The following is a 57671-nucleotide window of genomic DNA, read 5'->3' as shown; positions in this document are numbered from 1 at the left end:
AATATCGAAAGTAAATTAACAATCATTAAGGAGTCGATGATGTTACATGCTCACGAAAATACCCTACATATTACCCACCTCAGTAACCACGCGGTTGAGGAGTTGTCACCATCATTCTCTAAGCTACCAAGCACAGAGCATGCGGATGGCCAGTTTCGATTGAGAAGATACTCGGTGGTTCAATTCAGTAATGGACAAGTCGTTGAGCAAGACAAACATAACTTTGTTCAGTCTGAAAACATTAATCACTTTCAAGGTGACGTTGTTCGTCAGTTCGAGCCGATTGAAGCGAAGATTCTAAGCAGTGAAGGCATGCAAGAAATGTGTGAACTGTTTATTGAAACCAACGGACTTGAAGACGGGCAAGAAATCGAAATCCATCAGATTCGTATTGCCGCTATTTTTGAAGAGACACAAGTTGCTCCAGAAGGTGTTCACCAAGATGGTTTTGACCACATCGCTTTAATCGGTGTGAACCGACATAACATTGTGGGTGGTGAAATCATGCTGTATCAAGACTCACATGAAGCGCCATTCTTTAGAAAGGTGTTAGGCGATGGCGAGGTTGCGATGCTGGCAGACAGTAAGCTTTGGCACAATGCACAACCGATTCGCACCATAGACCACGATGAGATGGGCTATATGGATGTGTTTGTTCTAACAGCTAAGGATGCGCGCAATGTCCTTCACTCTTAATGATGTACGCCAACAGTTTAGTGCTTTAGGCCAATATCATAACGGCAAGCCAGTCACTTTCTTTGATGGGCCGGGTGGATCTCAGGTGCCTGAGAATGTTTTAGCTTCAATGACCGAATACCTAGGGCATTTCAATTCAAACCTAGGTGGCCACTATTTTTCTAGCCAAAAGACCACGAGCTTAATGCAGCAAGCAAGAGAAGCGGCGCAAGCACTGCTCAATGCGGAGTCTTCTGGCAACGTTGTGTTCGGTGCGAACATGACATCGTTGACCTTCCAACTTAGCCGAGCGATCAGCCGCGATTGGAAAGAGGGCGATGAAGTTATCGTCACGGCGTTAGACCATTACTCAAATGTATCGAGCTGGCAGCAAGCGGCAGACGACAAAGGCGCGATTGTTCGTCAAGTTCGCGTCGATGAGTCGGATTGCAGTTTGGACTTGGCGCATTTTGAGTCGCTGCTTAACGAGAAAACCAAGCTTGTCGCGGTGACGTTTGCGTCGAACACGACAGGCTCTATTGTTGATATGGCGAAAGTTATCGAGCTTGCCCATCAGCATGGTGCGCAGGTTTATGTCGATGCTGTTCATTACGCACCGCATCATTTGATTGATGTTCAGCAACTGAATTGTGATTTCTTAGCGTGTTCCGCTTATAAGTTTTTCGGCCCGCATGTGGGCATTGCTTATGTTGCGCCTCAATGGCTGCATACTTTAAAGCCTTACAAGGTTGAACCTGCAACCAATATCGGCCCAGGTCGATTTGAAACAGGCACACAAAGTTTTGAAGGCCTTGCTGGTGTGATTGCGGCGGTGGATTATTTGGCGCAGTTAGGGAAACCTGCTGATTCACTGCGTTCTCGTTTAGAGCAAAGCTACGCGCTTTATAATAAGCATGAAAGCCAACTCAGTGAGTACTTTCTTAAACGTTTGGCCGATCTTGAAGGTGCAAAACTTTATGGGAAAACCGAGTTTGATTCGAATCTAAGAACTCCCACGTTTGCGATTACCTTTGATGATCACTCTCCAGAGTTCATTGCCAAGAAGTTGGGTGAGCATAATATCTGTGTGTGGAACGGACACTTCTACGCATTAGGGCTGGTGAAGCAGTTGGGTATAGAAGAGCAGGGCGTGGTGCGTATTGGTTGTATGCATTACAACTCGATTGAAGAGATCGACTTGTTGTTCAATGTGCTTGAAGGGATCTTGCGAAGCCACTAGCAGAAGTAATTAGCAAGAAGTCACTAGCACTTAATAGCTACAGAATTAGAAAAGAGCATACTTCTCTCAATAATATTGAGTAGGAAGTATGCTCTTTTTGTTTCATGAACTTAAATCTGTTTAGCGAAGTCTATTTAGACTAAAATCGCTAATCGCTTAAATCCTTGATTTAACTAAGACAATTGCTTAACGAGAGCTGCACCTACTGCGTGCGCACTGGTTGGGTTCTGGCCTGTTATCACTCGTTCATCAATAATCACAAGTTCATGCCAAGGTTGAACCTTGTTGAAACGCGCTGCACTACGAGCAAGAGATTCTTCCAATAGGAATGGAATGTCATTGATGGTGCCAAAGTCGATTTCTTCTTCACGTGTAAAGCCTGTAACTGACTTCGAACTTAGCAACTTCTCGCCGTTACTTAGGACAATCGGAAGCAGTGCTGCTGGGCCGTGACATACTGATGCAATCACGCCGCCATCTTCATAGTGCTTTGCCGCGATAGCAGCAAACTGCTCGTCGGTTGCTAGGTCTGAAAGCAAACCGAACCCACCTGGGTAGAAGATAGCATCGTAGCTTTCTACGTTAATTTGGCTTACAGGAATCGTATTGTTGATGCGGTTCTGGAAGTCGTCATCAGCCAAGATCTCGGCGTTTACTGAATCACTTTCAATATCGGTTCCATACAATGGACCTTTACCACCCTTGATAGAAGCGATGTCGTACTCAAAGCCAGCAGCAATGATCTCTTTCAATGCATGAGTCAGTTCAGGAGCGTAAGTACCGTTCGCTTGATCTGTATCGCCTAATGTTGCGTGGTTAGTTACAGGGATTAGTATTTTTTTCATGATTCGTTCCTTCAGGGCTGATGTTTGTCTAAGCATAGTTGAATTGCTGATACGGTTATATTAATTGCAAATCGTATGAGTGATAATATAGGTAATACGCAAAACATTATTGCTATATAGCAATAGTTGAATGTAAAGATATGGATGAGTCGGGTTTGAACTAGTGGGATGCGAACTTGTGGGACGCAAACTAGTTAGACGAGAATTAGCTAGATGTAAACAGGTGAAGTATGGATAGCTTTGAAGGTATTAATGAGTTTGTGGCGGTCGCGGAGTGTCACGGGTTTTCTGCGGCAGCGAAACAACTGGGTTGCAGTACCAGTCATGTGAGTCGACAAGTTTCAAGGTTAGAGGAAAGGGTGGGTGTGGCGTTGCTTGCGCGATCTACTCGTATGGTGAGTTTGACTGAGTCTGGGCACACCTATTATCAGCAGTGTAAAGATCTGGTCATTGGGCTTCAGCAAGCAAATGAGCAAGTGACTTCTCAACAAACTCAGTTAAGTGGCACATTACGAGTGAGTGCCGCAGGGGCGTTTGCAGAGAATCATGTCGCGGCGGCGCTGATGGAATTTGCTAAAGAGCATCCTGAGCTCACCATAGAAATGAATTTCAATACCAAGATGGTTAACTTCATCGAAGATGGCATCGATTTCGCGATTCGTTATGGCCGATTGGACGATTCAGGGTTGGTGGCAAGAAAGCTCGTCGATCGCCCGATGGCGGCAGCAGCCAGTAAAGATTATATAAATCAATTTGGTACGCCCACTCGCCCAGAGCAGTTAAAGTTACACAGCTGTATTATCGCCAACAGTGATCAGTGGCTATTTGAGAAAGAGGGTAAACCGTTGAATGCGGTGCGAGTGCATGGGCGCTGGCGCAGTAATAATTCGAGTGCAGTACTGAAAGCATGTGAAGAGGGGCTTGGCATTGTTTACCTTCCCAAAAGCAGTTTCAACGGCGGATTAACTAATGGAAAACTCCTTCCTGTATTAGAAGAGTATTGGGGAGCAGGAACCAGCAGTTGGATCGTTTATCAAAACCGTCGTTTTCTGCCACAGAGAGCACGGCTTGCGATCGACTTTCTCGTTTCTTACTTCTCTGACTGGAAAGAATAACGAGCAAGAGTTTAAAGAAGAAGCGCGTAGTGTTTGTATGCACTGCAGATCGGCTAAAAGATAGGTGTGCACTCTATGAACCGTTGTTATCACTCTCGGTTAGCGTGTTTCCGTTTAAACGAAACCAAGTTTGAGAAAACGTTTACATTGATAAACGTTATCTTTGTTTTTGTTTGTTGACGCGAGTAATAGGATTGAGATGCTTGTCTACTTTTCATTACTTGTACTAGCGATTGAATTGTAGAGAAGCTTACTGCAGTACGATATACTAGATGGTATGTTGATGTCCCTAGCGTGTGATAGATTGTGTTGAAGCGCTGGCTGGATGTGTCGTTATACTCCAATTTACGAAGTATAGCTTTAGTGCGGAGTTGGCAATGTCGTCAATAAATTTCGAATCCACGTACGGTGTAATAACTATTCAAGATATGAATGTAGTTAGCGTTGACGCCAATTATGCTCGTATCTATGGATATCAATCACCCGAAGAACTGCTGTCTAATATCGATAGCTTTCTTGACCTTATACCTGAAGGTTTTCATGTTTTAGCGTACCAAAATTACCTTGAAACCGTCAGTGGCCAACGAGACCCTCAAGGACATACCTATGTCAATGTCGACCGCAATGGTCGGGAGTTCACGGTGTTTTCTATTGACCATGTAACAGAGTGGCAAGGAAGGCCTGCATTGCAAGTTACCGTCATCGATCTTTCCCCTGCTATTCAACTGCAAAATGTTGTGCGCGAACAAGATCAGATGTTTCACGATATGATCATGCAATCCGGGCAAGGCATTTTAGTTCACCGAGATTTTAAGCCTTTGATGGTTAATCAATCATGGGTGGATTTACAAGGTGGTGAGTCTATTGAGCAAGCCCTCGCGTTGGAATCCATTCTCGATTTAGTACCGCAGCAAAATACAGCAGGTATCTCGAAACACTATCAAGCAATCATGTCTGGCGCTTTATCCGGTACGAGTACTGTCGTTGAAAACATCGGTTTTGACGGTGTTCATCGTTTCTTTAATATTTACGATAATGCGATCACTTGGGAAGGTGAGCCTGCCATTCAGGTTGTGCTTGAAGATGTAACTCAAAAAGTTATGTTAGAAAATCAGTTAGTTCATCAAGCCAATTACGATGAAATGACGAATTTGCTTAATCGAAGAGCGATTTACGATTGGTTGAAAGCGTTTCTTGCTTCAGAGAATCATGTTGTATGTATGCTGCTTGATATCGATGATTTTAAGGCGATTAATGATACATACGGTCATATGACGGGCGATGATGTTATTTGTACTTTGGCTGATATTACCAAGCGTAATGTTGAGCAAGCGGGTGGTGTGACGGGGCGTTGGGGCGGCGAAGAGTTCATCGTTTTTATTCCAAATGCATCTCCTCAAATTTCACGTGTCGTCTCTGATCAAATTCGTCAGCAATTTAATCAAACCCAGTTCAAGGTTAGTGAACAGATTCGTTTTAATGTGAGTGTTAGTATTGGAGTAAGTGATAGCCGATCTTGCGAACGCAAAGTTTCCATCGATGCACTTGTGAACTTAACGGATCAATCGCTATACAGAGCTAAAGCGAGCGGAAAGAACTGTGTATGCGGAGAAGTGAGCGCGTCTTAGCGTTCTAAGCATGGTGTGCTCGCATACTCATAACTCATACACAGACGGCTAACATAGAATCGTATTGGTAATAAAATGCCCTCAAGCAATCGTTTGAGGGCATTTTAGTTTTTGATTATCAAAGCTGTCTAGCTCTCGTTGATCAAATAAGTTCAGCTTTCACCGACTAAAGCCGTTTAGCTTTGGCTTATCAAAACAGTCAGCTTATCAAAACAATGAGCTTATCAAACCGTTGGCTTATTAAGCAGAAACTTCTACTTCGTAAGAGCCAAATTTACGGATGTTAATCACACCAGTATCCAAGATAAGGTATTGGCCTTTAATGCCTTGCAGCACGCCAGATACTTCAGGGTTCTTATCAAAGTTGTGCGAGACAATTTTCACCGGGTGCTGTTCAACTGGGTAGCTCAATGACGTGATGTTTTCGCTTAGAACTTCGATAGCATCATCACCAAATTTCGCTTTGATCTCTTGGATTTTATCCTCAACCAATGGTAACAGTTCTTTGGCTTTTTCTGCCAACTCCATATCGTCACCGTCGCCTTTCAGCAACGTGCGCCAGTTAGTTTTGTCGGCAATGTGCTTTGCTAACTCAACTTCAATCAGGCCAGAAATCTGACGGGTTTTTACCTTCAAGATAGGCAAGCCTTGAGTGGCACCTTGGTCGATCCAACGCGTTGGGATTTGAGTATGACGAGTGATACCCACTTTTAGGCTTGATGTGTTCGACAGGTAAACGAAGTGATCAACCATGCAGTTCGCTTCGCCCCATTGAGGCTCACGACACGTACCTTCATCGTAGTGACAAGTCTCTGGCTTCATGATGCACATATCGCAACTTGCCAGTTTTCTCATGCACACAAAGCAGTGGCCTTGAGAGTAGCTCTTCTTGGTTTTCTTTCCACATGAACAGCAAAAAATATTGCCGGTGTGAGTGAGGTTGATCGTTTTACCAATCAGAGGGTTTAGCTCTACAAACTCTTCACCTACAGGTAAACGGTAAGTAACCGCACCATCAAGGGAAGCACTCATTTTCTTGAGTGTTCCTTTTGCTAATAAAGACATGACATTACTCGTTATATTTTGATTATTATTTCGTCGACTCTAACGCTCTGTCAGCAGGCGCAACGGTTAACGATGATTATGCGATGAGTATAACAAATAGAGACTGATTTTATACGCAATATTACTTGATTCTCGTCGTGAATAATTGTCCCTAAATAAGCACTTGAAAATATAGTATGACATTTTGTTCGGGCGTGATATAACGATTTTTAATGAGATGTTGGTTCAAAAGTGACTGGTGTCCTTAACTTATTTTATATCGTGAAATCCCAACTATAGGGACCTTAAGCTGGAAGTTTTGAAGTGAAGTGGATCCATAAGATTGTTATCTTTTTAGTTATCGCAACGCTTGCCATTGTGCAGTACTACCGTGTGAGCGGAAATCGAGTGATAACGGCAATTACGCCTGATCAATATGAATTTATCGCGACCAGCGATCAAGTGGATAGAGGAGTCAGTACTTCCCAAATATCCTTTAAAAATGGGCAGTATATTCTCGATTGTGAGTTGAAAGAGTCCGACTATCCGTGGCCTTATTGCGGCCTGTCGATTCGTATCAACCCAGACATTACCACTGGCCTTGACCTTTCTCAGTATCACACCTTTAGAGTCAATATTGATTACCATGCGGAGGCCGATTCTAGCGGTCGTTTGCGAACTTACCTGCGTAATTATAATCCTGCTTATTCGGTTCCTGATGACGAGTACACACATAAGTACAATGGTATGGAGTTTGCGCCTGGCGTGGATGGCGGTGTGATTGAGATACCGATTACCAACTTACAGGTGATGACTTGGTGGCTTGCAGATAATGATATTGCGCTAGAACATTCTGCTCCTGAGTATTCGAACGTTAACATGGTTGAATTTGCGACCGCCTCTGGGGCAAAGCTGGGCCACCATCGAATTGTTATCCGTAGTATTGAATTTGAAGGTACGTATATCACGGGTGAAAGCCTATTTATGATCCTGCTGTTTGTCTGGGTAGGTACGGGCACCGTGTTCTTGTTTTCAGAGTTGCACCGTTCACGTAAGCGTATGGTGATCGCAGAGAAAAGGCATCATCACTTAAAGAGTGTCAATCGTGCTCTGAGAGAACAGAATTTTGAGTTCTCTGAAATGGCGCACCGCGATGAATTGACAGGAATTCTTAATAGACATGCGATTCGTGATTGGCTGAAGATGCAATCTCAGCAGGTTAAGCAAGGGCACGTGAAGCTGAGTATGTTGTACCTTGATATTGACTACTTCAAGAGCGTGAACGATAAGTACGGACACCAAATGGGTGACCATATTTTACGTGAGTTCAGCATGGTGGTTGGCAGTTCGATTAGTGCGACTGACAAACTGGTACGTTGGGGCGGGGAAGAGTTTATTGTTTTTTGCCCAGAAACCGATGCTGGCGAAGCACAAAGAAAGGCAGAGAAAATAAGGCTTTTGGTTAGCCAACACCTTTGGGTTCATGGTGACCCGCTCACTTGTAGTATTGGCATTGCCGAGATGAAGCAAGAGAGAGTGACAGAGACCATTGCTCGTGCTGATGAAGCTCTGTATCAAGCGAAGCATTCAGGGCGAAATCAGGTGATCTTGAGTCACTAATCTAAAAAATTGTTTTGGTTAGTTTATAAGCCACACGTGCATATGTGACGTGTGGCATTTTTATGGGCGCTATATGAGTTTACCCTCTAGAGCGTTTGTTGATTTGCTTGGATAACGTATAAAAATGATTTCACTGTTCTTTAAATGTTTGCTCGGTGCCGCGGCGGTTTTGTTTATTGCGCTGCTGTCGAAAAGTAAGAGCTTTTACATCGCAGGTTTAGTGCCGTTGTTTCCAACCTTTGCTCTGATTGCTCACTACATTGTTGGCACGGAACAAACCATGGTGGAGTTACGTACCACGGCACTCTTTGGTTTGTTCTCGCTTGTACCATACGCGGCTTATCTTGGCGCGGTTTATGTGTTCAGTTATCGCTACAATTTGGTATCGACGCTCTCTTTAGCCACTGTCGTTTGGGTTATGTGTGCTTCTATGCTGCTGTTAGGTTGGACGCGTTTAGTACCCAGTGCGATTTAATCATGGTTGAGCTGGTGGATTTGTAGATTAAGTTGGCTGCGTTGTTCTGCTAAGAGACAGAAACAAAAAAGGTGGCGCGGGGCCACCAAAAGGGAAAAGTGTTTTATTGTTTTTTGAATGCCCGCTCAGTGGTTGTTTCAAATTGAGTGATAGCTTCAAACTGAGTGATAGCTTCACGCTGAGCGGGCATTTTTGTACTGGTTGAGCCGGGGGAACTGCAGCCAGTTTAGTTGGAGCCTTATCTGTAACGTTTGTCTATAAGCACCTGCCTATAAGCCTTCGCCTATGAGCACTTGTCTATAAACATCAGTCTATAAGGCGTTCGTGCTTACCAGAAGATCCAAGCGAACAGTGTTAGTACTAGGATACAAACTAGGTTCAACACCATACCGACTCGCATCATTTCTTTTTGTTTGATATGACCAGAGCCGAATACAATCGCATTAGGTGGTGTCGCGACTGGTAGCATGAAGGCACAAGATGCGGCAATCGCAATCAGTGCAGACAAGATAACTGGTGACATACCCAGCGCTTCAGCAATGGTTGCAAATACAGGGACAAGCAAGGCTGCACTCGCTGTGTTACTCGCAAACTCCGTTAGGAATACCACGAACGCTACCACGGCTAGAATCGTAAGAAGTACGCCTGCTGTTTCTAAAAAGCCACTTAGTGAGTGTGCTAGAAATACGCTGGTGCCAGTCGCTTTAAGAATGTTACTTAAACAGATACCGCCACCGAACAGGATAAGCACACCCCAATCCGTTGTCTTCTCAACGTCTTTCCATTCAACCGCTCTTGAAGCGCCAAGCAGTACAATGGCACCAATCGCCACCAAGCTATCAAATTTAGAGAAACCGCCAATCATTGCGTTGATTGGTTTTCCGAATATCCAAAGCGTTACGGTTAAAAGGAAGATAGACAGTGTGATTTTTTTGCTGTTTGTCCACTCTACAGGAGCGTGGTCTAGCTCGAATTTATGGTCGAGCTTGGGCTTAGTCATCACGTACAAAACAATCATCGTGATTGGCAATAAGATCATTGAGATAGGTAGACCTAGCGCCATCCATTCTGTGAAACTTAAACCAACTTCAGCGGCAGCGATTGCGTTTGGAGGGCTACCAACCAAGGTTGCGATACCACCAATCGATGCACAGTAAGCGATGCCAAGTAGCACAAATACGTAGGTGTTACGGTCTTCACTTTGGTCAACTTTGTTCATGATACCTAGAACAAGAGGGAGCATCATTGCTGTTGTCGCGGTGTTCGAAATCCACATCGATAACCCGGCGCTCACGCCGAATAACATGAACACGGCCACTGACATTCTGCCTTTTGCTATCAGCAGCACTTTGTCAGCAATCGCCTTATCTAGTTCTTGTTTGTTCAGAGCGGCTGCCAGTGCAAAGCCACCCATGAAGAGGAAAATAATTGGGTTCGAAAAGTTAGCCAGCGCAGCGGGCGTGTTAAACACACCAAACAAGACAGCCAAAAGTGGAACGAGCAGAGCCGTAATACTGACGTGGATCGCTTCGGTTAACCATAAAATAGCAACAAATACGAGAATGCTTAAGCCCGTATTGACTTGGGTTTCGAAAGGGAGAGTATTGAGCAAGAGTGCAAATAGCGAGAAATTACCAATTAAGATCATGCTGTTGCGGGTAAACAACCAATGTTTCAGTGTAGTAACAAGTGCCGTCATAAGACGCTCCTTTTGTTTATCCTCGTTTTATTGGTGCACTAACTTCAAAAGCGGTGCTTATTGTTTTCGAGGTATCTTGTTTTCAAGTTATACCGCTCTCAAAGTAAAAAGCTTCGAGGTATATAGACTTGATGTAGGGTCAGACTTTGTTGGAGGAATGTTACTTAAGTTAATAAAGGAGTGTTGGTGTGTTTTTGTGTAACAGTGGGGAAGTGTGAGGCAACAAATTCAAAATGTGTAGTTTTCTACACATCAGTCTCTGCTGGTTCTAAAATAGGGCTTGTTGTAGGGTCTACAACAGGGTTTACAGTCGGGTCAGTAATAGGGTTTGGAATCGGAAATGATTCCGGTTTTGGACTCGGTTGAATCGGCTCTTTAGGTCCAAGGAACTTTGGTGTTGTCCCCATAATATAAAGATCAAGGAATGCTTTGGTGCGCGCAAACACTTCACGTAAACGTATTGAGGTTCCCGAATGGTGAGTTGGTCCTGAAACCGCCAAACACTGCGCATGAATATCGTAAGAATTGGCGATGAAGAGCGCTCTTTCACAGTGGAATTTCTGAGTGATGATCAGAAAATTATCAGTATCGAATATCTTTTTAGCGCGAACAATCGAGTCCAAGGTTCTAAAACCTGCGTAATCTAGATTGATGCGTTCATCGGGGACACCCGCTTTCAACAAGTCGCGTTTCATCGTCCACGGTTCATTGTAAGAGCGATGAGCGTTATCGCCACTCAGTAGAAATTGGTCAACTTTTTCACGATCGAACAGCTCAATCGCGGCTTCGATTCGGTGCTTATAATAGTCGTTGAGTGTTCTACCCAGATATTTGCTTGTGCCAAGCACAACCGCGACCTCAAGCTCGGGCACGTCATCAATATCGTAGATGATGCGATCTTCCGCTTGCCATGAAACCCAATAATCGATCGCAATAACCGCAGCGCTGCCAACTAAGAACACGAGGAAAGCGCCAAACAGAAAACCTTGCAGTTTTTTGTAAGCTTTTTTTATGTAGCTACGGATAATGTGAGAATCAAATTTCACTCTCGGTATGGTCCTTTGACTGAGCATTAATTTTTGAGTGCTCGATAATACCAAATAAAAATGAGAAAAATCAGTTAAAAAGACAAGACAGTGTAAAGAAAAAAGCCCCTGCAGTTGCAGAGGCTCTTGTAAGAGTAGTTAACGCTCTTTATTCCAAGCGCAGTACGCTTTTATTCAGAGCACAGCACGCTTTATTAGAATGCAGTACGCTTGTAGCGACGGTAAACCGGCTGCCAGAAGTGCTGGTCAATCGCTTGTTGAAGAGCTTCTTCAGTGATCTCTAGTGCAACACCTTGCTCAATCGCTTTCTTACCAACGGCAAGAGCAATCTTCTTAGATACGGTGTGAATCTCTTCCAATGGTGGAAGTAGCGCACCTGAACCATTGATAGCAAGTGGAGAACACGTAGCAAGCGCACGGCTTGATTCCATCAACATTTCATCAGTGATACGTGACGCATTCACAGCCAATACACCAAGGCCAATGCCTGGGAAGATGTAGCTGTTGTTACACTGAGCGATTGGGTAAGTGGTGCCGTTATGAGTTACTGGCTCAAATGGGCTACCTGTCGCAACCAGTGCTTGGCCATCAGTCCAACGAATAATGTCGTTTGGAGTTGCTTCAACACGGCTTGTTGGGTTAGACAGTGGGAACACGATAGGGCGTTCACAGTGTAGGTTCATCTCTTTGATGACTTCTTTGCTGAACAGACCTGGAGCACCAGATACACCAACTAATACGGTTGGTTTCGCGTGGCGAACAACGTCTAGTAGAGAGAAACCAGTGCCGTCGCTTTCCCAGTCTTTGGTGTTTTCGTTGGTTTGAACGAGACGCTGTTGGAAATCAAGCAGGTTTTGCATGCCTTCCTGTAACAGACCCCAACGGTCAACCATGTAAACTTGAGAACGTGCTTGTGCATCGCTGATACCTTCAGACACCATTTGAGCAATGATAGCTTCAGCAATACCACAACCTGCAGAACCGGCACCTAAGAAGGTGATGCGTTGATCTGAAAGTTTGCTGTTTGCTGCTTTACATGCTGCAAGTAGAGAACCAACCGTTACGGCTGCTGTGCCTTGGATGTCATCGTTGAAACAACAGAGGCGATCTTTGTAACGCTCAAGCAGTGGCATTGCGTTCTTTTGTGCGAAATCTTCGAACTGAACTAATGCATCAGGCCAACGGCGTTGAACCGCTTGGATGAACTCTTCAACGAATGCATCGTAGTCAGCACCTGTGATACGAGGGTGACGCCAGCCCATGTACATTGGGTCTGCAAGACGTTGAGGGTTGTTTGTACCCACATCGAGCACGATAGGTAGCATGTAAGCTGGGCTGATACCGCCACAAGCTGTGTACAGTGCTAGCTTACCAATTGGAATACCCATGCCACCGATACCTTGGTCTCCCAAACCAAGAATACGCTCACCATCCGTAACCACGATAACTTTAACGTTGTGGTTTGTCGCATTGTTCAGTAGGTCATCGATACGATCGCGGTTCGGATATGAGATAAACAGACCACGGCCACGACGGTAAATATTTGAGAAGTTCTCACATGCTGCGCCAACCGTTGGCGTGTAAATGATAGGCATCATTTCAGAAATGTGGTTTTGAACTAAACGATAAAAAAGCGTTTCATTAGTGTCTTGGATGTTACGAAGGTAGATATGCTTATCCATATCACTTTCGAAGTTACAATATTGCTTGTATGCACGTCCTACTTGCTCTTGGATTGTTTCGGTCGTTTCCGGTAACAAGCCTTCAAGGTTGAAAGAACTGCGCTCTTCAGCAGAGAATGCGCTGCCTTTGTTTAGAAGAGGGGTACTTAGTAGAGCAGGACCAGCATAAGGGATATATAGAGGGCGTTTATCGTTGTTCATTGGATGCCTAATATGGGAGAAAGGGTAACCGAAAAATGATAACGGTTTAGTTATTCAATTGTAAATAGTTTCCCTCCGATCTTTGCAAACAAAATGATATTCTTACCCATGTCCCACACTTATCGAATTCTAGCGCCATAATTCGTTATACTTCGCTCACACTTTTTCGCGACTCCTCCTTTTTATGTCATTACTTCCTATCGATTCTTATCAAAACGTATTCCACGAGCAAATCGCCAATTCTCACCTTGTAGTCGAAGCTGAAACCGGATCGGGCAAATCAACACGCCTACCTATTTGGGCCTCTCAGCATGGGCGAGTGCTCGTGGTGGAGCCAAGGCGAATCGCTTGTACGTCACTCGCTAAATATTTAGCACAGCAGTCGGGTGAGAAGCTTGGTGGTAAGGTTGGTTATGCGATTAAGCTTGAGTCGAAGTACAACGAGCAAACCAATATTGTTTTTGCGACTCCCGGTATTGCGCTGCGTTGGTTGTCAGAAGATGGACTAGCCGGTTTCGATGTGATCGTGGTGGATGAGTTTCACGAGAGGCGCTGGGACATTGATCTGCTGGTGGCGATTCTCAAACAAAAAGAGAGCCATCGCTTGGTGATCACTTCTGCCACCATTGAAGGGGAGCGTCTTGCTGATTATTTGAATGCGAGTCGGATAAGTTGTGAAGGTCGAACTTATCAAGTTGCTATTGAACACAGAGCGAATGAATCAAGAGCATTACCTGATATTCGATATCTAGAGCAACGCATCGCTGAAGAAGTCAATCATCAACTGATTGCTTCCCATGGCGATATCTTGGTTTTCTTGCCGGGTAAAAAAGAGATCGTGCAATGTGAACAAGCCTTGGCAAAAAATCCAGATATCCAAGTGGTGAAGTTGCATGCGTCAGTCTGTGAAAAAGAACGAGATTTAGCGTTATCGGGTCGTAATATCAATACTGAAGGTAATGGCCTGAGAAAGGTCATTCTGGCGACCAACGTTGCTGAAACCTCACTAACCATACCCGACATAGGTGTGGTGATAGATTCAGGATTAGAAAGACGCACCGTTCAACGAAACGGCAGAACCACACTGATGCTTAAATCCATATCACGAGCGAGTGCCAAACAACGAGCTGGCCGCGCGGGTAGGGTCATGGATGGCATTTGTGTTCGTCTATATGGCGAACATGCAGCGTTAGAGTTAGTCACACCACCTGAATTGCAGCGTGAAGAGCTGACCGAACCTATGCTTGCGGCGGCATGTTGTGGTGCTCCGCTTGAGAGCTTGCCTTTCCTTGACCCTATCCCTGAGAAGTCATTAAACAGCGCGACTCAAACCTTGATCACGATGGAGGCTATTAATACTGACCATCAAATTACCGAGCATGGCAAAAAGCTGTATCCGCTGCCGATTGATGCTTTGTATGCCGATATTGTTACTCGAATCAAAACCAAAGCATTAAAAGAGGCGATGGTCGATCTCACTGCCGCGCTGTCCGTTCCGGCTCGCTTATATCAGTTGCCGATCAATGCAGAACATCTTGAAGCGCTAGCTCAGCAAGAGAAAGAAGGGTGTGATCTAAGCCTGTTAATTCAGATTGTTCGTGGTCGCGATTATCCGCATTTAGAAATCGACCAGCAGGCATTGAATGAAGCACAAGGATTGGCTAAGCAAATGCGTGAGGTGTTTGAACTTCCTCAGTTAGAAGTCGCGTCACGTTTCCAACGTACTGCTTTACTTGAAACCATCATTCAGCTACATCCAGAATTGGTGTTTGTGCGCCGACTGAAGAGGAAAGAAGCCTTTGCTAATGGAGTGTTAGAGGTAGTACTCGGCCGTCAGAATCGTTTCCCTGATAATGCACAAGCGATGTTGGTACTTGATACTCACAGCTTGCCGGGAAGAGGCGTTAAGCAGACATTGACGTTGGCCACAACTACCGCGCCTATTTCTCTTGAGCTTGTCGTTGAAGAAGAGCTAGGTGAGTGGCAGCAAGGTGAAACGGTTGTGAACGATGATGGCGTCTTTACTGAGATGGTTTTGGTGTATGCAGGTCGAACGATTGCCACTAGATTGGTCGCCGCTGAAGGTCAGTTATCATTGAAGCCAATCGTCGATCTTGTGTTGAATGGTGCGCAATTGCCCGGTTTTGCAAAGGTTCGTACTCAAGAAATCAGACACTGGCAGTTGTATGTAAAACTTGGGCTCGATGAACAAACAAAATATACTCCTGAGATCGAGCAACTTAGCTTTGAACTATGGTTTATACAACAGCTTGAGGTGTTAGGGGTTACCGATGTCAGCGAGCTAGAAATGTTTGACCATGCAGACATTCCATTTGATGGTATCCCAGAATGGCTTTATTCAGAATTTTCGGAAAAATACCCGTTTGCATTGAGCCTTGCCGACTTGCAACTCGATGTAGAATACTTGCCCGCGCGAAAGCTGATTTACGTTCACTATCAATCGGGTAGCCGAAAGTTATCACCAAAACGTTGGGAGTTGCCAACATGGTCTGGTTGGCGTATTCAGTACAAAAAAGCGAGCCGGATTATTGATATAAAATAGATAGATAACTTTTATCTCTAAAATATTAATCAAATAGGTGCATATATGATTTTTCAGTGCTTATTTTGTTACAAAATTGATTTTTATATGCCTTTTTAACCAATCAAAAGGTCATAAAAGACTATTCTTCTATATCCTATTGCTATAAAGAAAGAGTTGGTGGATATTGAGTATATTGTGTTGTCAAAGTGTCGGGGGACATCATGGATAAACAGGAAGAGACGCGTGTAGAGTTTGATTACACAACATTTCTTGGCGCATCATGCAGTAAAAAATGGACTTTTCTGGAAGCACTAACCACGATTGCGCCAGTATTCAGCACTGTCTGGAGAGATAGCATCAAAGAGCTAGCAACCCCAGAAGACCGTTTATGGCAGATGGCTTTGAAATCAATGTCTACGCGTAAAAGTGATGAGTCAAACATTGTCACCTTACTTAAGCTTGCCAAGCTAGAAGGGATAAATGAGCTCAAAGTTGTTATGCCGTATTCTCTTGAAGAAGAGCAGATTGATTACATAGAATCACGTAGCCATTTAGTGATTGCAGATAACTCTGGTGAAGAGTTTACTATCAAGCTGTGATCATAACGTTTTTAGTTCTATGACTTCAAAGTTAGTTCATTGAATTCATGGCTAATTCTATGAATTTAGCGAAGTGTATATCATAAAAAAGGGCCTCAATGATGAGGCCCTTTTGCGTATTTTAAGACGAGGTGTTGATTGAACAATGCTAAGTCTAAGTCTAAGTCTAAGTCTAAGTCTAAGTCTAAGTCTAAAGCCAAACCGTATTAGTCGATTAGACCGTAGTCGGCACGCAATACATCGACTATCTCTTGCTTAGGATTGTCGCTTAATACAATCTCGCCGCCTGTAATTTTTGCCGCGATATCAAGGTAAGTACGAGAAAGAGACATTAACGCATCCAATGGAAGTTCATTGTCACGAGCTAATGCTTCACGCTCTGGCATACGTTCTTTGTTCAATAGAATGTCAGCATCAGGGAAGTAGTTAAGCAAGAACTGACGGAAACCTTCTTTAGAGTTCTCGACGATGTTGCCTTTGTTGTATTCCTGAGTATCCCAGATACGAGATGAGTCTGGTGTGCCAACTTCATCCATGTAGATTAGCTTTTCTTTACCTTGAGCATCGTTGACGTAACCGAACTCAAACTTCGTATCAACAAAGGTCTGGTCGACTTTAGCAAGTGCTTGGCTAATTACGTTGAAACCTTCTTTTAGCAGTTTTTCGTAATGCGCAATGTCACTTGCTTGAGTAAAGTTAAACGCTGCAAAGTTGTCTTCGATATTGTTACGTGTGATGTTTACATCATCAGCTTCTGGTACGCCAGGGATGTCTTTCAAAATCCCTTTTGTTGAAGGCGTGATCAGAAGCTCAGGTAGCTTTTTGTCTTTCTCAAGGCCTTCAGGCATCTCGATACCGCAGAATTCACGCTCGCCGTTCGCGTATGCACGCCACATTGAACCTGTGATGTATTGACGACAAATCGCTTCAATCATGACTGGACGAGCTTTTTGAACAATCCATACGAATGGGTGAGGGATATCAAGAATATGACTGTCAGCGAGGCCGTTGTCTTTAAACAATTTGAACCAGTGGTTAGAGATAGCATTCAAAGCTGCTCCTTTTCCTGGAACACCTTTAAGATTACCTTCACCACGCCAGATACAATCAAACGCAGAGATACGGTCACTGATCACCATGATAGCTAAAGGCGCATCTGGCGCGACATTGTAGCCTTTCTCTTTAATTAGTCGTTGGCTATCTTCTTCAGTTAACCAGTAGACTGAGCGAACCTTGCCACTGTGGACAGGTTTGTCAGTACGGATTGGTAGGTCATCATTTACGGCAAGAACTTGATCAGCAAGGCTCATTTAGACATTCCTATCTTTTATCAAACGTCATACAGAGAAGTGCGGTGTGCACATGATTAGACGGGCATTATACCCAATCTACTATTTGCTTCCAGAGAAAAAGCAATCGATTGCTAAATCTATTGATCAAATAAAAAACCCCGCCTAACGATCCGCTTAAAAATTGGCGAATTGTAGAGCAGGGGAAGGCAGTCTGTTGGGCTATGTTTTGAGCTATGTTTTTGGACCATGTTATTAAGCTATGTGTGTGAGCCAAAATGTTAAGCAAGGTGGTTTAGTGAATACGCTCTGAATTGGCATCCATAAAGAAGACTTCACACTGAAAGCGTAACCCTAAAGTTCTTAGGTACTGTTGGCTGAATTGATCAATCGATGAACTTGCGACAATCGCACTCGCATTCTTAGAACGGATTGCTTTCTCGACTGTTTCTACTTCAGTCATTTGATGAGAGGCTTTCATATGGATAACGCGGTCGCAGCAAACGTTATGTTGCTTAAGCTGCTTTGCTGATGGTCGTGGTGTTTGAGCGGTAAACAGTAGCCACTGATGTTGGTTGGACAGCAACGCCATTCTTGCAAATAACGCTTCCTCGTTTGAATTTTTGCTTTTACGAGAAACGGATGTAAATGCGCAGTGAACTAGCGGGCTAGAGTGTTGGGCTTTAACGTGTGCTTGAATCATTTTGCTGTCCTTATATACATGCTGTATGTGTATACAGTAGTTTTAGTTGCTTATAAGATCAAGCGTTTTTTGCGGGATTATTGGACGATTCTGTCTGGGCTTATGGATGGAATGAGTTTAAGTCATTGAAATAATTTGATAAATTAAATTTGAATGAATTTACTGTTTTGTCTCATAAGTTGAAAGAATGTGAGCTTTACACAGGTGTATACAGTGGTTTTGATAGAAAAATACTGTATACACCTGGATAGAAGATAGAAGATAGAAGATAGAAGATAGAAGATAGAAGATCTAAAACTACAGGCACAAAAAAAGCGCCTTAGGCGCTTTCTTATATTTCAACGGTGTTGCTTATCTCAATGTCGCTTGGGAGAGTTTTGTTCTCATTTCCATTTCACCAATATTGAACTGGCGAACATCAATGGTTGCAATATCATTGCACTCTTTACATGCATGATGACACTTACCATCTAGGTAGTCGTGCTTTTTAACTAGGCTTGGCTTTTTGCACCAATCACAAACGCCTTCTACTGTGAACATATTATCTCCTCACCTGTATACGTCAGGTGTATTTTCGGCGCAAATTATGACATAAGTAAGACCCATTAGTTAATAGTTTGTTACCTGTTTTTGAGAGGGGGATCGATTGCAACACTAATAAAATCGATATCTTTGCGAATTGGAAAACCAAAGGTGTGTGGTTGTTTACTGTTTTGTAACATTTTGTAAGATGTTTTTTAGCGCATTGTTCAAACGTTTCATTTCTTCGTCACATCCATGACCATCAGGGTGATAGATTTTAGAGAGTTGTTTGTATCTAATTTTAATGCTTTTTTGGTTAGGAATGGAGGTGGGTGTGTAACCAAACAGAGAACAAGCTATCTGTAATTTTTGTGTTTCCTGCGAGTTTCTCTGTTTCTTTAATTCGGTAAACATTGCATGAAGTTGTCGTTTTTGCTGTTTTATCGTGGTGCCTTGAGCTTTTAACTGAGCTTCAAGAGGGTGCTGTTGGTGGCTTAATGGTACAGAGTTTTGATTTTGCTTCTTTCGAGTAATGAAAAGAGTCATGAGCACGCTTAGAAGTGCAATGCATGCGGCAATCAATAACTCATTCATCGTTACTTTTATTAGAGAAGAAGGTTGTTGCAGATCTGAATTTTGATTCACCGAAAGAGAACTAACATTTTGTTCATGGTCATTTGAAGTATCAACACTGCTATTGAGCTGTTTGATTGAAGAGATCTGCTTTGCACGTTGTTGATTAAATTGTGCTTCCAGAATACGGTTGTAACCCTCTTCTGCGTCAGAGTTGTCTTTTAAAGCCGCTTCATACCATAGCTGGGCTGCATCTAATGGCTGAAGTAGTGGTAAGCCTTTTTCTTCAAGTGAGGATTCATAGATTCTTGCTACCTCAACGGGGGCTCGTTTGTGACCTTGCAGTGCGGCTTTGATAAACCATTCTAATGCGCGCTTACTGTCTTGCTCGACGCCCACACCTGTTAAGTACAACCCGGCAAGCTTAAATTGCGCATCTGGATTGCCATTACCCGCTGATTGTGAATACCAATAGAATGCATCATCAATGCTGTGAGGAACATCTACGCCTAATTCATACGATTGAGCTAATTGATATTGAGCGGCTGGATCTTGGTTTTGAGCATCATGCGTCAGGTCTGAATTGCTTGCAGCATAAACGAGCTGTGTTGTAGATAACATGAAGGTTAGAAGTAGAGTTCTAAGACGTGACGATTGCAGATTTTTCAATGTGATAAACGTTTTCAATGTGATAAACAATAGATAAGTCTCGTAAAAAGCCCAGTTGCAATATCTCAGTATTAACACGCTATGTGGTTGTAAGCCATACCGCTTCAGATAAACGATACGCTGACAACCAACTATATAGTGGTTATTTCAAGATAGAAAGATAACTGGGCTTTAGTCGTGCTACTTAAGCGGCAAGATTTGAATTTCTACGCGGCGGTTACAAGCACGACCTTGAGACGTGTTGTTATCACATAGAGGGTAACGTTCACCGTTACCACGAGCAATAGCACGACCTGCAGCTACATCTTGGGAAATCAAGAATGCGCGAACAGATTCAGCACGACGCTCAGAAAGGATTTGGTTAGTTGATTCACTGCCAGTGCTGTCGGTATGGCCGTCGATCACTAGGCTAGTGTCAGGGTATTCTACTAAGATACGAGCAACACCACGTAGTGTGTTGTGAATGCTTGATTCCAAAGCGTAAGAGCCAGAATCAAAACCGATGCCGTTTTCTAGGCGAAGTAAAAGCTGGTTCTCACCAACACGCTCTACTTGGACACCAGAGTTCATGAGTTCTTCACGAAGTGCAGCTTCTTGTTGGTCGAAGTAGTAACCGATACCACCACCGACAGCCGCGCCGCCTGCAGCACCAATCAAGGCACGTTTACGACGATCTTTAGAATCGTCACCAGTAGCGACACCAGCAACGGCACCAGCGATGGCACCAATTAGAGCGCCTTGAGTTGCAGAGTTAGTCTCTGATTCGCCAGTTGTCGCGTTTTGGCGTTGAGTTGCCTGACAACCTGTTAAAGCGACAGTAAGCGCTAGGGCTAGTGTGATTTTTTTCAACGTATTTCTCCATCATGTACTTCTGTCAAACGCATGGATTGCGAATGGCAAACATATAGTCCCATAAGTATTATTGATGGTTTTAACAATGTGCTGAGGAAATGTAAAGAGCAAGCATTATGATTTAGCTAAATGACATGCTCTACGATTTGGTGATTTTTTTCACTGCTTGGGCACCGCCAACTGGGCGGTTAACCGATAATTTACGACCTTTCTTCAAGCCAACTTCATAGTCTGCGGTGAGGTTCTTCATCGCTTCTCTGAGTTGTTGCTTAAAGGTTTCACGATCGATGTTTTCGAACTCTTTATCAATGTAGTTATTGATTTTGTTGTTTGATTCGTCGTCTGGAGTAATGATTGGTAACTTCTCAAGAGCACCTTCTATCCAACCAGATACGTAAGAATTAACGCGACGAGTGACTTCGAGAGTTCCTGTGCCAGACCCAGCAAAGCTGTTTCTGAATTGACCAGTATGCTCGTTTAATTCACGATAAATAATATCGAAAGCAAAGGCTGCGAAGATTGCTCGGTCGGCTTCGCCAATGAATTCCACACGTTTGAGACCTTTGTGGTTCAGTAACACAGCTTCTACGCCAAACTTAGTGTTGATACCACGAATAACGCGCAACAGAGTCGAGCTGATATTTGCCGGCAACAGATGACTGGATTGAGTTTTCCCCATCTTGATAAATTCAATATCGTCTTTTTCGAGACCATATTTCAGCATCAAGTTATGCGCCATCTTTATTGCATTGGCCGCTTCATTGACGTTCGCTGAATTTCCAAGCTCAAGACACTTGGCTATTTTCTTTAGGGCTTTTTTCTTATCCATCGACTACTTAATCATTACCGCAAATTTTGAAAAGTCCGACATTTTACATGTTTTGCTATCTAACAGAAAGCCTAAACTCGTTTGGATATCATTAAAAAGGTTCTGGAGGGTGTGTAAAAGGTAATGTTGAGAGGCTATATAATAACGCCATCAAGAGTATTGATGGCGTTCGTGACACGATTTGTCAGAATGACTAGAGTTTTAGCCAACTAGATTCCAAGTTCATCAAGTAAATCTGCTGCAGAATCATTGCCTAAGCTTTGTGTTGGCTTCTTCGCTTCCTGCATTTTTTTCTGAGTCGCTTCTAAGATGCTGTCTGGACATTCGTCCTCGGCGATTTCAAACTCTTCCAATTGGATGAATTCTGTCTTATCCATTGCAAGCTCTAGGTAGAAGATGTTGTTGTTTTCAGTCGAGAAGGTGACACGACGAGCTTGTGGACGATCGAGGTTAGTATCAACAGAAAGGTTCACTTGTTTGTTGAGTGCTAGCATTTTTGGTTGATTTTGCGTGATGTTGGTTTGCAGTTCTTTACGAATCTTGTTCGTGAAATCACCGACAAGCTGGTTCATTAACTCACCCAATACATCGCCTACTTCGTCTGAGGTGTGCAGTACGGCTAATTCATCTTCTGGCATGCCCATGTTACGCATGTAATTGGTGTAGATCTCTAACGCCGCTTTTGACGTAAAATTGATAACAACAAGACCAGAGAAGCCACCGTCAAATAAGACGAAACAACCAAAATCTGGCTTCAGGCTCGTTTTGTTGATCTTTTGAACCATAGCTGAATAGGACACTTGAGAAGCCGTCGCTGAAGTGAGTACGCTTGAGACTGATTGGCATAGCTTAAGAAGAATATCTTCAGTTGTGACTGTTTTGTTTTTTTTCATTGTGATGCGCTCATGGAGATGTCTTTAACAAAATGTTATTCAGTATATTGTGACTGAATCAAGACGAAAGTGACTATTTCTCCATTCTTGCATTGAGATTCTGATTTGATCACCTTTTTATATGATCTTAATAGTAGTAAAGTGACGAAATTCAAAGAAAATTACTAAAAATCTCAGATAACCCAATGCTGATAGGATCAGCGAAGTAGGGGCAGGAAGCAAATGTTACCAAGACTTCAACTCAATGCTGATGTCGATCCAGTTGTCGTACGCTTTTTAGATGAACTTAAAACAGCGGGCTTTACTGGCGACATTGAATCTCAATATTCTAGCCGTTTGGCTGTGGCGACTGATAACAGTGTTTATCAGCAATTGCCGCAAGCGGTCATTCTTCCCAAGACAACACACGATGTTGTATTGGTCGGTAAAGTGGGTGCCAAATCCGCTTACGAACGTGTGACCTTTTCTCCTCGCGGAGGCGGTACCGGAACTAACGGTCAATCGTTAACAAAAGGTGTTGTGGTTGACCTTTCACGATACATGAATAAGGTTCTTGAGATTAATGACAAAGAAGGCTGGGTAAGAGTTCAGTCTGGCGTTGTGAAAGATCAATTGAATGATGCAGTACGTCCCTACGGTTATTTTTTCTCTCCTGACCTATCAACCAGTAACCGAGCAACCTTAGGTGGCATGATCAACACCGATGCTTCGGGCCAAGGTTCATTGAAGTACGGCAAAACGTCAGATCATGTTTTATCACTGCAAGCGGTGTTTGCCGATGGTTCATGCTTAGAATCTGATTTATCACATGGCTTGCCAGTTGAAGGTGAATTTGCGCACCAGGCACTTGCGGTTACTGAGGCGGTGTGTCGAGATAAACGCGCTCAAATCCTTAATAAATTCCCACCGCTGAACCGTTTCTTGACTGGCTATGACCTGAAGAACGCAATCAACGAACAAGACGACAGCTTCGACTTGACTCGCGTCCTATGCGGCGCGGAAGGCTCATTAGCCTTCATTACGGAAGCAAAGTTAAACCTAACCAAGATTCCAAAAGCGCGAACGCTGGTTAACGTGAAATACAACACGTTCGATTCTGCGCTGCGCAATGCGCCGTTCATGGTAGAAGCGAAAGCGCTGTCTGTAGAAACGGTTGATTCAAGAGTATTGAACCTAGCGAAGCAAGACATCGTTTGGCACACCGTGAGCGATTTGCTTATGGATGTTCCAAACAAAGAGATGCTAGGCATCAATATGGTTGAGTTTGCAGGCCAAGATGAAGCGGAAGTCGAACAACAAGTCCAAGCGTTAACTGCGCAACTTGAAAGTATGCTTGAAACCGAAGAAGCGGGTGTGATTGGCTTCCAAGTGTGCAGTGATTTGGCGAGCATTGGCCGAATCTACAACATGCGTAAGAAAGCGGTGGGTCTGTTAGGTGCGGCTAAAGGCCGAGCTAAGCCGGTCGCTTTTGCTGAAGATACCTGTGTACCACCGGAAAACTTGGCCGACTTCATTTCTGAATTTAGAGTATTACTCGATTCAAAAGAGTTGAACTACGGCATGTTTGGTCACGTGGATGCGGGCGTACTGCATGTTCGTCCGGCTTTAGATTTGTGTGACCCGATGCAAGAAGCATTAATGCACGAAGTCTCTGATGAAGTGGTTAAGCTGGTGGCGAAATACGGCGGCTTGATGTGGGGTGAGCACGGAAAAGGCTTCCGCTCTGAGTATGGCCCAGAATTCTTCGGTGAAGAACTGTTTACCGAATTAAGACGTGTTAAAGCAGCGTTCGACCCGCACAACAAGATGAACCCAGGCAAGATCTGTACGCCGTTAGAAAGCGATGCTGAATTGGTGAAAGTGACCGATACCAAGCGTGGTTTCTACGACCGTCAGATCGACGTACAAGTTCGTGATAGCTTCAAACAAGCGATGGAATGTAACGGCAACGGCTTGTGCTTCAACTACGATACGAGCTCGCCAATGTGTCCTTCGATGAAAGTTACGGCTGACCGTCGTCACTCACCAAAAGGCCGTGCAGGCTTGGTAAGAGAGTGGCTTCGTCAGTTAACTGAGCAAGGCGTCGATATTCTCGATTTAGAGCAAGAAGCGCTGAAAGACAATACTCCGGTTAAAACCATGGTTGAGCGTGTTCGTAACACCATGAACAAACGCCATGAATACGATTTCTCTCATGAAGTTCACGAAGCGATGAATGGCTGTCTTGCATGTAAAGCGTGTGCGAGCCAGTGCCCGATTAAAGTCGATGTGCCGAGTTTCCGTTCTCGATTCTTAAACATCTATTACTCGCGCTATCAGCGCCCAGCAAAAGACTATTTAGTTGCCAACATTGAAACCATGCTGCCGCTGATGGCGAAAGCGCCGAAAGTTGTGAACGCAGCATTGGGTCAAAAGTGGATACAAACCGTAACGGCTAAAACGGTCGGTTATGTTGATGCACCACTGATGTCGGTGCCTACGCTAAAAAATCGTTTGGCGAGCAAAGAACTGCAACTCTTCGACTTACAGTACTTAGAAGGCTTGTCTTCTGAGCAGAAGAAACAGCATGTACTTATCGTTCAAGACCCGTTTACTAGCTTTTATGATGCAGAAGTAGTTGAAGACTTCGTTACTCTGGCTCAAAAGCTTGGCAAAACACCTGTGTTACTGCCGTTTAAGCCAAATGGTAAAGCACTGCACATTAAAGGCTTCTTAAGTCGTTTTGCTCGTGAGGCGAAATCGACTTCTGATTTCTTATCGCTGGTGGCGGATATCGGTATTCCTTTAGTGGGTGTCGATCCGGCACTTGTGCTTTGTTACCGCGATGAATACGTCGAGATTTTGGCTGACAAGCGTGGAGATTTTGATGTACTAACGGTGCACGAATGGTTGCTACCATCACTAGGTGAGTTTGAAGAGCGCTCTGCAAGTGAAGAAATGTGGTACTTGTTCGCTCACTGTACTGAGAAGACCAAAATGCCGAACGCTGAAAAAGAGTGGGGGGCCATTTTCAAACACTTTGGTGCTGCGTTAACCAGCGTTCCTGTCGGTTGTTGCGGTATGGCAGGTACCTTTGGTCACGAAGTCGATAAGTTGCAAATGTCGAAAGATATATACGGTTTAAGCTGGAAGCCTCAAATGCAGGACTTGCCAAAAGATCGCTGCTTAGTGACGGGTTATTCCTGCCGTAGCCAAGTGAAGCGCTTTGAAGGTGAAAAGCTTGCACACCCATTACAGGCGTTAGCCAAAATTCTTTAATACATTTAGCCCAGCAATTGCTGGGCTTTTTTCTAAACTAACAAAGGAATGTTAAGAAGGAAAAGTATGAAATTTCTAGAATTAAAAGTCCCACCCGTTGCTCTGTTTATATTGATATTCGTCGCATCTTATTTCAGTGCTCATCAGCTAAGTACAGGAGCGGTATTACTACCTTACAAGATCATCGTTTTAGGGGTCGGAATTGCATTGAGTGGTGTGGTTGGATTAGCCGGTATATGGGAGTTTCGAAAACAGAAAACCACCGTTAACCCGATTAAAGTAGAAGCCGCGTCTTCGGTCGTGGACAGTGGTATTTTTGGTTACACACGAAATCCAATGTATCTAGGGTTATTCATCCTACTGTTTTGTTTTGGCTACTTCTTCCAAAACCTGTTCAGTATTTTACTCAGTTTTGTATTCGTAATGTATATGAATCAGTTCCAAATTAAGCCAGAAGAACGTGCTCTAGAGCAATTATTCGGTGCGGAATATGTTGATTACAAACAAAAGGTTAGACGCTGGATCTGATGTGTATTCAGATACAATTAAGTGATTAGATAAGAATTATTATCGTTTGGTCGATCTATATCACAAATTAATGTGATTTTAGTTTCATATTGATTTTTTATAAAATAGTCTGCGCTTCATTATTAAAATGAATAAAGGCTAGGTAATGAAAATTGTTCAGGCGAAATGGTTGTCGCTAGGTGTCTGTGTAGTGAGTCTGTCTTCAACGTCGGTGTTGGCAGATGTTTCAGCTCGAATTATAAACGGTAAAGAAGCAACACAAGGGAATTGGCCATTTATGGCTGCGCTAGTCTCAAGGAACGTGAACGCTTATGACGGTCAGTTTTGTGGTGCGAGTTTTATTGGTGAGCAATACGTATTAACTGCAGCCCACTGTGTAGACGCGATTGGCAGTGAAGATTTAGATGTGGTGATCGGTGAATCAAACCTCTCTTCAACTGAAGCTAAGTATCGTCGATACCGTGTACGTAATATTTATATGCATAATTATTACGATCCATCAAGAATGAGTAATGATATTGCTATTATTGAACTTGATGAAAAGCCATCACAGTCTCTGGTTAACCTGGTCGATGGTTATGTTCGTGGTAACTTGAACGCTGGCGAAATGCTAACGGTAATGGGTTGGGGTGATCAGAATTCCTCAAAAGATGTGTACTCGTCGAAGAGCGAACTGTACCAAGTTAATGTTCCTTTGGTTAACCAGATCGAATGCAATAATGTTCCTTACCGTGGATATTCCTCCATTGGAGATGATGCTTTTTGTGCTGGTTACAGTGATGGTGGCTATGATTCATGTCAAGGTGACAGTGGTGGTCCAATTGTTATTTCGAGCAATGGAAAATATGAACAGCTGGGTATTGTAAGTTGGGGTGAGGGTTGTGCGCAGGCTGGCGCTTACGGTGTCTATACTAATATCAGTCATTTTGACGATTGGATTGATGAGCAGACCATGGGTTTTAGTTACCGTCCAGCCGAAATGCTAGGCGTAAGATCATTGGGAGAAAACTCTCACGTATTTAAATTTCATAACCAATCTGATCAAACAGTTGTAGTCACTCAAATTTCTCCTACTTCTGCTACGAATATAGCCATCGCTCATAATGGATGCCAAGGTTTAGCTATGTCTCAATGGCAAGTTTGCGAAGTTATTGTTAATTACAATATAGACTCTGTTGGTGAGCATGAATTTGGCATTGATGTTCAAACTGACGCATTAGTAGGTACTGTTACTTCAAAGGCTTCTGTAATAGGGGCAAGCATTGCAACGAGTGCCATGGCGGCTTTAGGGGACGTACCTAACAGTGGCGCTTATAATACTGAAATTTGGGATGTAGAAGGACGAATTATAGCTTCACCATCTATTGGTAATGGTGAATCAACAACCTTCATAGTTGAGGGCATTCCTAGTGGCACGGTTTCGTTTGATCTCGCTGCATCGACGGAAGAGCAGTATGATTTTGTTGAGCTCTACAGCAATGGTAAAAAAATAGACAGAGTATCAGGTAAGTTTTCTGGCTCAGTCAATCTGCCGTTGGTTAGAGATGCTGATAACAGCTTTATGATTAGATATGTTAAAGATTGGTATGGCTCTGAAGGGAACGACAGAGTGATAATTAAAAACTTCACGTACAGCGAAGAGATAAAGATATCTAAGTCTGAGGGAACACAGAACGCAAAAAGCTCAGGTGGCGGCAGTGGTGGTTCACTGGCTTGGCATTGGTTACTCGTCCTTTTCGGTGGCTTGATTGTACGCAAATCATTTTCATCACCAAAGCTTAAAAGATAACCAGTGAAAGTATAGCTCGATAGCTATATCCTAAATCGATAGTTACGTACTAAAAAGAAAAGCCCAGCTTGAGGATATCAAGCTGGGCTTTATTGATCTTGTTCTAGAGTTTATTTACATCGAGATGTGTAAATAAAAGGATGCTGATTAAGCGGCAGCTGCGAACTGAGCTAGAAACATCTCTTTACGCTCGTTGAAGCGGTTTACTAGGTCGTCGACAGAAGCTTGGTCGTATGGCTTAAGACCACTTGCTACCATGCGCTTCACGCCTTTACCGACAACTTCACCGTCTTCTTTGAAATCGAAGTTCAGTGTCACGATACCACGCTTGCCTTCAACATCAAAAGTCGCACCAGAGAATTCTACTTCTGGGTGAGATAGGTCTAGGCGAGTAAATTCTACTTCCATGCTCTCGTAAATCACAAGAGGACGTTGGCAGTTGATCATCATTTGTTGTTCTTCCATAAGAGGAACCATGATGTGTGGGAAGTTCATACCAGAGAACTTAACGTAGTTTGTTACTACGTGTTCGATGAATGCTTGGTCGTGGCTCTTTTCACCTTCACAAGACATGTGTAGGTACTCTTTGCCTTTCTCGTCAACCAGTGAGCTTTCTTTCTCACATTTGTTGTCAACGCTAAGCGCAATACCGTTCCCCACCATACCTGAAAAATCAAAACGCATTTTTTGGCTGATGCCTTCTTTTTGCAGAAGCACTGCAAACAAAAGATCGCCAGGCACGCAGAAGCGCTTGTTGTCTTCATCGTGAATTGGGTTGAAGTCAGCGGCTACTTTTTTAGCAAAGTGGCTAGCTTGTTCACGAGTGAATTGAAATTGATTGTCTTCAGTTGAAAAGTAAGGTGTCAGAAACATAGTATCGCTATTAGTCATCAAATCTGGCGTGGATTATAGCTAACTAACTTCGATCTAATGGTCTATCCAGTTAACTCTGTTTATATATCAGTCAATTAGATAAATACGTTGGATGGTATGTGACGATTTTTAAGAGGGTATGGTCTTTGACTCAATGCAACAAGGGCTAATCAATAGCCCTTGTTTATACAACACTTTAAGAGGTGTTGTTTAGAGTGTTTTTGCTTTAAAAACTACACAGAGTGCCTTCTGGCATTAGATGGTTATGAACGGACAACTTAAGTAACAGGTTCGCTTGTTCAATATCAGGTGAGAAGTAGCGATCTTTGTCGTAGAAGCTGACTTTCTCACGCAGAATTTGTTTCGCCTCTTCTACGCGAGGAGACGAAAGGTTTGGTGCTCGGAAGTCTAACCCTTGTGCTGCAGCTAAATATTCTACGGCCAAAATCCCTCGTGTATTTTCGGCCATGTACCTAAGCCTGCGTGCTGCGAAGGTGGCCATCGATACGTGGTCTTCTTGGTTTGCAGAAGTTGGTAGGCTATCTATTGATGCTGGATGAGCCAGTGTTTTGTTCTCACTCGCCAATGCTGCAGACGTTACCTGAGCAATCATAAACCCTGAGTTCACGCCGCCGTTATCTACCAAGAAAGGTGGAAGTTTGCTTAGTGCGCTATCGATTAACAGTGCCATTCTTCGTTCTGACAAGCTACCTATCTCGGCGATTGCCAATGCAAGGTTATCGGCTGCCATTGCGACGGGTTCGGCGTGGAAGTTACCACCTGAAATGATGTCACCGTCTTCAGCAAAAACAAGTGGGTTGTCGGATACGGCATTTGCTTCAATGTTTAAGGTTTCTGCTGAATTACGAATCTGCTGTAAACACGCCCCCATCACTTGAGGCTGGCAACGCAGCGAATAAGGGTCTTGAACCTTTTCACAACAAGTGTGTGATTCACCAATCTCACTCTTTTGATCAAGCATATGGCGATAAGCAAGGGCTGCATCCATTTGGCCACGATGACCACGAACGCGATGAATACGCGGATCAAACGGACGACGGCTACCCAGCGCGGCTTCAACAGACATTGCACCACATACAGTTGCAGATGCGAACAAGTCTTCGGCTGCGAACAGACCTTCTAATGCGAAGGCGGTTGATGCCTGAGTGCCGTTCAACAGCGCTAAACCTTCTTTAGGAGCTAGCGTGATTGGCTCAAGGCCTGCGATCTGCATAGCTTCTAAGCCTGTGATGATTTTACCGTTGTGGCGTGCTTGGCCTTCACCTAGCAGTACTGTACTCATGTGGGCTAGGGGAGCGAGATCTCCTGACGCACCAACCGAGCCTTTTTGAGGAACACATGGGTAAACCTGCGCGTTCACTAGATCGATAAGAGCGTTAATCACTTTCAGGCGAATACCCGAGTAACCACGAGACAAGCTGTTAATCTTTAACACCATCATCAAACGCACAGTTTCATCAGACATGAACTTGCCGATGCCCGCCGCGTGAGAAAGCACGATACTTTTCTGTAGTACTTCTAAATCTTCAGGCGCAATCTTGGTATTCGCTAATAAGCCAAAACCTGTATTGATACCATAAACAGTGCGATCTTCAGCAATCACTTGTTCGACTACGTGCATGCTCGCTTCAATATCAGGAATCGCTGCTGGGTCGAGTGATAAGTTAACAGGGCTACGACTAATTTTACGGAGCTCAGGCAGGCCTAGAAGTCCTGGTTTAAGTAATAAATTCAACATGTTCTCTCCAGAAATTAAAGGCGACGAAGTTCTTCGTTTAGCATAGGTAAATCAAGCTTTTGCTCTTTGGCGCACTGCTTGGCAATATCGTAACCCGCATCAGCATGACGCATAACGCCGGTTGCTGGGTCGTTGTGAAGTACGCGAGCAATACGCTGTGATGCATCTTCACTGCCGTCACAACAAATCACCATTCCTGAGTGTTGTGAGAAGCCCATGCCAACGCCACCACCGTGGTGCAGAGAAACCCATGTTGCACCGCCTGCAGTATTTAGAAGGGCGTTCAATAGAGGCCAATCTGATACGGCATCTGAGCCATCCATCATGCCTTCTGTTTCACGGTTCGGGCTTGCCACTGAACCTGAATCTAGGTGGTCACGACCGATAACAACTGGTGCTTTTAGTTCGCCATTTTTAACCATTTCATTGAATGCTTGGCCTAAACGTTCACGATCTTTCAAGCCAACCCAACAAATACGAGCGGGTAGGCCTTGGAACTGAATACGTTCACGCGCCATATCTAGCCAGTTGTGTAGATGTGGGTTATCTGGAATCAGTTCTTTTACTTTTTGGTCTGTTTTGTAGATGTCTTCTGGGTCGCCAGAAAGGGCTGCCCAACGGAACGGACCGACGCCTTCACAAAATAAAGGTCGTATATATGCGGGAACGAAACCTGGGAAATCAAATGCATTCTCCACACCTTCTTCCAATGCCATTTGGCGAATGTTATTACCGTAATCTACAGTCGCAGCACCACGGTACTGAAGATCCAGCATAGCTTGAACTTGAATAGCCATAGATTGCTTAGCGACTTTCACTACTTTCGCTTCATCAACTAAACGTTCTTGCGCTGCTTTCTCCATCGTCCAACCTTGAGGCAAGTAGCCGTTCAGCGGATCGTGGGCAGAGGTTTGGTCTGTCACTACGTCAGGGGTGATATTGCGTTCAACTAACTCTGGGAATACATCAGCAGCGTTGCCTAATAAGCCAACAGAGATTGGCGTGTCTGATTCTTTAATCATTGCCATCGCTTCATCTATGCTGGTGGCTTTTTTGTCTACATAGCCAGTACGTAAGCGATAGTCGATCCGTGATTCATCACATTCAACAGCGATCATCGAGAAGCCTGCCATTGTTGCTGCGAGAGGTTGAGCACCACCCATACCGCCAAGACCACCCGTTAGAACCCACTTGCCGTTTGCTTCGCCTTGGAAGTGCTTCTTCGCGATAGCGACAAACGTTTCATAAGTACCTTGAACGATGCCTTGAGAGCCAATGTAGATCCAGCTGCCTGCTGTCATTTGGCCGTACATCATCAAGCCTTCTTTATCGAGCTCGTTGAAATGCTCCCAATTTGCCCAGTGCGGAACAAGGTTCGAATTCGCAATCAGTACGCGAGGTGCATTCTTGTGAGTTGGGAACACACCTACAGGTTTACCAGATTGAACAAGTAACGTTTGATCGTCTTCTAAACGTTCTAATACTTCGACAATCTTGTCATAACATTTCCAATCGCGCGCCGCGCGACCAATACCGCCATACACAACCAGTGCATGTGGGTGTTCTGCCACATCAGGGTCTAGGTTGTTCATCAGCATACGCAGTGGTGCTTCTGTTAACCAAGATTTAGCGCGCAAAGTGGTGCCATGAGGTGCGCGAATTTCGCGAGTCGTGTCGAGACGAGGGTCACTGTTGTGGTGTTCCGTCATTTTGGAATTCCTTCTGTTTCACGTTATATAGTTGTAGTTGTAGTTGTCGTTATCGGTATAGCTGGATTAGTCGCTGGCCATTGCACTGGCTATATCCCAACACAAACGTGCCGCCAATCGAGCCGTTTGGCCATCGACGTCGTAGTCTGGGTTGTATTCCGCAATGTCCGCGATAATGAGTTTTTCACTGTGTTTAAAAATCTGTTCTAGAAAAGGCGCGATCGCTTCATAGCTCACGCCTCTTGCTGCTGGTGCACTTACGCCCGGTGCCGTAGCGGCGGGGAATACGTCTAGGTCGATAGTGAGATAAAGGTAATCACACTCAGCGATGAATTTTTGCAACTTAACCAGTTGAGCGATTTGGTTAACTTGGGTCATGTTTCGGTCGTCTTCATACCAAACGCCCAGTTGGTCGGCTTTGTTAAACAGCGCTTTGGTATTGCTTGCAGCACTCACGCCAAGACAAGCGTAATGAAACGGCCACTGATGTTTGTGGCAGTAATCGCTGATTTGGTTAAAAGGGGTGCCAGAGCTGGGTTTAACGTCGGCGATGTTGCTTTTAAATTCACGAAGATCAAAGTGAGCATCAAAGTTAACGATGCCTATTTTAGGTTTGTGCACAGGTTGATCTTTATCAAGGCGTTCCGCTTTGTGTAGGAGTTCCGTTTGATGTAAATGATCAGCGAGACCTTGGAACGACGCCCAAGCCACTTCGTGACCACCGCCAAGGGTAATCACTTTGTTTGTTGCTAAAGCATTGGTAATCACAGAAGCACACTGTTTTTGGCTGACTTCTAATTGGTCATCATTGCACTCGATATTACCAAGGTCCGAGATGTGAGCGTCACTGTGCCAAGCCATATTAGCTAAAGCTTGGCGAATCAGGTTGGGTGCTTGTTTCGCGCCCACTCGACCTTTATTTCTTGCAACGCCTGCATCGCTGGCAAAGCCAACCAAGGCGATAGCCCCGTCAGTAAGCTCGTTACTTAAATCACTACTTTGCACTTGTTTAGTAATGTGATGTACGCGTGTACCGAGTGCACCATCTTCAAGATCATTGCGTCCCGTCCACACAAAGTTATGTACGGTTTCTGCGCTCTTTTGAATGCTGTTGGACTTAGATTGAGTCATGACACACCTCGCCATTAACAATGCGTTTATGCAGATGAGGAACACCGACTTGATAGCTTAAGTCGGCAGGGTGCTCGATATTCCAGATAGCCAAATCAGCGGCGTATCCCACTTCGACTTTACCTTTGGTTAGTGAGTCGCCAATGGCAGCGGCTGCATGGCAAGTCACACCGCGCAGTGCTTCTTCAGGCGTCGTACCAAATAAGGTGCAGCTCATGTTCATCATCAGCGTTAGGTCTGCAAAAGGAGAGGTGCCGGGGTTTAGGTCGGTCGCGATTGCCATTGGAATGTTGTGTTCGCGAAGCAGGGCGACTGGCGGTTGTTGAGTCTCTTTCAAGAAATAGAAAGCACCGGGAAGTAAAGTGGCAACTGTGCCTGATTCCGCCAGTGCTTTGACTCCGGTTTCATCAAGGTATTCAACATGGTCAACAGAGAGTGCGCCGTATTTAGCTGCAAGCGCACTGCCACCCATATTAGAAAGCTGTTCTGTGTGGCCTTTAATCGCGAGCCCATGTTTTTTGGCTGCGGCAAATACACGTTCGGTTTGTTCTAGGTTGAAGCCGATAGATTCGCAGAACACGTCAACTGCATCAGCTAACCCTTGCTCTGCAGCTTTAGGAATGATCTCTTGGCAAACCAGATCGATATAGCTGTCCGGTTTCTCTTTATATTCTGGTGGAATAGCATGGGCAGCAAGGAGAGTGGTGGTGATCTTAATTCGGCGATGATTCTCTAACGCTTTGGCTGCACGCAGCATCTTGAGCTCATCTTCAAGTGTTAAACCATAGCCAGATTTTACTTCGATGCTGGTTACGCCACTTCTTAGTAGGCCATCAAGTCTCGGTAATGCCATTTCAACCAGCTCAGACTCTTTCGCTGAGCGGGTCGCGGTTACTGTCGCTAAAATACCACCGCCTTGCTTGGCGATGTCGGTGTAAGACACACCATTCAAGCGCTGTTCAAACTCGTTGGCGCGATTACCTGCAAATACAAGGTGAGTGTGGCAATCAATTAACCCAGGGGTGACGAGTTTGTTTTTGCAGTCATAGGTGACGTAATCCAAAGAACCATCAACACTTACTTGTTCTAATTCAGAAGCAAGTGCCTCGTGGTTTGAACAAGAGATGGACACGATCTTACCGTTTTCGATAACGATATTTTGAGGGGAAGAGGGCTGATAACCATCGGCTCCCGAACTCATGGAGACCACTCGTGCGTTTTTGAGGATCAAATTCATAATCACCTAGATCTTTGCTAAACATTAAATGTATATACAAATAAATAGGCTAAACGCTGACCCGAATCAAGTTGATGTTGCAAAAATGTGATCGGCGATCAGGATGATGTTCTTTAATCTAGAAGTATCTTGGAGCTTAATTTGTACTTAGAGCCAGGATGGTAGAGCAATGCAAAGCTGATGAGCCGTTCTTTGCTCCATGTTCTTCTATTCAAAAGAAGGCAAGGCTCTGATTCAGAAAGCTTTAGTGACGTTCTGATTTGAGAGTCAGGAATAATGGCTTCAACCGTGTGTTCGATAGCACTCAACGGGCAGCTTTTTGAAAGGTATTCGTTGGGTGTAGAGGTTGAAAAGTCTTGCTCTAGGTATTTTGGTGCGGCTTGCGAGTTCACCCAGCGTGCTTCCAATTGAATCGGTGTGTTGTCAGCAAAGTGGATGATTTCACTATAGAATACTTCGGCATTGATCATCACACCTAACCGTGTAGCGGTGCTTTCATCTGCCTTGATGCTCTTGTGCTTGATAACCTGGCTAGCATACGTTTGACCTCGGTCTTTGATCTCTTGTGCGATGTTGTTGATATCAAGCAGGGGAGATTGCGCTTTTTCGTCAGGCTCACAAACAAAAGTCCCCAGTCTTGGTTTTCTGATTAGCTTGCCTTCAGACACAAGATCTCGAATGGCTTTATTGACCGTCATTCGGCTTACTTTGAACTGTTCGGTGAGTTCGAGTTCTGTGGTTATCTGGTAACCCACAGGCCAGTGACCACTGATGATATTATCGTCTATGAACTGTTTTATCTGAAGGTAGAGCGGCGCTTTCGACATAATGAAACCTTATTTGACTATACAAATAGAGTAACGGAATTTTTCACGATTTCAACATTTCCTCGGGCAATGTGACCTTATTCAACATAGATAGGGCAAATTGCTTGATTCTGTGAGGCAAGTGTCGCAAATTGCTTCCCAATAACTATTCGTTAATCAAATAATTAGAAAGGGAAATAATATGTTTAAGAAATTAAAGGCCTCGTTTGGCATCGGTTCAGCAAAAGTTGATACCGTCTTAGATAATATTGACGTTTTCCAAGGTGGGGAGTTGTCTGGCAATGTTCACATTGTTGGCGGCGATGTTGAGCAACAAATCGATCTGATCAACTTGGTTCTCAACACCGAAGTAAAAATAGAAACGGAAGACAGCACTAGCTACGAAACTTTTTCACTGGGCCGTATTCAAGCCGTAGAACCTTTCGTTATCCAACCGGGTGAAACCAAACTGGTCCCATTTCGTCTTAAGTTGAATGATGAAACGCCAGTTACCGCGTTGAGCGCGCAAATGAACCAGTGCCATGTGTGGGTTGAAACCAACCTAGATATTGGCTTCGCGATTGATCCTAAAGACCGCGATTTTATTTCCGTTCACCCACTGCCAACGGTCGCTAAAATTATCCAAGGTGTTGAAGCTTCGGGCATGGCCATGGTGAAAGTAGACGTAGAGAAGGGCTTCTTAAAAGGTAACAGTTTTGCTTCACGTTCGGGTTGTTACCAAGAGATTGAATTTTGTAGCGGCGGTTTTATGAATAATAAAGAGATCGAGCTGTCATTCATCGTTGAAGGTTCAATGGTTCACTGTCTAGCAGAAATCGACCGTTCAATGAGCTTTCGAGGCGACCAATACATCTCATTCAGCTTACCAGCAAACGCGGCTGACTCAGACATTCGCAACGCAGTCTCAAGAATTATGAGTGCGTAGTTACCTTTCTTTTAGTAGTCGCTCTGTCTATTAATAGAGACAATACGATTTCTAAAGCCGAACCCAAACGTTCGGCTTTTTTGATTTTACTCTGTCGACCTGAAACGTGCTCACCACTGATGCCGATAAGCCAGCTGGAAGGCAACATCGGTGGAGTTGTCCATGTTAAAGATGTTTTCGATAATGGATATTTCGACAGCTGAACGCTGCATGAGATAGCGATACCCAAGCATCATTTCATTCGCTGCTTCTGAAAATTCTGTGTCACCATCTTCCGCGCCTTCATACCATCGATACTCCAGGTGTAATTCATGGTTTTCAAATAACGTGAGCTGATAGCCTCCCATCCATGACCATGTCGTTTTCTTATGTGAAAAGCTATTCTCCACCTCTCGGCTGGATTGATTCGCTAATCCTAAGCTTGTATAGAAGGTATTGATGTTTATCTGATACGCGTAGTTGATCTGAGCACTTTGTTCGGTGCTGCTTCCCTCAAACACCCCGTGACTGACGTTGTTGTGATAAAGGGATACACCAAAAGATAAGCCGTGGTTATCGAGGTCTAGAAGTTGGTATTGGGTGTAGAGTGTGAAAGCACTTGTCAGCGTGTCGCCAGAGAAGTCGCTAATATTGATGCCGTGATCTGGCGCGTAAACATCAAATTGGTGTCTGTCCTTACGATCTCGGCCAGCTTGGTCGATGCTAAATAGATCGTGATAGTTGATGGTAATTTTATCGAGATGATTATTGGCAGCATATAGCCAACGGTAATTGAGCTCGACTTGCCATGCAGTCGTTAGTTGCCATTTCAATCCTGTTTGAAGTTGGTTCTGGTAATAGTCTAAATGATAGTCGTGGGAATTGGCCCATACACTGGCCGCGGTTAAGGCGCCAAATACTTCAACCTTATTCGCTTCGAGTGGAAAGCCGGAGCGAAGTGTGGGGGTGTGACGCATTGATTGTAATGGTGCTTGGGTATAGCTGACTAAGGGGCCGTAGTTTTTGTTGGCCCATGCCGCTGAAATGGGTGCCGTTGTGACTATTAATAACGGTAAAGATGTTATGAGCGATATTAAGTTAGCCCGTTTTCCCATATGCACCTCGTCCATGTTCAGTTGCTTCTATATAGCTTAGTTCTAAATAACGAATTTGTAGGTCCTAAATTGAAAGAGTTAAGTCGGAATAGATAAGGCAAAATAGGAAGCTAGGACAGCTCGATTTTAAAGGTGGAATAAAGGGGGAGGGAAGCCTTTGGTTAGCACGATGAGATCTTATGAATCGGGTCTACAGGAGAGTCGGGGGATTCCCTCTGTCATTGTCATTTCATATAATTTCGTTACAATGTTCGGCTACTCACAAACAGGGCATCTGTATTTGCTTCTATGTGGGTATCTTTATTATGCATATATCTCCGATCAACATACTTGTTGATTGAAAAACATATATTAAACATTTTCATGTGTTGCTTGGTGTGCAACACCACTGTAAAGGACAAATAATGCCAATTATTACTCTTCCTGACGGTAGTCAGCGTCAATTTGACAACCCTGTATCAACTCTAGATGTTGCCCTATCAATCGGTCCTGGTCTTGCGAAAGCAACCATTGCTGGTCGTGTAGACGGCGAGCGTGTTGATGCTTGTGACCTTATCGAAAACGATGCAAGCCTAGAAATCATCACAGCTAAAGATGAAGTTGATGGCCTTGAGATCGTTCGTCACTCTTGTGCTCACCTTTTAGGTCACGCTATTAAGCAGCTTTTTCCAGAAGCGAAAATGGCGATCGGTCCTACCATTGATAACGGTTTCTACTACGATATCGACCTTGAGCACTCTCTAACGCAAGAAGATCTAGAAAAGATTGAAAAGCGTATGAAAGAGCTTGCGAAGACCAAGTATCAGGTTGTTAAGAAGAAAGTTAGCTGGCAGGAAGCGCGTGACGCATTCGAAGCTCGCGGCGAAACTTACAAGATCGAAATCTTGGATGAGAACGTTTCTAAAGACGATCGTCCAGGCCTATACCATCATGAAGAATACATCGATATGTGTCGTGGTCCACACGTTCCACATATGGGCTTCTGCCAACACTTCACGTTACTTAACGTAGCGGGTGCTTACTGGCGTGGTAATAGTGACAACAAGATGCTTCAACGTATCTACGGCACTGCATTCCACGACAAGAAAGCGCTTAAGGCTCACCTAGTGCGCCTAGAAGAAGCGGCTAAGCGTGATCACCGTAAAATCGGTAAGCACTTAGATCTATTCCACATGCAGCAAGAAGCGCCAGGTATGGTGTTCTGGCATCATAACGGTTGGACTATCTTCCGTGAGCTAGAAGTATTTATTCGTCAGAAACTGACAGAGTATGATTACCAAGAAGTGAAAGGCCCATTAATGATGGACCGTGTGCTTTGGGAACGCTCTGGTCACTGGGATAAGTACGCTGAAGCAATGTTCACTACTTCTTCTGAGAACCGTGAATACGCTATCAAGCCAATGAACTGTCCTGGTCATGTTCAAATCTTCAACCAAGGTTTGAAATCTTACCGTGATCTGCCGCTACGTATGGCTGAGTTCGGCTCATGTCACCGTAACGAGCCGTCTGGCGCACTTCACGGCATTATGCGTGTTCGTGGCTTCACTCAAGATGATGCTCACGTATTTTGTACTGAAGACCAAGTTCAACAAGAAGTGAAAGCTTGTATTGAAATGGTTTACGATACTTACACAACTTTCGGCTTCGATAGCATTGTTGTTAAGCTATCTACTCGTCCAGAACAACGTGTGGGTTCAGACAAAATGTGGGACCGTGCAGAGGCTGACCTTAAGCAAGCGCTAGAGGCAATGAACATTGCATACGAGATTCAAGAAGGCGAGGGTGCGTTCTACGGACCTAAGATTGAATTTACTTTGCATGATTGTTTGGACCGCGCTTGGCAATGTGGTACAGTGCAGCTCGATTTTGCATTACCAGAACGTTTAGGTGCTACTTACGTAGGTGAAGATAACGAGCGTCACACGCCAGTTATGATCCACCGCGCGATTTTAGGTTCACTAGAACGCTTCATCGGTATTCTTATTGAAGAATACGCTGGCTTCTTCCCAACGTGGTTGGCGCCAGAACAAGCAATTGTCATGGGCATTACGGACAAACAGTCTGAATATGTACAAGAAATTGCGAAAAAATTGCAAAAAAGTGGATTTAGAGTCAAAGCAGACTTGAGAAATGAGAAGATTGGCTTTAAAATCCGCGAACATACTTTGAAACGTGTACCGTTCATGCTTGTGTGTGGTGACCAAGAAATGGAAGCCGGCGAAATTGCAGTACGTACACGTAAAGGTAAGGACCTTGGCAAATTTAAAGTGGATGACTTTATTTCATACATCCAAGCCGAGGTTTCAAACCGTAAGCTCAATCTGGAGGAATAGCTATTAAAGGCGGAAGACGTGGCCAACAACCGGCCAAACAAAACCAGCACCGTTTAAACGGTGACATTCGTGGCGTTCGTGAAGTGCGTCTAACTGGCGCAGACGGCGAAGCTGTTGGTGTAGTAACAATCGCGGAAGCGATGGAAGCTGCAAATGAAGCTGGTATGGATCTCGTAGAGATCAGCCCTAACGCCGAGCCGCCAGTTTGTCGTGTGATGGACTACGGTAAGTTCCTCTTCGAGAAGAGCAAAGCTGCGAAAGAGCAGAAGAAAAAGCAAAAGCAGGTTCAGATCAAGGAAATTAAATTCCGACCTGGAACTGATATTGGAGACTATCAGGTAAAACTACGCAACCTGACTGGTTTCCTTGAAGACGGCAACAAAGTGAAGGTAACAATTCGCTTCCGTGGCCGCGAAATGGCTCACCAAGAAATCGGTGTTGACGTTCTTAATCGTTTGAAAATCGATACTGAAGAATTTGCAGTTGTCGAATCTTTCCCAACGAGAATTGAAGGTCGCCAGATGATCATGGTGTTGGCCCCTAAAAAGAAGTAATTAACGGCTTTACAAGTAATTAAACCTTGCAGCCATAGGCTGTAGGGTTTTATTCGCCCTAATTACTATGTTATTAACAACTCAACAATGCGGAGTTATTCATCATGCCTAAGATGAAAACCAACAAAGGTGCTGCTAAGCGTTTCCAGAAAACTGCTGGTGGTATTAAGTTTAAGCACGCTGGTAAACGTCACATCCTGACTAAGCGTACTACTAAGAACAAGCGTCAGCTACGTCCTAACTCAATCCTTCCAAAATGTGAAGTGGCTGCAGTTATTCGTATGATGCCATACGCTTAATTCTTTTTAGTTTATAAATTCGTTTAGTTTAGGAGAAGCATAATGCCTCGCGTAAAACGTGGTGTACAAGCTCGTGCACGTCATAAGAAAGTTCTAAAACAAGCTAAAGGTTACTACGGAGCACGTTCACGTGTTTATCGTGTAGCTTTCCAAGCAGTTACCAAAGCTGGTCAATACGCTTACCGTGACCGTCGCAACAAGAAACGTCAATTCCGTCAACTTTGGATTGCACGTATCAACGCGGCATCTCGTCAAAATGGTCTATCTTACAGCCGTTTCATCAATGGCCTTAAGAAAGCATCTATCGAGATCGATCGTAAGATTCTTGCTGACATCGCAGTATTCGACAAAGCAGCATTTGCTGTTCTAGTTGAAAAAGCGAAAGCATCTCTATAATTTAGAGTTAGCTTAAAGGTTTAAGAAAAGGAGAACTTCGGTTCTCCTTTTTTATTGCCTGTAATTTGGCTTTTGCATATTATCTCGTATCTCGTATCTCGTATCTCGTATCTCGTATCTCGTATCTCGTATCTCGTATCTCGTATCAGCAGTTTATCTTCCTAGATTTTATTCGCTTCGTTCTCCGTTCTGTTATATAACTTAGCCTCAATATTACCTTTAATTAACGCTAGGTTTTCTATGAACACACCTACCACTATGACGTTCTTCGAACGTTTTGAAACTGATATCCTTTCTGGCAAAAAGACCATTACGATTCGTGATGAATCTGAGCGCGATTACCAGCCTGGCAGTGTTGTAGAAGTATCAACGCTAGAGCAGGGACGTGTATTCTGTAATCTTAAGATCATTAGCGTAGAGCCAATCTTGTTTGATGACTTAGGCGAGTTCCATGCGGAGCAAGAGAACATGACGCTACAAGTGCTTAAAGATGTTATTCAAGATATTTACCCAGGGATTTCTGAGCTGTATGTGGTCTCTTATGAGTTGGTAGCTTAAGCCTTATTGGATTGGATTGACTAGCTAGGGATGGCGATTAATGAGTAATAACCAGCAGACACTGCTTCAGTTGTACTGTCGTGAACAACAAGACCAAACGCTACTGTCTAAGAATGACCTTGATAGTGATCTGAGTGAGAGTGCCGATTATTTAAAGTGGTGCGAGAGTAAAAGAAATTTTGTTGAGGAAGATGTATTAGGGCGGACTTGGGTAAAAAGTTGCCCAGCAGGGTACATTACCGAGGTGCACTTTCATTCTGATGGTAGTCTAACGGAATATCGTTTGTTTGACCGATTTGAAACCCAAGGCAATTGGCTGCTGAAAAGCGGGTTGCTGCAAGTCGAAATCAATAAAGGTGACAATCGTTACCAGTTTGATGTTGTCGCGTGTAAAGACCTCAATATTCATTCGGCAGTGGAGTATAAGAATCAAGAACTCCACTCTTACCTTAAGCTTGTTCAGGTGGAAGCTAGTTAAGTTATTAAGTAAGAGAAATAAGAGAAGCAAGCCAAACTTGAGTCTTATTCTGATGGATTCATCAAATTCCAAAGCAAAAAAAGCTAACGATTAACGTTAGCTTTTTCATTTCTGGAGAAACTTGATTGAATGCTTAAGCTTGGTAGCTCTTATGCGTGATAGCTTTCGAGTTTCTTATACAGCTCTGAATTGATGTCACTTGCAGCGCAAACCGTCAATAGGTCTTCAATAAAGTACTTTAATGCACGTGCTTCAATTCGACGAATGCCTTGTTGCTGCTCTTCAGTCAGGTAACCGTAGATAGTTGCAGCTCCGAAGTCACCAAAGATCATCTGACCTTGTTCATTGACCAAGGTGTTGTGCGCGTACAAATCACCGTGACAAACTTTGTTTTGATGAAGGTGTTCAAACACATCGATCATCTGCTCGGTAATGCTATTGAACTGAGCAATTGAAAGCTCAAAGCCTTCGTTGAACGTATCGCGAGTACAGCTTTCAAGAGTAGGGGGCAAACCTAGGTTGTAATAGCTGCTTGGGATAAGTTCCATGACCAAAGCCAAATAGTCATCTTCATCAACTTGGGCAATAGATTTCACTAAATTGCCATGGTAGCCAGTCTGCAAACAAGCTTCTAGCTCATCGTGTGGGTAGCCATCACTGGTGACTTCGCCTTTGAATACTTTAACGGCCACTTCTTGTGGGAAATCAAAGTCACTGTTTAACCAGTTAGCATGAGAAATCACGCCAGATGCACCTTGGCCCAGCACTTGATTGAGTGAGTAGCATTGCGAACTCACGGCAGGCACGCTATCTAAGCTGCTTGGGTGTTTGCAAAACGGGTTACCCGCAAAGGCTAACCAAGCCAGTTTTGGTAGCTTGATAAGGAACTCTGGGAATTCAGTCAGTTGGTTTGCAGATAGGCGAACTAGCTCAAGGCTTGATAGGTTTTCCATGCTTTCTGGTAAAACGCGAATCTTGTTACCCGCTAATGCGAGTTTTTGTAGGCGTGGTCTTTCACCTAAAGAGTGAGGGAGAACCTCGATCGCATTGTCTGTCAGGATTAACCAACGTAACTGAACTGGCAAAGATTGCTCGCTAACGGTTTTGATTTGGTTCGTTTTGAAGCCAACCATTTCAAGCTTAGGAAGGGTACCGAGAACATCAGGAAGGTGCGTAAACAGGTTATTTGACGCGAAGATAATACGCAGGTTGGTCAGTTGCGATAACTCTTCAGGTAAATCTGACAGTTGATTACCTGATAGGTCTAGAATCTCAAGAGAATCAGCGAGTTCTAAGATCTCTAAAGGAAACTCAGTGAGACCTTCTGACAGTTGTAAGCGCTTAATACCTTTGAATTGCCCTGATTTTAATTGTTCTAGAGTATGCAAACCTTAGCCTTATGAATAGATGTTCGAGGCGCGTAGTTTACTTGTCTCAATCGAGAAAGGCGAGCACCGAACGATGCTCGCCTAGCTAAACTAAGTGAACGAATTTACGAGGCTAAAGCTCGATATGGTTTTGGCTAACACCGATCTCCTCAACAAAATCGCTATCATGACTCACCAAGATGAACGCGCCTTGGTATTCACGCAAAGCGGACGCCAATATTTGTTTTGAGTCGATGTCTAGGTGGTTGTCCGGTTCATCGAGCAATAGAAGCGGGGTGTCTTGTTTATGGCTGACGATTAACATCGCTAACTTCATTTTCTCGCCACCACTGAGATGAGCTACTTGTCGATATACCGAGTTTCGCTTGAATCCAATTCCAGCCAACAAGGTTCGTGCGTCACTTTCTGTTAGCCCAAAGCTGTGTGTCATCAGACTATCGAACATGGTGTCGTTGATGTCTAACAGGCCAAAGTGTTGATCCAAGTATACCGTCGCCCGTAAGCGCTTAATGGATCCGATATAGTTCGAGTGTTGGCCGTGAATAGCTTTTAACAGTGTCGATTTTCCGCACCCATTAGCCCCGGTTAGATAGTATCGTTCTCCTTGTGATAGAGAGAAGCTGATAGGATCACCAGAACCAAAACTTAGGCGACACTCTTCAACGGTTAATAGTGAGTGTTTTTTAGAAGCATTCGCTTGTTGTAGATACAATGCTTGCGGCTTCAGTTGCTCTTTTTGTTCTTTAAGAGATTGAAGTTTATGTTGGTTTTGATCCTTTAAGTTCTTGTGGTTTGTTTCCGATGCACCTTGGGCTCGCCCTGCTTTATCTTTCATTGCATCCAATAATATCTTGGGTTGGCTACCCGACTTTCGGAGTCGGTTACCTTGAGACTCTCGTTGTTGTGCTTTTTCCTTGTTAGTCTGAGCTTGGCGCTCGAGTCGTTTCTTCTCCGATTGATGATGCGTTATCTGCTTGTCCAGAGCTTCACTTTGACTCGACATTTGCGTGAAGTAATCATCGTAATTCCCTTTGTAGAAGCGCATGCCCAAACTATTGAGGTGATAGATCCCTTCCATGTGTCTCAATAAGCTTCGGTCGTGACTGACGACAAGCACTTTACCTTCAAATAACTGACACTGCTCTAGTAACCAATTGCGTCCATCGCTATCCAAATGGTTTGAAGGTTCGTCGAGAATCAGTATGTCGTGGTTTGATACGAATAACCGATGAAGCTGTAATAGGGCGAGTTGTCCACCGCTCAATGTATGGCACGGTGTGGTCAACCCACTGGTTATTTTCAATGTGGCTAAAAGTTGCTTGGTGTTCGCTTGTAAATCCCAATCCTCCCCAACGATATTGAAGTGCTGAAGTTCGCAGCTGCCTTGTTCTATGGCGTGTAATGCGTCTAACTTTTCGGTGATCCCCAAGAAGTCAGCAATGCTGATTGCGCTATCCAATAGCTCGGAAGGTAACTGGGAGTAGAAGCCGATCGAGCCTTGTTTGGAAACACTGCCTGATGTGGGTTGCGTTTTCCCGACCAGTAACGAAAGTAGTAATGACTTTCCAGCGCCATTTCTTCCGACTAAGCCTGTCAGGCGACTGCTCAAACTAAAGGTGATGTCTTTGAATAACCACTCACCAGTATCGAGTTGGAATGAGAGATTGTTGGCTAATATAGTAGGCATAGAAATACCTCCCTTTACGTGTAAACGAGTAAAAGGGGTGAGGCGCTTTTTTGCATAGATTCCTACGTGGGATTCTATGTCTAGATCGCCAAAGACGTTACTTAAGTAGGATGACAGCAAAAGATAGAGATTATCTTGCTGAAGTGCTTTCTTTATTCAAGGTGCAGATCTTAAAGAGGTTGGTCTTAAATTGACTGCTCTTCAATAGCTTGATTTTTCAAGAAATAGATGACGAAGTAACGCCCACTAACCCCGAGAGTCCAAATGATTTTTATAAAAATAAATCGGATGTCAGGATGTTAGTACTTCATTATGGCGTTATTCTCTTTTGAAATGATGGTGGGATGTTACTGAAAGAAGGTGCTGAAAGTCAATATGATGAAGTGACTAAAATGTATCCAAATAATTAAAGCGCCAGTAAGGCGCTCTAGATCGTTCTTTGGAAAGCTAGATTTTTTGAGGAACGTGGGAATTACCGTTTTTGACCACCAACGGCTCGCCAACACATGTCAAAGCTATCGCTGATGTACTTGGCTAATTGATCTGGTGGCAACTCATTTTGCTCAATCAACCAGTTTGCACAAATCAAAAAGTGGCTGTGGATGAAGTGCCTAACAAGATTGATGTCTAACACCATCAGCTCACCGGCTTCTTGTCCTTTCAAAACGATTTCATCTAGCGATGCGAACATCTGTGAGACGATAACTTCTCGAGTTTGAGTCGTCGGATCGAAATGAACATTGGTGAAGAACTTCATCGCAACTGGATTTTCTAACGCCCACTCAAGCCCTGTGATCCACATGAACTTTAATGCTTGATAGCGATCTTGTTCAGAGACATCTGTGTGTTTAGCCAGCGTAGTGAATAGCTCAAGTTTCAGTTCGCGAAATAGTTCATCAATTAACAGCGACTTATTCTCGAAGTGGTGAAACAGTGTCGCTTTCGCTACGCCTGCCGTTTTCGCTATTTGTCCGGTAGATGTGCCCTCTAGCCCCTGCTGAGAGAAGAGTAAGAGCGCAGCATCTAAGATTTTTTGCCTTTTTGTCATCATCTATTTAGTACTTTGAACAGAAGCTTTTTAATTGGGTTATTGTAAGGAGGGTGCATTAACTTGGTGAAGTTCATTTTGCCTCTGCTTAGAACGGTTTTAGCATGGCTAAAGGTCTTGAAGCCTTCAATGCCGTGGTAGTGTCCCATGCCTGAAGGGCCAATGCCACCGAACGGTGCATCTTCTGCTGCCACATGCACTAGAGAGTCGTTAATACAAACACCGCCAGAATGTGTGTTCGATAAGAACTGGTCTTGGGTCTGCTTATCATGACTCATCAGGTACAAAGCAAGTGGACGTTCTCTTGCCGTGATGTAGTTGATCGCTTCTTCAATAGAATCATAAGGCACGATAGGCAGAACTGGGCCAAACAGTTCTTCTTGCATTGCGACCATGTCGTCGTTCACTTCGGTTAGAAGGTGCGGTGTCATTCTATGGTTCACATCGTCTTGTGCTTGTTCGGTTACCGTGTGAACAACTGCGCCTTTCGATTGCGCATCTGTAATCACACCCTTCAAGCGATTGTATTGACGCATATCGATCACTGAAGTTAAGTCTTTGCTCTCAATGCCTGCTTTATACAGCTTTTTGAAGTATTGCTTATAAGCTGTGATGAACGCATCGACTTTTTCTCGTGGCAATAAGATGTAATCGGGCGCTACACAAATCTGGCCAGCGTTTAAGCTTTTTGCAAACAGGATACGCTCAACGGCGTCAGCGATATCAAAGTCAGGGGCAATAATCGTTGGAGATTTGCCGCCCAATTCTAAAGTCACTGGCGTCAAGTTGTCGGCTGCTGCTCTCATTACGTGCTTACCCACAGAGGTGGAGCCTGTGAATAGGATATGGTCAAACGGCAGTTGGCTAAATTTCGCGGAAACGTCAGCTTCTCCTTCGATGATCGCAATCTGATCTTCACTAAAGCCTTCAGCCAACATTGCTTTCAAAACTCGATTGGTCGCAGGAGTAAACTCGGACATCTTGAGCATTGCAGTGTTGCCCGCCGCTAACGCAGTGATGAGAGGGCCTAAAGAGAGCATTATAGGAAAGTTCCAAGGAACGATAATGCCCACAACGCCTACCGGTTGATAGTGAACAGTGATCTTCGCTGGCGTTAGCATCAAGCCTGCTTTTCTACGAGATGGCTTTAACCATTTCTTAAGGTTCTTAGCACTGTAATTGATTTGGTGAAGAGAAGGGGTGATATCAGCAATCAAGCTGTCGTGTTTTGCTCGATGGCCATAATCTTCAGACACCGCATCAATCAATTGCTCTTGGTAGCGCATTAGCAACGCTTTTAATACTGAGAGATCTTTTCTTCTCTGCTCAAGCGATGGATTAACATTATTACGGTAGTGATCTTTTTGTCGGTTGAACATTTGATCCATGTCGTTGATGTTCGACGTGTTTGGTTCAAGGTCTAGATTATGACTCATAGTATTCCCTAAATCTGAAGGCTGACCGATTGGTTGGTCAGTTAAAATTACAAGAATATCCAGCTGAATACAAGATATGCGCGAGGAAAGTTCAATAATTGAGCGTTTACAACATTGAAGTGAGCGAGTTTTAGTTGGAAGAACGAAGTGTTAATAGGCATCGAATCGCGGGATACAAGTTGTGTTGGTGATAGCGAGAGTTCAGATTGGGAAGTGCTCATATTTGTCACAACTTTGACTTAACCTCACCCAATTGGCTAAGGATTTTATGCTTCCTATGTATTTTATTCAGCTGATTTTTTATTAGAAAGTGCTTTGTATTTAATGCGCTGTAGCTTGTTTCTTGCCGTAAAACCTTGTAATTCCTTACCTGTCACTTTAAGTCGGATTGTCGATAAAAAAACGTAATCGTAACCACAAATATCAATGGTTGGACTCGCTCTTAATAATATCGGTTAATGCAGCCAACAAATCGTTTTCTAACGTTTTTGTTGGGTTATACCTCGCTATTCCACTGAGGTATCTTCTGTCGATGGCCCTATAGTGTGAGGTCTCTAGAATTGGAAAATTCTGTTAATTTGGAACGCATCCGTGCTGAGTATAATGTAAAGCACTGGAGCCAAGGTTTTTATGGAATTGATGATAACGGCGAGGTGTATGTTTCACCGAGCGAAACCGATCATCAAGTTCCGCTTAGTCAGATCGTAAAACAGTTAGAGCAGAGAAATATTGGTTTGCCTGCTCTTGTGCGTTTTCCTCAAATCGTGCATCAACGTGTGCACAATATCTGTAACGCATTCAACCAAGCGATCGACGAATATCAGTACGATAACCGTTACCTACTTGTTTACCCGATTAAAGTTAACCAACAGAAAGAAGTGGTTGACGAGATCTTAGCGAGCCAAGCTCAATTAGAGCAGAAGCAGCTTGGTTTAGAGGCGGGCAGCAAGCCTGAACTATTAGCGGTATTGGCACTGGCTCAAAAAGCGAGCTCGGTGATCGTGTGTAACGGTTACAAAGACAGAGAATACATCCGTCTTGCTCTTATTGGCGAAAAGCTGGGTCATAAAGTATTTATCGTTCTAGAGAAGCTCTCTGAGCTTGATCTTGTTCTTTCTGAAGCAAAAGCGCTTGGCGTGAAACCTCGTTTAGGTTTACGCATTCGTCTTGCATCTCAAGGTGCAGGTAAATGGCAAGCAAGTGGTGGCGAGAAGTCGAAATTCGGTTTGTCTGCATCACAAGTATTGACCGTTATTGAACGCTTGAAAGCAGAAGACCAACTCGATGTTCTAGAGTTAGTGCATTTCCATCTTGGCTCACAAATGGCCAATATTCGCGATGTACGAAATGGCGTGAGTGAAGCGGCGCGTTTCTACTGTGAACTGCGCGATATCGGTGCTCAATTGAAGTACCTAGATGTGGGTGGCGGCTTGGCGGTTGATTACGACGGCACACGTAGCCAGTCTTCAAACTCAATGAATTACGGTTTGCTTGAGTACGCTCGCAATATTGTGATGACAGTAGGGGACATTTGTAAGCTCTACAATCAACCACAACCTGTGATCATTTCTGAGTCTGGTCGTTCGTTGACTGCGCATCATGCTGTACTTGTGACCAACGTGATTGGTACAGAAAGCTATTCTCCGGAAGATATGGCTGCGCCTGAAGCTGACGCCCCAATGTTGCTTAACAACATGTGGAAGAACTTCTTAGAGCTAGATGCGGGTAATGATGACCGAGCGTTGATCGAGATCTACAACGACACGCAGAGTGATATCGCAGAAGCGCACAACCAATTTGCAACAGGCATGCTGAATCTTCAGCACCGTGCTTGGGCAGAGCAGATGTCTTTGCGTATTAACTACGAACTTAGCTCTCGTATGAGCACTAAGAACCGTTACCACCGTCCTATTTTGGATGAGTTGAGCGAGCGTTTAGCCGACAAGTTCTTTGTTAACTTCTCGTTGTTCCAATCGCTGCCAGATGCTTGGGGTATCGATCAGGTATTCCCTGTATTACCTCTAAGTGGTTTGGATAATGCGGATGAGCGACGCGCTGTTGTACTGGATATCACATGTGATTCTGACGGTACGATTGATCAGTACGTTGATGGCCAAGGTATTGAAACAACGCTGCCTGTTCCTGCATGGAACCCAGATGAACCATACCTGATGGGCTTTTTCTTAGTAGGTGCATACCAAGAGATCTTGGGTGATATGCATAACCTATTTGGTGATACTCACAGCGTAGTGGTGAATGTTGATGAAAGTGGTCAAGCGAATATCGATTATATCAACGAAGGCGATACGGTTGAAGACATGATGCGTTATGTTCACATCGATATGGACCTGATTCGTCAGAACTACAAAGAACTGGTAACAGCAAAAGTACCAGCACAAGAGCAGCAAAGCGTACTTGAAGAGTTAGAGCAAGGCCTGATGGGTTATACCTATCTTGAGGATTTTTAATGAACGATCTATTTACGAAACCAGATTACTCGCTTTATTCCAACGCCATGACGTTTATGCGTCGTCCATTGGTACAGAACCCAATCGATAGCGATGCCGATGTGGTTGTGTTAGGTGCGCCGTTAGATATGGCGACGTCGGGTCGTCCGGGCGCTCGTATGGGACCAGATGCGATTCGTCGTGCGTCGGTAAACTTGGCGTGGGAAGGCAAAAAATTCCCTTGGGACTTCAATGTATTTGAACACACCTCGGTGATTGATGCTGGCGATCTTGTGTTTGATTGTGGTGATGCAGAAGACCTAACTCAGCGTTTAGAAGCGGCTGCTGATGCGATTCTAAACAATGGTAAAACTCTGTTAGGTTTAGGTGGCGATCACTTCATTACACTGCCTTTGTTAATAGCATACGGCAAGAAGTACGGTGAGATGGCTCTGATTCACTTCGACGCGCACACTGACACTTACAGTCAGGGCAGTCGTTACGATCACGGTACTATGTTCTACCATGCGCCAAATGAAGGTTTAATTTCGCCTGAACATTCAGTGCAAATTGGTATTCGTACAGAGTACAAGCAGGAAGGTCACGGCTTCAATGTCATTAATGCGATGCAAGCCAATGACATGAGCGTTGACGAGATCATTGCTCAAGTGAAAGGTATTGTTGGTAATAAGCCAGTGTACTTAACGTTTGATATCGATTGTCTGGATCCTGCTTTTGCTCCGGGTACAGGTACGCCAGTATGCGGCGGTTTGAACTCAGATAAAGTCCTGAAAATCATCCGCGGTTTGCAGGGCATTAATATGGTTGGTATGGATGTTGTTGAGGTTTCACCTGCGTATGACCAAAGCGAGATTACAGCATTGGCTGGTGCAACTATCGCACTTGAGCTGCTTTATGTTTGGACGGCGAACCGCCTCGCTAAATCATAGTGTTTGATTGTTAAAAGCGTAACGCTACATACTGATTTTAAAGCCCACTAAGTTTCAACTTAGTGGGCTTTTTTGTTTTGTCGAGCAACAAAAATTCTATTCTCGTATCTCAGTAAGTAGTCTTTTCTTGGCTGTGAACTAATAGGCTAAAAGGCTCGTATTCTACGGTCTATCTCATGGTTTGTGAGCGAAAAATCATCACATTGATTCTGAGAGGTGTCTCAAAGATGGGACTTGCCTCTGCTTTACTAAGGATGCAGAGCTTACCGCTATTAATACCCTGTATTCGCTAATGATTTATCAACTTTGTTACTGTATATATTTATAAAACGAAGATGTGTATTTATATTGCGCGCTCATTTGCATATTAATCAGCATCCTACTAACTTTTGACTAGGGTTTTTAAGCCATGAAAGAATACTTGGATTTGCGAAAAGATGTCTCTTCGCACAGACATGGCATTTTTTATGGGGAAGACTAGGCTTAAGGGTAAGTAAACTATAAAAAAACAGGTGAAATACTTCTCTCTTTTCAAGCCGATTGGGCATAACAATGGATTGCCATTGATGAGAGCTAAGTATGCGTTCAATTAAAACCTGAAATTGCTATTACAAATAATTTTCACAGCGCTTAAAAATAGTGCTTTGTGACAACGGGGGATGTATGGATATTGAAGTTTCGCGCCAGGTTGCGGTAGTTGAAGCAACGAGTGGAGATGTCGTCGTAGTTAAGCCAGACGGCAGCGCAAGAAAAGTTTCAGTTGGCGATACCATCCGTGAAAATGAGATCGTGATTACGGCCAACAAGTCAGAGCTTGTATTAGGCGTTCAGAATGATTCGATTCCGGTTGCAGAGAATTGCGTCGGTTGTGTTGATGAAAACGCTGCATGGGTAGATGCCCCAATAGCTGGTGAGGTTAATTTTGACTTACAGCAAGCAGACGCAGAAACCTTCACTGAAGACGACCTTGCTGCAATTCAAGAAGCCATTTTAGGTGGTGCCGATCCGACTCAAATCTTAGAAGCAACGGCTGCTGGTGGCGGACTAGGTTCTGCAAATGCTGGCTTTGTGACGATTGACTATAACTACACTGAAACTCATCCATCGACTTTCTTTGAGACCGCTGGTCTAGCAGAACAAACTGTTGATGAAGACAGAGAAGAATTCAGATCGATCACTCGTTCATCAGGTGGCCAATCAATCAGTGAAACACTGACTGAAGGCTCCATATCTGGCAATACCTATCCCCAATCTGTAACAACGACAGAAACGATTATTGCTGGTAGTTTAGCTCTCACCCCTGACTCTTTCATTCCAGAAACTTTATCCCTCGCTTCACTACTTAGTGAATTAAACAGCGACATTACTTCAAGTGGTCAGTCCGTTATCTTCACCTATGACGCGACGACTAATTCTATCGTTGGTGTTCAAGGTACCGACGAAGTATTACGTATCGACATTGATGCCGTCAGTGTTGGCAATAACATTGAGCTTTCTCTAACCACAACGATTTCCCAGCCGATTGATCATGTACCGTCGGTTGGCGGTGGTCAGGTTTCTTACACTGGCGATCAAATAGATATTGCCTTTGATATTCAAGGTGAAGACACCGCTGGGAACCCGCTAGCAACACCCGTTAACGCACAAGTTTCAGTGTTTGACGGGATAGATCCGTCTGTTGAAAGTGTCAATATCACTAACGTTGAAACTAGCAGCGCGGCAATCGAAGGGACGTTCTCAAATATTGGTAGTGATAACCTTCAATCAGCCGTATTTGATGCAAGTGCACTGGACCAGTTTGATGGGTTGCTCAGTGATAATCAAAACACGCTTGCGAGACTTTCTGATGATGGAACAACGATTACTCTGTCCATCCAAGGTCGAGGTGAGGTTGTTCTCTCTATCTCCCTTGATACCGACGGCACCTATAAATTCGAGCAGTCTAATCCGATAGAACAAGTGGGCACCGATTCACTGACGTTTGCTTTGCCGATCACGATTACCGATTTTGACCAAGATGTTGTAACCAATACGATCAACATTGCCATTACTGATGGCGATAGCCCGGTTATCATTAATGTTGACAGTATTGACGTTGATGAAGCGGGTATTGTTGGCGGCTCACAAGAGGGCACGGCGCCAGTGTCTGGCACTGGCAGTATCACCGCGGACATTTTTGAAAGTGACATCATTGACCATTATGAACTTGAACCTACAGAATTTAATACTGGTGGCAGCTTGGTTTCAAATGGCGAGGCTGTGCTACTTGAGTTGATTGATGAAACCAACGGTGTAAGAACTTACGAAGGTTATGTTGAGGTCAATGGTTCGAGAATTACGGTCTTTGACGTTAAAATTGATAGCCCTTCATTGGGCAACTATGATTTTAATCTTTATGAAGAACTTTCTCATCAAGGCGCTGAAGATGCGCTGCTAACTTTTGCATTGCCAATTTATGCTGTTGATGCAGATGGCGACCGTTCTGCACTGTCTGGAGGTTCGAACACACCAGAAGCTGCTGAGATCCTCGTCAATGTTAAAGACGATGTCGTTGAATTAGTTGATAAGGTTGAATCAGTCACCGAGCCGACCTTAGCGGGCGATACTATTGTTTCGTATAACCTGTTCAATTTTGAAGGCGCAGATGGTTCTACAATTCAATCGTTTAACTACGACGGTGTTGATTACTCACTCGATCAAAGCCTGCTCCCCGATGCTACCCAGATTTTCAGTTTTACTGAAGGTGTCGTCACTATCTCATTAAACGGTGACTTCAGTTTTGAAGTCGCTCGTGATATCGACCACTCAAGCAGTGAAACTATCGTCAAACAGTTCTCATTTTTAGCCGAAGATGGTGATGGGGATACTGATAGTTCGACGCTTGAGTTAAGTATTACCGATGGCCAAGATCCGATCATTGATTTGATCCCGCCTGTGACTCTCTCTGAAACCAACCTTAATGACGGCTCTGCTCCCAGCGGAAGTACAGTTAGCGCAACCGAGACGATTACCTTTACCGCAGGCAGCGACGATGTAGCAAGTTTCCGTATTGAACCAACAGAGTTTAATGTGGGCGGTGCACTTAAATCGAATGGATTTTCGGTTGAGATAAAAGAAGATTCGGCTAATCCGGGTACTTACATTGGCTTTATTACCAACGGTTCGGGCGCTGAAATCCCAGTGTTTACGATTGCTTTCTCTACGAGCACATTGGGTGAATACACCTTTACTCTGCTTGAAGCGTTAGACCATGTAGATGGTTTAGATAAGAACGATCTGAGCTTTGATCTGCCTGTTTATGCGGTTGATACGGACGGCGACGATTCATTGGTGTCTCAGCTTAATGTGACTATCGGTGATGATGTTCAAATCATGCAAGACGGTACGTTAGATATCACCGAGCCAAATCTTGCTGACGGTACAATCACAACCAACACCATTGATGTAATGCCAAATCAAAGTGCTGATGGCGCGACGATCACTCAGTTCACTTATGACGGTGTCGTAAACACACTGGATCAAAGTATTTCAGGAGAACAGCAGTTCAGCTTCACAGAAGGCGAACTGTTTATCACCCTTGAAGGTGAAGTGCGCTTTGAGCCTAATCGCGATCTAGACCACTCAGTGAGTGAAGATATCGTGAAGTCGATTGTCGTGACTTCAAGCGACTTCGATAACGATCCGGTGACTTCAACCATTACGCTGACGATCACTGATGGTGATAACCCGACGATTGATGTTATTCCAAGTGTTACGCTTTCTGAAATTAACCTGAGCGATGGCTCTGCTCCAAGTGGCAGCGCGGTAAGCTCGACTCAAACTATTACTTTTACCAATCAAAGTGATGATGTGGTTCGTTTCCGTATTGAGCCAACGGAGTTCAATACTAACGATGATCTTAAATCGAACGGTTTAGCTGTTGAGTTACGTGAAGACCCGGCAGGGTCGGGTGACTACATTGGTTTTACGACCAGTGCGACGAACGTAGAAACTCCAGTATTCACATTAAGCTTTAATTCTGGATCATTAGGTGAATACACGTTCACACTCATCGAAGCGTTGGACCACCAAGATGCCCGTGGCAACAACGACCTCAGTTTTGATTTACCTGTTTACGCGGTAGATAGTGATGGCGATGATTCACTGGTGTCTCCGTTAAACGTCACTATCGGTGATGATGTTCAAATCATGCAAGATAGTACGTTAGATATCGTCGAGCCAACCGTCGCAGATTTGGCCGCTGGCACAGTGACAACTAACACCATTGATGTGATGCCAAATCAAAGTGCCGATGGCGCGACGATCACTCAATTCACTTATGATGGCCAGTTTCGAACACTTGACCAAAATGATAATGGCGAGCAGCAGTTTAGCTTCACAGAAGGTGAACTGTTCATCACGCTTCAAGGTGATGTGCGCTTTGAGCCTAATCGTAATCTAGACCACACACTGAACGAAGACATCGTGAAATCGATTGTGGTGACGTCTAGTGACTCGGATAACGATGTGCTGACTTCAACCGTCACGTTGACCATTACCGATGGTGATATCCCAACCATTGATAATGTTCCAACTGTGAACTTGTCTGAAACTAATCTGAGTGATGGCTCTGCACCTAGCGGCAGCGCGGTGAGTTCAACTCAAACTATTACTTACACCACTCAAAGTGATGATGTGACAAGCTTCCGTATTGAACCGACTGAATTTAATGTTGGTGGCGCTCTCACATCAAACGGATTGGCGGTTGAGCTGAAGGCCGATCCAACCACTCCGGGCGGCTACATCGGCTTTGTTACTGATGGCTCGAACGTTGAAACTAACGTGTTCACGATTAGCTTCTCGGATACCAATTTAGGTCAATACACCTTCACTTTACTTGAAGCATTAGACCATGCGGATGGCCTTGCAAATAACGATCTGAGCTTTGATCTGCCAGTCTACGCCGTTGACAGTGATGGCGATGATTCATTGGTTTCTCAATTGAGTGTAACCATTGGTGATGATGTTCAAATCATGCAGAGCAGTACGTTAGATATTGTCGAACCAAATTTGGCTGATGGCACTGTTTCAACTAACACCATCGATGTGATGCCAGAGCAAAGCGCCGATGGCGCGACGATCACTCAGTTTACTTATGACGGGCAAGTTCGCACTCTGGATCAAACTGACAATGGTGAGCAGCAATTTAGCTTCACGGAAGGTGAGTTGTTCATCACTCTTGAAGGTGAAGTACGCTTCGAGCCAAATCGTAACTTAGACCACACGGCTAGCGAAGACATCGTGAAGTCTATTGTGGTGACCTCAAGCGATTCAGACAATGACGTACTGACCTCCACAGTGACGCTGACCATTACCGATGGTGATATCCCAACCATTGATGTAATGCCAAACGTTAGTCTGTCTGAAATAAATCTTGCTGATGGCTCTGCGCCAAGCGGCAGTGCAGTCAGTCAAACTGAGACGATTACCTTCACCAATCAAAGCGATGATGTGGCGAGTTTCCGTATTGAACCGACTGAATTCAATGTGGGTGGAGCACTGAAATCGAATGGTTTTGCCGTTGAGATAAAAGAAGACTCGGCCAATCCAGGTACTTACATTGGCTTTATTACCGATGGTTCGAACACTGAAATCCCAGTGTTCACTATTAGTTTCTCGGCAACCAAACTTGGTGAATACACCTTTACTTTACTTGAAGCGTTAGACCATGTGGATGGTTTAGATAACAACGATCTGAGCTTCGATCTGCCTGTTTATGCTGTGGATACAGACGGCGACGATTCATTGGTGTCTCAGCTTAATGTGACCATTGGTGATGATGTCCAAATCATGCAAGACGGTACGTTAGATATCACTGAGCCAAATCTAGCTGATGGAACAATCACAACCAACACCATTGATGTGATGCCAAATCAAAGTGCCGATGGCGCGACGATCACTCAGTTCACCTATGACGGTCAGCTACGAACACTTGATCAAAATGACACTGGCGAGCAGCAATTCAGTTTCACAGAAGGCGAGTTGTTTATCACCCTTGAAGGTGAAGTGCGCTTTGAACCTAATCGCGATCTAGACCATTCCGTTAATGAAGACATCGTGAAGTCGATAGTAGTGACTTCAAGTGATTTCGATAACGACGCTCTGACTTCAACCGTAACGCTGACGATTACGGATGGTGATAACCCGACGATTGATGTTATTCCAAGTGTTACGCTTTCTGAAA

General features: G+C 44.1%; 44 protein-coding genes. 21 read left to right on the top strand and 23 right to left on the bottom strand.

Translation table 11 applies throughout. The features are described from left to right. Positions 1 to 39 precede the first annotated feature (39 nt). Both AACW75_RS13925 and AACW75_RS13920 read left to right on the top strand, forming a co-directional pair. Positions 40 to 696 (top strand): 2OG-Fe dioxygenase family protein, encoded by a 657-nt coding sequence (locus AACW75_RS13925; protein ID WP_004733405.1) that lies wholly within the window; start codon positions 40 to 42, stop codon positions 694 to 696. Then, positions 680 to 1915 carry a cysteine desulfurase-like protein gene (locus AACW75_RS13920; RefSeq protein ID WP_145571199.1) on the top strand — a complete coding sequence of 412 codons (1236 nt, stop codon included), beginning with the start codon at positions 680 to 682 and terminating at the stop codon, positions 1913 to 1915. Before AACW75_RS13925 ends, AACW75_RS13920 begins: the two co-directional genes overlap by 17 nt. 173 nt (positions 1916 to 2088) lie before the next feature. Here AACW75_RS13920 and AACW75_RS13915 read toward each other — a convergent pair whose 3' ends face one another. Beyond that, on the bottom strand, positions 2089 to 2760 hold the full coding sequence (locus AACW75_RS13915) for a type 1 glutamine amidotransferase domain-containing protein (protein ID WP_135454729.1): 672 nt from the start codon (positions 2758 to 2760) through the stop codon (positions 2089 to 2091). Positions 2761 to 2990: 230 nt separating this feature from the next. Between AACW75_RS13915 and AACW75_RS13910 the strand changes: the two genes are divergently transcribed. Both AACW75_RS13910 and AACW75_RS13905 read left to right on the top strand, forming a co-directional pair. Then, the gene (locus AACW75_RS13910) at positions 2991 to 3875 is read left to right on the top strand and encodes a LysR family transcriptional regulator (RefSeq protein WP_145571197.1); all 885 of its coding nucleotides are present in this window, start codon (positions 2991 to 2993) and stop codon (positions 3873 to 3875) included. A gap of 428 nt (positions 3876 to 4303) precedes the next feature. Next, positions 4304 to 5503: a sensor domain-containing diguanylate cyclase gene (locus AACW75_RS13905; protein ID WP_145571243.1), complete on the top strand. Its 1200-nt coding sequence runs from the start codon at positions 4304 to 4306 to the stop codon at positions 5501 to 5503. 240 nt (positions 5504 to 5743) lie between these two features. Here the strand turns inward: AACW75_RS13905 and AACW75_RS13900 are convergent, their stop codons facing one another. Beyond that, positions 5744 to 6568 (bottom strand): DUF2797 domain-containing protein, encoded by an 825-nt coding sequence (locus AACW75_RS13900; RefSeq protein ID WP_145571195.1) that lies wholly within the window; start codon positions 6566 to 6568, stop codon positions 5744 to 5746. A 303-nt stretch (positions 6569 to 6871) separates the two neighbouring features. On the opposite strand from AACW75_RS13900, the gene AACW75_RS13895 reads away from it, so the two are divergent. Together AACW75_RS13895 and AACW75_RS13890 are read left to right on the top strand one after the other, a co-directional pair. Beyond that, positions 6872 to 8167, top strand: a complete 1296-nt coding sequence (locus AACW75_RS13895; RefSeq protein WP_145571193.1) for a GGDEF domain-containing protein — start codon at positions 6872 to 6874, stop codon at positions 8165 to 8167. A gap of 124 nt (positions 8168 to 8291) precedes the next feature. Further along, positions 8292 to 8642 (top strand): GlpM family protein, encoded by a 351-nt coding sequence (locus AACW75_RS13890; RefSeq protein ID WP_145571191.1) that lies wholly within the window; start codon positions 8292 to 8294, stop codon positions 8640 to 8642. 328 nt (positions 8643 to 8970) lie between these two features. Here the strand turns inward: AACW75_RS13890 and AACW75_RS13885 are convergent, their stop codons facing one another. The 3 genes from AACW75_RS13885 to AACW75_RS13875 form a co-directional block, all read right to left on the bottom strand. Beyond that, a complete protein-coding gene (locus tag AACW75_RS13885; protein WP_017072936.1) occupies positions 8971 to 10341 on the bottom strand; it encodes an SLC13 family permease in 1371 nt (456 codons plus the stop codon). Between the two features lie 245 nt (positions 10342 to 10586). Beyond that, positions 10587 to 11387: a SanA/YdcF family protein gene (locus AACW75_RS13880; RefSeq protein WP_102447701.1), complete on the bottom strand. Its 801-nt coding sequence runs from the start codon at positions 11385 to 11387 to the stop codon at positions 10587 to 10589. Between the two features lie 194 nt (positions 11388 to 11581). Further along, complete coding sequence (locus AACW75_RS13875) at positions 11582 to 13270, bottom strand: NAD-dependent malic enzyme (protein WP_004733414.1); 1689 nt, start codon at positions 13268 to 13270, stop codon at positions 11582 to 11584. 184 nt (positions 13271 to 13454) lie between these two features. On the opposite strand from AACW75_RS13875, the gene AACW75_RS13870 reads away from it, so the two are divergent. Beyond that, on the top strand, positions 13455 to 15833 hold the full coding sequence (locus tag AACW75_RS13870; RefSeq protein WP_145571190.1) for a helicase-related protein: 2379 nt from the start codon (positions 13455 to 13457) through the stop codon (positions 15831 to 15833). A 203-nt stretch (positions 15834 to 16036) separates the two neighbouring features. Further along, positions 16037 to 16414 carry a hypothetical protein gene (locus AACW75_RS13865; RefSeq protein WP_017072933.1) on the top strand — a complete coding sequence of 126 codons (378 nt, stop codon included), beginning with the start codon at positions 16037 to 16039 and terminating at the stop codon, positions 16412 to 16414. Between the two features lie 206 nt (positions 16415 to 16620). Here AACW75_RS13865 and AACW75_RS13860 read toward each other — a convergent pair whose 3' ends face one another. From AACW75_RS13860 to AACW75_RS13830, 7 genes are all read right to left on the bottom strand, one after another. Further along, entirely contained in the window at positions 16621 to 17724 is a 1104-nt protein-coding gene (locus AACW75_RS13860) for a phosphoribosylaminoimidazolesuccinocarboxamide synthase (protein ID WP_017072932.1), read from the bottom strand. Positions 17725 to 17998: 274 nt separating this feature from the next. After that, positions 17999 to 18406: a SulA-like leucine-rich domain-containing protein gene (locus tag AACW75_RS13855; protein WP_017072931.1), complete on the bottom strand. Its 408-nt coding sequence runs from the start codon at positions 18404 to 18406 to the stop codon at positions 17999 to 18001. Positions 18407 to 18757: 351 nt separating this feature from the next. Then, a complete protein-coding gene (locus AACW75_RS13850) occupies positions 18758 to 18946 on the bottom strand; it encodes a hypothetical protein (protein WP_010438232.1) in 189 nt (62 codons plus the stop codon). A gap of 165 nt (positions 18947 to 19111) precedes the next feature. Continuing rightward, on the bottom strand, positions 19112 to 20122 hold the full coding sequence (locus tag AACW75_RS13845) for a J domain-containing protein (protein WP_145571241.1): 1011 nt from the start codon (positions 20120 to 20122) through the stop codon (positions 19112 to 19114). 228 nt (positions 20123 to 20350) lie between these two features. Then, complete coding sequence (locus tag AACW75_RS13840) at positions 20351 to 21019, bottom strand: OmpA family protein (RefSeq protein ID WP_010438238.1); 669 nt, start codon at positions 21017 to 21019, stop codon at positions 20351 to 20353. Between the two features lie 142 nt (positions 21020 to 21161). After that, complete coding sequence (locus AACW75_RS13835; protein WP_029224752.1) at positions 21162 to 21851, bottom strand: DUF2786 domain-containing protein; 690 nt, start codon at positions 21849 to 21851, stop codon at positions 21162 to 21164. Positions 21852 to 22060: 209 nt separating this feature from the next. Beyond that, the gene (locus tag AACW75_RS13830) at positions 22061 to 22744 is read right to left on the bottom strand and encodes a DUF3334 family protein (protein WP_017072928.1); all 684 of its coding nucleotides are present in this window, start codon (positions 22742 to 22744) and stop codon (positions 22061 to 22063) included. A gap of 222 nt (positions 22745 to 22966) precedes the next feature. On the opposite strand from AACW75_RS13830, the gene ydiJ reads away from it, so the two are divergent. The 3 genes from ydiJ to AACW75_RS13815 all read left to right on the top strand — a co-directional run bounded on the left by ydiJ (position 22967) and on the right by AACW75_RS13815 (position 28319). After that, a complete protein-coding gene (ydiJ, locus tag AACW75_RS13825) occupies positions 22967 to 26002 on the top strand; it encodes a D-2-hydroxyglutarate dehydrogenase YdiJ (protein WP_145571188.1) in 3036 nt (1011 codons plus the stop codon). A gap of 66 nt (positions 26003 to 26068) precedes the next feature. Next, positions 26069 to 26530, top strand: a complete 462-nt coding sequence (locus AACW75_RS13820; protein ID WP_145571186.1) for a methyltransferase family protein — start codon at positions 26069 to 26071, stop codon at positions 26528 to 26530. 151 nt (positions 26531 to 26681) lie between these two features. Then, complete coding sequence (locus tag AACW75_RS13815; RefSeq protein ID WP_145571239.1) at positions 26682 to 28319, top strand: trypsin-like serine protease; 1638 nt, start codon at positions 26682 to 26684, stop codon at positions 28317 to 28319. Positions 28320 to 28466: 147 nt separating this feature from the next. On the opposite strand, the gene AACW75_RS13810 is transcribed toward AACW75_RS13815, so the two are convergent. From AACW75_RS13810 to hutC, 6 genes are all read right to left on the bottom strand, one after another. Further along, on the bottom strand, positions 28467 to 29192 hold the full coding sequence (locus tag AACW75_RS13810; protein ID WP_010438254.1) for a DUF3581 domain-containing protein: 726 nt from the start codon (positions 29190 to 29192) through the stop codon (positions 28467 to 28469). A 226-nt stretch (positions 29193 to 29418) separates the two neighbouring features. Further along, positions 29419 to 30951 (bottom strand): histidine ammonia-lyase, encoded by a 1533-nt coding sequence (hutH, locus tag AACW75_RS13805; protein ID WP_017072924.1) that lies wholly within the window; start codon positions 30949 to 30951, stop codon positions 29419 to 29421. Positions 30952 to 30965: 14 nt separating this feature from the next. Further along, on the bottom strand, positions 30966 to 32660 hold the full coding sequence (gene hutU, locus AACW75_RS13800; RefSeq protein ID WP_145571185.1) for a urocanate hydratase: 1695 nt from the start codon (positions 32658 to 32660) through the stop codon (positions 30966 to 30968). 66 nt (positions 32661 to 32726) lie between these two features. After that, positions 32727 to 33791 (bottom strand): formimidoylglutamase, encoded by a 1065-nt coding sequence (gene hutG / locus AACW75_RS13795; protein ID WP_145571183.1) that lies wholly within the window; start codon positions 33789 to 33791, stop codon positions 32727 to 32729. Next, positions 33778 to 35028 (bottom strand): imidazolonepropionase, encoded by a 1251-nt coding sequence (hutI, locus tag AACW75_RS13790; RefSeq protein ID WP_145571182.1) that lies wholly within the window; start codon positions 35026 to 35028, stop codon positions 33778 to 33780. The genes hutG and hutI overlap by 14 nt, the downstream gene beginning before the upstream one ends. Before the next feature lie 113 nt (positions 35029 to 35141). Then, positions 35142 to 35855 (bottom strand): histidine utilization repressor, encoded by a 714-nt coding sequence (gene hutC, locus AACW75_RS13785; protein ID WP_145571180.1) that lies wholly within the window; start codon positions 35853 to 35855, stop codon positions 35142 to 35144. Positions 35856 to 36036: 181 nt separating this feature from the next. On the opposite strand from hutC, the gene AACW75_RS13780 reads away from it, so the two are divergent. Further along, a complete protein-coding gene (locus AACW75_RS13780) occupies positions 36037 to 36780 on the top strand; it encodes a sporulation protein (RefSeq protein WP_145571178.1) in 744 nt (247 codons plus the stop codon). Between the two features lie 110 nt (positions 36781 to 36890). Here AACW75_RS13780 and AACW75_RS13775 read toward each other — a convergent pair whose 3' ends face one another. Then, on the bottom strand, positions 36891 to 37874 hold the full coding sequence (locus AACW75_RS13775; protein WP_145571176.1) for a DUF3187 family protein: 984 nt from the start codon (positions 37872 to 37874) through the stop codon (positions 36891 to 36893). A 404-nt stretch (positions 37875 to 38278) separates the two neighbouring features. Here AACW75_RS13775 and thrS point away from each other — a divergent pair, with 404 nt between their 5' ends. From thrS to AACW75_RS13745, 6 genes are all read left to right on the top strand, one after another. Beyond that, on the top strand, positions 38279 to 40207 hold the full coding sequence (gene thrS / locus AACW75_RS13770; protein ID WP_145571174.1) for a threonine--tRNA ligase: 1929 nt from the start codon (positions 38279 to 38281) through the stop codon (positions 40205 to 40207). Further along, on the top strand, positions 40204 to 40761 hold the full coding sequence (gene infC, locus AACW75_RS13765) for a translation initiation factor IF-3 (protein WP_425348305.1): 558 nt from the start codon (positions 40204 to 40206) through the stop codon (positions 40759 to 40761). The genes thrS and infC overlap by 4 nt, the downstream gene beginning before the upstream one ends. Positions 40762 to 40865: 104 nt before the next feature. Beyond that, the gene (rpmI, locus tag AACW75_RS13760) at positions 40866 to 41060 is read left to right on the top strand and encodes a 50S ribosomal protein L35 (protein WP_017072916.1); all 195 of its coding nucleotides are present in this window, start codon (positions 40866 to 40868) and stop codon (positions 41058 to 41060) included. Positions 41061 to 41102: 42 nt separating this feature from the next. Beyond that, the gene (gene rplT / locus AACW75_RS13755; RefSeq protein ID WP_004733517.1) at positions 41103 to 41456 is read left to right on the top strand and encodes a 50S ribosomal protein L20; all 354 of its coding nucleotides are present in this window, start codon (positions 41103 to 41105) and stop codon (positions 41454 to 41456) included. Between the two features lie 240 nt (positions 41457 to 41696). Continuing rightward, complete coding sequence (yqfB, locus tag AACW75_RS13750; RefSeq protein WP_145571172.1) at positions 41697 to 42014, top strand: N(4)-acetylcytidine aminohydrolase; 318 nt, start codon at positions 41697 to 41699, stop codon at positions 42012 to 42014. Positions 42015 to 42054: 40 nt separating this feature from the next. Further along, positions 42055 to 42492: a hypothetical protein gene (locus AACW75_RS13745; protein WP_145571170.1), complete on the top strand. Its 438-nt coding sequence runs from the start codon at positions 42055 to 42057 to the stop codon at positions 42490 to 42492. 149 nt (positions 42493 to 42641) lie between these two features. Here AACW75_RS13745 and AACW75_RS13740 read toward each other — a convergent pair whose 3' ends face one another. The 4 genes from AACW75_RS13740 to AACW75_RS13725 form a co-directional block, all read right to left on the bottom strand. Beyond that, complete coding sequence (locus AACW75_RS13740) at positions 42642 to 43880, bottom strand: leucine-rich repeat-containing protein kinase family protein (protein ID WP_145571168.1); 1239 nt, start codon at positions 43878 to 43880, stop codon at positions 42642 to 42644. A gap of 112 nt (positions 43881 to 43992) precedes the next feature. Then, complete coding sequence (locus AACW75_RS13735; protein ID WP_145571166.1) at positions 43993 to 45567, bottom strand: ATP-binding cassette domain-containing protein; 1575 nt, start codon at positions 45565 to 45567, stop codon at positions 43993 to 43995. Between the two features lie 472 nt (positions 45568 to 46039). Continuing rightward, on the bottom strand, positions 46040 to 46618 hold the full coding sequence (locus AACW75_RS13730; RefSeq protein ID WP_145571164.1) for a TetR/AcrR family transcriptional regulator: 579 nt from the start codon (positions 46616 to 46618) through the stop codon (positions 46040 to 46042). Next, positions 46615 to 48051 (bottom strand): coniferyl aldehyde dehydrogenase, encoded by a 1437-nt coding sequence (locus AACW75_RS13725; RefSeq protein WP_145571162.1) that lies wholly within the window; start codon positions 48049 to 48051, stop codon positions 46615 to 46617. The genes AACW75_RS13730 and AACW75_RS13725 overlap by 4 nt, the downstream gene beginning before the upstream one ends. A 560-nt stretch (positions 48052 to 48611) precedes the next feature. On the opposite strand from AACW75_RS13725, the gene speA reads away from it, so the two are divergent. The 3 genes from speA to AACW75_RS13710 form a co-directional block, all read left to right on the top strand. Beyond that, positions 48612 to 50519, top strand: coding sequence for an arginine decarboxylase (speA, locus tag AACW75_RS13720; protein ID WP_102437938.1), 1908 nt, complete (start codon positions 48612 to 48614; stop codon positions 50517 to 50519). After that, positions 50519 to 51448: an agmatinase gene (speB, locus tag AACW75_RS13715; protein WP_237297843.1), complete on the top strand. Its 930-nt coding sequence runs from the start codon at positions 50519 to 50521 to the stop codon at positions 51446 to 51448. The genes speA and speB overlap by 1 nt, the downstream gene beginning before the upstream one ends. Before the next feature lie 663 nt (positions 51449 to 52111). After that, the coding region (locus tag AACW75_RS13710; protein ID WP_237297842.1) for a retention module-containing protein at positions 52112 to 57671 on the top strand (5560 nt) is incomplete at its 3' end.

This window comes from Vibrio sp. L3-7, assembly GCF_963898195.1.
Taxonomy (GTDB): domain Bacteria; phylum Pseudomonadota; class Gammaproteobacteria; order Enterobacterales; family Vibrionaceae; genus Vibrio; species Vibrio echinoideorum.
Note: the sequence above shows the minus strand (reverse complement) of the source record. Positions and strands in the feature narration are given on the sequence as shown.

Coding starts and splice junctions, on each gene's coding strand:
- AACW75_RS13830 (WP_017072928.1), bottom strand. CDS start 22,744: ATGAAAAAAAACAAAACAGTCACAACTGAAGATATTCTTCTTAAGCTA.
- AACW75_RS13870 (WP_145571190.1), top strand. CDS start 13,455: ATGTCATTACTTCCTATCGATTCTTATCAAAACGTATTCCACGAGCAA.
- AACW75_RS13855 (WP_017072931.1), bottom strand. CDS start 18,406: ATGATTCAAGCACACGTTAAAGCCCAACACTCTAGCCCGCTAGTTCAC.
- hutU (WP_145571185.1), bottom strand. CDS start 32,660: ATGACGGAACACCACAACAGTGACCCTCGTCTCGACACGACTCGCGAA.
- hutH (WP_017072924.1), bottom strand. CDS start 30,951: ATGTTGAATTTATTACTTAAACCAGGACTTCTAGGCCTGCCTGAGCTC.
- AACW75_RS13845 (WP_145571241.1), bottom strand. CDS start 20,122: ATGTTATCTACAACACAGCTCGTTTATGCTGCAAGCAATTCAGACCTG.
- AACW75_RS13810 (WP_010438254.1), bottom strand. CDS start 29,192: ATGTTTCTGACACCTTACTTTTCAACTGAAGACAATCAATTTCAATTC.
- AACW75_RS13860 (WP_017072932.1), bottom strand. CDS start 17,724: ATGAGCCTTGCTGATCAAGTTCTTGCCGTAAATGATGACCTACCAATC.
- ydiJ (WP_145571188.1), top strand. CDS start 22,967: ATGTTACCAAGACTTCAACTCAATGCTGATGTCGATCCAGTTGTCGTA.
- AACW75_RS13920 (WP_145571199.1), top strand. CDS start 680: ATGTCCTTCACTCTTAATGATGTACGCCAACAGTTTAGTGCTTTAGGC.
- hutG (WP_145571183.1), bottom strand. CDS start 33,791: ATGACTCAATCTAAGTCCAACAGCATTCAAAAGAGCGCAGAAACCGTA.
- yqfB (WP_145571172.1), top strand. CDS start 41,697: ATGAACACACCTACCACTATGACGTTCTTCGAACGTTTTGAAACTGAT.
- AACW75_RS13865 (WP_017072933.1), top strand. CDS start 16,037: ATGGATAAACAGGAAGAGACGCGTGTAGAGTTTGATTACACAACATTT.
- AACW75_RS13835 (WP_029224752.1), bottom strand. CDS start 21,851: ATGGATAAGAAAAAAGCCCTAAAGAAAATAGCCAAGTGTCTTGAGCTT.
- AACW75_RS13850 (WP_010438232.1), bottom strand. CDS start 18,946: ATGTTCACAGTAGAAGGCGTTTGTGATTGGTGCAAAAAGCCAAGCCTA.
- AACW75_RS13905 (WP_145571243.1), top strand. CDS start 4,304: ATGAATGTAGTTAGCGTTGACGCCAATTATGCTCGTATCTATGGATAT.
- AACW75_RS13875 (WP_004733414.1), bottom strand. CDS start 13,270: ATGAACAACGATAAACGCCCTCTATATATCCCTTATGCTGGTCCTGCT.
- AACW75_RS13885 (WP_017072936.1), bottom strand. CDS start 10,341: ATGACGGCACTTGTTACTACACTGAAACATTGGTTGTTTACCCGCAAC.
- hutI (WP_145571182.1), bottom strand. CDS start 35,028: ATGAATTTGATCCTCAAAAACGCACGAGTGGTCTCCATGAGTTCGGGA.
- AACW75_RS13925 (WP_004733405.1), top strand. CDS start 40: ATGTTACATGCTCACGAAAATACCCTACATATTACCCACCTCAGTAAC.
- AACW75_RS13915 (WP_135454729.1), bottom strand. CDS start 2,760: ATGAAAAAAATACTAATCCCTGTAACTAACCACGCAACATTAGGCGAT.
- AACW75_RS13820 (WP_145571186.1), top strand. CDS start 26,069: ATGAAATTTCTAGAATTAAAAGTCCCACCCGTTGCTCTGTTTATATTG.
- AACW75_RS13735 (WP_145571166.1), bottom strand. CDS start 45,567: ATGCCTACTATATTAGCCAACAATCTCTCATTCCAACTCGATACTGGT.
- rplT (WP_004733517.1), top strand. CDS start 41,103: ATGCCTCGCGTAAAACGTGGTGTACAAGCTCGTGCACGTCATAAGAAA.
- AACW75_RS13730 (WP_145571164.1), bottom strand. CDS start 46,618: ATGATGACAAAAAGGCAAAAAATCTTAGATGCTGCGCTCTTACTCTTC.
- speB (WP_237297843.1), top strand. CDS start 50,519: ATGAACGATCTATTTACGAAACCAGATTACTCGCTTTATTCCAACGCC.
- AACW75_RS13780 (WP_145571178.1), top strand. CDS start 36,037: ATGTTTAAGAAATTAAAGGCCTCGTTTGGCATCGGTTCAGCAAAAGTT.
- AACW75_RS13910 (WP_145571197.1), top strand. CDS start 2,991: ATGGATAGCTTTGAAGGTATTAATGAGTTTGTGGCGGTCGCGGAGTGT.
- AACW75_RS13745 (WP_145571170.1), top strand. CDS start 42,055: ATGAGTAATAACCAGCAGACACTGCTTCAGTTGTACTGTCGTGAACAA.
- thrS (WP_145571174.1), top strand. CDS start 38,279: ATGCCAATTATTACTCTTCCTGACGGTAGTCAGCGTCAATTTGACAAC.
- AACW75_RS13775 (WP_145571176.1), bottom strand. CDS start 37,874: ATGGGAAAACGGGCTAACTTAATATCGCTCATAACATCTTTACCGTTA.
- hutC (WP_145571180.1), bottom strand. CDS start 35,855: ATGTCGAAAGCGCCGCTCTACCTTCAGATAAAACAGTTCATAGACGAT.
- AACW75_RS13900 (WP_145571195.1), bottom strand. CDS start 6,568: ATGTCTTTATTAGCAAAAGGAACACTCAAGAAAATGAGTGCTTCCCTT.
- AACW75_RS13890 (WP_145571191.1), top strand. CDS start 8,292: ATGATTTCACTGTTCTTTAAATGTTTGCTCGGTGCCGCGGCGGTTTTG.
- AACW75_RS13725 (WP_145571162.1), bottom strand. CDS start 48,051: ATGAGTCATAATCTAGACCTTGAACCAAACACGTCGAACATCAACGAC.
- rpmI (WP_017072916.1), top strand. CDS start 40,866: ATGCCTAAGATGAAAACCAACAAAGGTGCTGCTAAGCGTTTCCAGAAA.